52 protein-coding genes, 1 tRNA gene and 2 pseudogenes (2 of these 55 cut by a window edge) are annotated in these 57,671 nt (G+C 56.5%); 20 read left to right on the forward strand and 35 right to left on the reverse strand.

Annotation, left to right across the window (positions count from 1 at the left end):
* The 3 genes from ATY02_RS21795 to ATY02_RS21805 all read right to left on the reverse strand — a co-directional run.
* Nucleotides 1-246, reverse strand: partial view of an aromatic ring-hydroxylating dioxygenase subunit alpha gene (locus ATY02_RS21795; RefSeq protein WP_020300846.1) — the start only. It extends 786 nt beyond the left edge of the window; 246 of the gene's 1,032 nt are visible here — the first part of the coding sequence; it begins with the start codon at nt 244-246; the stop codon falls past the left edge of the window.
* Between the two features lie 17 nt (nt 247-263).
* The gene (locus tag ATY02_RS21800) at nt 264-1,205 is read right to left on the reverse strand and encodes a Rieske 2Fe-2S domain-containing protein (RefSeq protein ID WP_020300847.1); all 942 of its coding nucleotides are present in this window, start codon (nt 1,203-1,205) and stop codon (nt 264-266) included.
* Nucleotides 1,206-1,327: 122 nt separating this feature from the next.
* Nucleotides 1,328-1,528 (reverse strand): hypothetical protein, encoded by a 201-nt coding sequence (locus ATY02_RS21805; RefSeq protein WP_128706716.1) that lies wholly within the window; start codon nt 1,526-1,528, stop codon nt 1,328-1,330.
* Here ATY02_RS21805 and ATY02_RS21810 point away from each other — a divergent pair.
* Genes ATY02_RS21810 through ATY02_RS21820 form a run of 3 tightly spaced genes read left to right on the forward strand, consistent with a single transcriptional unit; the run spans nt 1,515 to nt 4,687 of the window.
* Nucleotides 1,515-1,994: a MarR family winged helix-turn-helix transcriptional regulator gene (locus ATY02_RS21810; protein WP_020300849.1), complete on the forward strand. Its 480-nt coding sequence runs from the start codon at nt 1,515-1,517 to the stop codon at nt 1,992-1,994. The two genes, ATY02_RS21805 and ATY02_RS21810, sit on opposite strands and share 14 nt — an antisense overlap.
* Nucleotides 1,987-3,168: an HlyD family secretion protein gene (locus ATY02_RS21815; protein ID WP_020300850.1), complete on the forward strand. Its 1,182-nt coding sequence runs from the start codon at nt 1,987-1,989 to the stop codon at nt 3,166-3,168. The genes ATY02_RS21810 and ATY02_RS21815 overlap by 8 nt, the downstream gene beginning before the upstream one ends.
* The gene (locus ATY02_RS21820; protein WP_050585608.1) at nt 3,161-4,687 is read left to right on the forward strand and encodes a DHA2 family efflux MFS transporter permease subunit; all 1,527 of its coding nucleotides are present in this window, start codon (nt 3,161-3,163) and stop codon (nt 4,685-4,687) included. The genes ATY02_RS21815 and ATY02_RS21820 overlap by 8 nt, the downstream gene beginning before the upstream one ends.
* On the opposite strand, the gene ATY02_RS21825 is transcribed toward ATY02_RS21820, so the two are convergent.
* From ATY02_RS21825 to ATY02_RS21835, 3 genes and pseudogenes are all read right to left on the reverse strand, one after another.
* The gene (locus ATY02_RS21825) at nt 4,675-6,327 is read right to left on the reverse strand and encodes a methyl-accepting chemotaxis protein (protein WP_020300852.1); all 1,653 of its coding nucleotides are present in this window, start codon (nt 6,325-6,327) and stop codon (nt 4,675-4,677) included. The two genes, ATY02_RS21820 and ATY02_RS21825, sit on opposite strands and share 13 nt — an antisense overlap.
* A gap of 63 nt (nt 6,328-6,390) precedes the next feature.
* The gene (locus ATY02_RS21830; RefSeq protein WP_076961359.1) at nt 6,391-6,576 is read right to left on the reverse strand and encodes an acyl-CoA dehydrogenase C-terminal domain-containing protein; all 186 of its coding nucleotides are present in this window, start codon (nt 6,574-6,576) and stop codon (nt 6,391-6,393) included.
* Between the two features lie 228 nt (nt 6,577-6,804).
* A pseudogene (locus ATY02_RS21835) lies at nt 6,805-7,983 on the reverse strand (IS3 family transposase).
* A gap of 223 nt (nt 7,984-8,206) precedes the next feature.
* Between ATY02_RS21835 and ATY02_RS21840 the strand changes: the two are divergent.
* Nucleotides 8,207-8,479 carry a response regulator transcription factor gene (locus tag ATY02_RS21840; RefSeq protein ID WP_081997921.1) on the forward strand — a complete coding sequence of 91 codons (273 nt, stop codon included), beginning with the start codon at nt 8,207-8,209 and terminating at the stop codon, nt 8,477-8,479.
* A 435-nt stretch (nt 8,480-8,914) separates the two neighbouring features.
* Here ATY02_RS21840 and ATY02_RS21845 read toward each other — a convergent pair whose 3' ends face one another.
* The 5 genes from ATY02_RS21845 to ATY02_RS21865 form a co-directional block, all read right to left on the reverse strand.
* Nucleotides 8,915-10,177, reverse strand: a complete 1,263-nt coding sequence (locus ATY02_RS21845; protein ID WP_020300856.1) for an OprD family porin — start codon at nt 10,175-10,177, stop codon at nt 8,915-8,917.
* Nucleotides 10,178-10,282: 105 nt separating this feature from the next.
* A complete protein-coding gene (locus ATY02_RS21850) occupies nt 10,283-11,458 on the reverse strand; it encodes a 3-hydroxybenzoate 6-monooxygenase (RefSeq protein ID WP_020300857.1) in 1,176 nt (391 codons plus the stop codon).
* A complete protein-coding gene (locus ATY02_RS21855; protein ID WP_020300858.1) occupies nt 11,455-12,312 on the reverse strand; it encodes a fumarylacetoacetate hydrolase family protein in 858 nt (285 codons plus the stop codon). The genes ATY02_RS21850 and ATY02_RS21855 overlap by 4 nt, the downstream gene beginning before the upstream one ends.
* Nucleotides 12,309-13,355, reverse strand: coding sequence for a cupin domain-containing protein (locus ATY02_RS21860; RefSeq protein WP_020300859.1), 1,047 nt, complete (start codon nt 13,353-13,355; stop codon nt 12,309-12,311). Before ATY02_RS21860 ends, ATY02_RS21855 begins: the two co-directional genes overlap by 4 nt.
* A gap of 18 nt (nt 13,356-13,373) precedes the next feature.
* Entirely contained in the window at nt 13,374-14,762 is a 1,389-nt protein-coding gene (locus ATY02_RS21865) for an MFS transporter (RefSeq protein ID WP_020300860.1), read from the reverse strand.
* 264 nt (nt 14,763-15,026) lie between these two features.
* On the opposite strand from ATY02_RS21865, the gene ATY02_RS21870 reads away from it, so the two are divergent.
* The gene (locus ATY02_RS21870) at nt 15,027-15,773 is read left to right on the forward strand and encodes an IclR family transcriptional regulator (RefSeq protein ID WP_032904489.1); all 747 of its coding nucleotides are present in this window, start codon (nt 15,027-15,029) and stop codon (nt 15,771-15,773) included.
* Between the two features lie 14 nt (nt 15,774-15,787).
* Here the strand turns inward: ATY02_RS21870 and leuD are convergent, their stop codons facing one another.
* Both leuD and leuC read right to left on the reverse strand, forming a co-directional pair.
* Nucleotides 15,788-16,432, reverse strand: coding sequence for a 3-isopropylmalate dehydratase small subunit (gene leuD / locus ATY02_RS21875; RefSeq protein ID WP_020300862.1), 645 nt, complete (start codon nt 16,430-16,432; stop codon nt 15,788-15,790).
* Between the two features lie 6 nt (nt 16,433-16,438).
* Nucleotides 16,439-17,851, reverse strand: coding sequence for a 3-isopropylmalate dehydratase large subunit (leuC, locus tag ATY02_RS21880; protein ID WP_020300863.1), 1,413 nt, complete (start codon nt 17,849-17,851; stop codon nt 16,439-16,441).
* A 291-nt stretch (nt 17,852-18,142) separates the two neighbouring features.
* Here leuC and ATY02_RS21885 point away from each other — a divergent pair, with 291 nt between their 5' ends.
* From ATY02_RS21885 to ATY02_RS21895, 3 genes are all read left to right on the forward strand, one after another.
* On the forward strand, nt 18,143-19,738 hold the full coding sequence (locus tag ATY02_RS21885) for a GMC family oxidoreductase (RefSeq protein WP_032904492.1): 1,596 nt from the start codon (nt 18,143-18,145) through the stop codon (nt 19,736-19,738).
* Nucleotides 19,739-19,787: 49 nt separating this feature from the next.
* A complete protein-coding gene (mdlD, locus tag ATY02_RS21890; protein ID WP_020300865.1) occupies nt 19,788-21,113 on the forward strand; it encodes an NAD(P)-dependent benzaldehyde dehydrogenase MdlD in 1,326 nt (441 codons plus the stop codon).
* 236 nt (nt 21,114-21,349) lie between these two features.
* Complete coding sequence (locus ATY02_RS21895; protein ID WP_020300866.1) at nt 21,350-22,786, forward strand: carotenoid oxygenase family protein; 1,437 nt, start codon at nt 21,350-21,352, stop codon at nt 22,784-22,786.
* A gap of 155 nt (nt 22,787-22,941) precedes the next feature.
* Here ATY02_RS21895 and ATY02_RS21900 read toward each other — a convergent pair.
* Together ATY02_RS21900 and ATY02_RS21905 are read right to left on the reverse strand one after the other, a co-directional pair.
* Nucleotides 22,942-24,330: pseudogene (locus tag ATY02_RS21900) on the reverse strand (aldehyde dehydrogenase family protein).
* Nucleotides 24,331-24,348: 18 nt separating this feature from the next.
* Nucleotides 24,349-26,145 (reverse strand): FUSC family protein, encoded by a 1,797-nt coding sequence (locus tag ATY02_RS21905; RefSeq protein ID WP_020300869.1) that lies wholly within the window; start codon nt 26,143-26,145, stop codon nt 24,349-24,351.
* Nucleotides 26,146-26,361: 216 nt separating this feature from the next.
* Between ATY02_RS21905 and ATY02_RS21910 the strand changes: the two genes are divergently transcribed.
* From ATY02_RS21910 to ATY02_RS21935, 6 genes are read left to right on the forward strand one after another with little or no spacing between them, the layout of a single operon-like run.
* Nucleotides 26,362-27,723: an MFS transporter gene (locus tag ATY02_RS21910; RefSeq protein WP_020300870.1), complete on the forward strand. Its 1,362-nt coding sequence runs from the start codon at nt 26,362-26,364 to the stop codon at nt 27,721-27,723.
* Nucleotides 27,724-27,742: 19 nt separating this feature from the next.
* Nucleotides 27,743-28,594, forward strand: a complete 852-nt coding sequence (locus ATY02_RS21915; RefSeq protein WP_020300871.1) for a fumarylacetoacetate hydrolase family protein — start codon at nt 27,743-27,745, stop codon at nt 28,592-28,594.
* Between the two features lies 1 nt (nt 28,595).
* Entirely contained in the window at nt 28,596-29,417 is an 822-nt protein-coding gene (locus tag ATY02_RS21920; RefSeq protein ID WP_020300872.1) for an IclR family transcriptional regulator, read from the forward strand.
* 29 nt (nt 29,418-29,446) lie between these two features.
* A complete protein-coding gene (locus tag ATY02_RS21925) occupies nt 29,447-31,102 on the forward strand; it encodes a bifunctional 3-(3-hydroxy-phenyl)propionate/3-hydroxycinnamic acid hydroxylase (protein ID WP_032904494.1) in 1,656 nt (551 codons plus the stop codon).
* A 14-nt stretch (nt 31,103-31,116) separates the two neighbouring features.
* Complete coding sequence (locus tag ATY02_RS21930) at nt 31,117-31,965, forward strand: VOC family protein (protein ID WP_020300874.1); 849 nt, start codon at nt 31,117-31,119, stop codon at nt 31,963-31,965.
* Nucleotides 31,966-32,008: 43 nt separating this feature from the next.
* Entirely contained in the window at nt 32,009-33,490 is a 1,482-nt protein-coding gene (locus ATY02_RS21935; RefSeq protein ID WP_047531102.1) for an aldehyde dehydrogenase family protein, read from the forward strand.
* Nucleotides 33,491-33,553: 63 nt separating this feature from the next.
* Here ATY02_RS21935 and ATY02_RS21940 read toward each other — a convergent pair whose 3' ends face one another.
* Entirely contained in the window at nt 33,554-34,618 is a 1,065-nt protein-coding gene (locus tag ATY02_RS21940; RefSeq protein WP_020300876.1) for a hypothetical protein, read from the reverse strand.
* Nucleotides 34,619-34,924: 306 nt separating this feature from the next.
* Between ATY02_RS21940 and ATY02_RS21945 the strand changes: the two genes are divergently transcribed.
* From ATY02_RS21945 to istB, 3 genes are all read left to right on the forward strand, one after another.
* A complete protein-coding gene (locus tag ATY02_RS21945; RefSeq protein ID WP_164823704.1) occupies nt 34,925-35,944 on the forward strand; it encodes a hypothetical protein in 1,020 nt (339 codons plus the stop codon).
* A 103-nt stretch (nt 35,945-36,047) separates the two neighbouring features.
* Nucleotides 36,048-37,547 carry an IS21-like element ISPpu27 family transposase gene (gene istA / locus ATY02_RS21950; protein WP_115284415.1) on the forward strand — a complete coding sequence of 500 codons (1,500 nt, stop codon included), beginning with the start codon at nt 36,048-36,050 and terminating at the stop codon, nt 37,545-37,547.
* The gene (gene istB, locus ATY02_RS21955; RefSeq protein ID WP_020300922.1) at nt 37,540-38,343 is read left to right on the forward strand and encodes an IS21-like element helper ATPase IstB; all 804 of its coding nucleotides are present in this window, start codon (nt 37,540-37,542) and stop codon (nt 38,341-38,343) included. Before istA ends, istB begins: the two co-directional genes overlap by 8 nt.
* 229 nt (nt 38,344-38,572) lie before the next feature.
* On the opposite strand, the gene ATY02_RS21960 is transcribed toward istB, so the two are convergent.
* The 10 genes from ATY02_RS21960 to thrS form a co-directional block, all read right to left on the reverse strand.
* The gene (locus ATY02_RS21960; RefSeq protein WP_020300934.1) at nt 38,573-40,903 is read right to left on the reverse strand and encodes a P-loop ATPase, Sll1717 family; all 2,331 of its coding nucleotides are present in this window, start codon (nt 40,901-40,903) and stop codon (nt 38,573-38,575) included.
* 516 nt (nt 40,904-41,419) lie between these two features.
* A tRNA-Pro gene (locus ATY02_RS21965) sits at nt 41,420-41,496 on the reverse strand.
* 88 nt (nt 41,497-41,584) lie between these two features.
* On the reverse strand, nt 41,585-41,941 hold the full coding sequence (locus ATY02_RS21970; RefSeq protein ID WP_007920509.1) for a MerR family transcriptional regulator: 357 nt from the start codon (nt 41,939-41,941) through the stop codon (nt 41,585-41,587).
* Nucleotides 41,922-42,224, reverse strand: coding sequence for an integration host factor subunit alpha (gene ihfA / locus ATY02_RS21975; RefSeq protein ID WP_002553164.1), 303 nt, complete (start codon nt 42,222-42,224; stop codon nt 41,922-41,924). The genes ATY02_RS21970 and ihfA overlap by 20 nt, the downstream gene beginning before the upstream one ends.
* Before the next feature lie 3 nt (nt 42,225-42,227).
* On the reverse strand, nt 42,228-44,606 hold the full coding sequence (pheT, locus tag ATY02_RS21980; protein ID WP_068585794.1) for a phenylalanine--tRNA ligase subunit beta: 2,379 nt from the start codon (nt 44,604-44,606) through the stop codon (nt 42,228-42,230).
* Between the two features lie 35 nt (nt 44,607-44,641).
* The gene (gene pheS / locus ATY02_RS21985; RefSeq protein ID WP_068585791.1) at nt 44,642-45,658 is read right to left on the reverse strand and encodes a phenylalanine--tRNA ligase subunit alpha; all 1,017 of its coding nucleotides are present in this window, start codon (nt 45,656-45,658) and stop codon (nt 44,642-44,644) included.
* A 109-nt stretch (nt 45,659-45,767) separates the two neighbouring features.
* Entirely contained in the window at nt 45,768-46,124 is a 357-nt protein-coding gene (gene rplT / locus ATY02_RS21990; RefSeq protein WP_016963673.1) for a 50S ribosomal protein L20, read from the reverse strand.
* A gap of 30 nt (nt 46,125-46,154) precedes the next feature.
* On the reverse strand, nt 46,155-46,349 hold the full coding sequence (gene rpmI, locus ATY02_RS21995; protein WP_002553160.1) for a 50S ribosomal protein L35: 195 nt from the start codon (nt 46,347-46,349) through the stop codon (nt 46,155-46,157).
* A 60-nt stretch (nt 46,350-46,409) separates the two neighbouring features.
* Nucleotides 46,410-46,961: a translation initiation factor IF-3 gene (gene infC, locus ATY02_RS22000; protein WP_176719736.1), complete on the reverse strand. Its 552-nt coding sequence runs from the start codon at nt 46,959-46,961 to the stop codon at nt 46,410-46,412.
* Nucleotides 46,961-48,883, reverse strand: a complete 1,923-nt coding sequence (gene thrS / locus ATY02_RS22005; RefSeq protein ID WP_068585788.1) for a threonine--tRNA ligase — start codon at nt 48,881-48,883, stop codon at nt 46,961-46,963. Before thrS ends, infC begins: the two co-directional genes overlap by 1 nt.
* A 380-nt stretch (nt 48,884-49,263) precedes the next feature.
* On the opposite strand from thrS, the gene ATY02_RS22010 reads away from it, so the two are divergent.
* Nucleotides 49,264-49,563, forward strand: coding sequence for a hypothetical protein (locus tag ATY02_RS22010; RefSeq protein WP_068585784.1), 300 nt, complete (start codon nt 49,264-49,266; stop codon nt 49,561-49,563).
* A 294-nt stretch (nt 49,564-49,857) separates the two neighbouring features.
* Entirely contained in the window at nt 49,858-50,070 is a 213-nt protein-coding gene (locus ATY02_RS22015) for a cold-shock protein (RefSeq protein WP_003179963.1), read from the forward strand.
* Nucleotides 50,071-50,139: 69 nt separating this feature from the next.
* On the opposite strand, the gene ATY02_RS22020 is transcribed toward ATY02_RS22015, so the two are convergent.
* Together ATY02_RS22020 and ATY02_RS22025 are read right to left on the reverse strand one after the other, a co-directional pair.
* The gene (locus ATY02_RS22020; protein WP_068585781.1) at nt 50,140-50,454 is read right to left on the reverse strand and encodes an I78 family peptidase inhibitor; all 315 of its coding nucleotides are present in this window, start codon (nt 50,452-50,454) and stop codon (nt 50,140-50,142) included.
* A 161-nt stretch (nt 50,455-50,615) separates the two neighbouring features.
* Entirely contained in the window at nt 50,616-50,921 is a 306-nt protein-coding gene (locus ATY02_RS22025; RefSeq protein WP_068585778.1) for a hypothetical protein, read from the reverse strand.
* A 123-nt stretch (nt 50,922-51,044) separates the two neighbouring features.
* On the opposite strand from ATY02_RS22025, the gene ATY02_RS22030 reads away from it, so the two are divergent.
* Nucleotides 51,045-51,257, forward strand: coding sequence for a hypothetical protein (locus tag ATY02_RS22030; protein WP_068585775.1), 213 nt, complete (start codon nt 51,045-51,047; stop codon nt 51,255-51,257).
* 35 nt (nt 51,258-51,292) lie between these two features.
* Here ATY02_RS22030 and ATY02_RS22035 read toward each other — a convergent pair whose 3' ends face one another.
* The 7 genes in view from ATY02_RS22035 to ATY02_RS22065 are tightly spaced (at most 57 nt apart) and all read right to left on the reverse strand, a layout consistent with a single transcriptional unit that may run on beyond the window.
* On the reverse strand, nt 51,293-52,321 hold the full coding sequence (locus ATY02_RS22035) for a nucleoside hydrolase (RefSeq protein WP_068585772.1): 1,029 nt from the start codon (nt 52,319-52,321) through the stop codon (nt 51,293-51,295).
* A 40-nt stretch (nt 52,322-52,361) separates the two neighbouring features.
* Complete coding sequence (gene rbsD / locus ATY02_RS22040; RefSeq protein ID WP_068585771.1) at nt 52,362-52,766, reverse strand: D-ribose pyranase; 405 nt, start codon at nt 52,764-52,766, stop codon at nt 52,362-52,364.
* Complete coding sequence (gene rbsK / locus ATY02_RS22045) at nt 52,763-53,680, reverse strand: ribokinase (RefSeq protein WP_068585768.1); 918 nt, start codon at nt 53,678-53,680, stop codon at nt 52,763-52,765. Before rbsK ends, rbsD begins: the two co-directional genes overlap by 4 nt.
* A gap of 24 nt (nt 53,681-53,704) precedes the next feature.
* Nucleotides 53,705-54,724, reverse strand: a complete 1,020-nt coding sequence (locus ATY02_RS22050; RefSeq protein ID WP_068585765.1) for a LacI family DNA-binding transcriptional regulator — start codon at nt 54,722-54,724, stop codon at nt 53,705-53,707.
* A 3-nt stretch (nt 54,725-54,727) separates the two neighbouring features.
* On the reverse strand, nt 54,728-55,705 hold the full coding sequence (locus ATY02_RS22055) for an ABC transporter permease (protein WP_068585763.1): 978 nt from the start codon (nt 55,703-55,705) through the stop codon (nt 54,728-54,730).
* Entirely contained in the window at nt 55,702-57,255 is a 1,554-nt protein-coding gene (locus ATY02_RS22060) for a sugar ABC transporter ATP-binding protein (RefSeq protein WP_068585760.1), read from the reverse strand. The genes ATY02_RS22055 and ATY02_RS22060 overlap by 4 nt, the downstream gene beginning before the upstream one ends.
* Before the next feature lie 57 nt (nt 57,256-57,312).
* On the reverse strand, nt 57,313-57,671 hold the 3' end of the coding sequence (locus ATY02_RS22065) for a sugar ABC transporter substrate-binding protein (RefSeq protein ID WP_068585757.1). It continues 598 nt past the right edge of the window; only the last 359 of its 957 coding nucleotides appear in the window; its start codon lies off the right edge, out of view — the gene reads right to left on this strand; it ends in the stop codon at nt 57,313-57,315.

Consider the following 57,671-nt stretch of genomic DNA (forward strand, 5'->3'; position numbering starts at 1 on the left):
GAATGCCGTCAGCACGCACGTATTTTCACGCAGACGATAGGGATGGAATTCAGCTGCTCTCGGCTGCCCGTTTTCCCGCCACAGGTAATAGGGTTGGGCATGAATGATTCGACGAATTGGCTGGGCACTGAGGTCGCGACTATGGGAGACCGGAAACCAGGTGTCACGCAGGTCATAGTTGATCGGTGTCCAGTCACCCCGCACTTTGCGCGACGGAGTATCGGTAGAGGAAGGCACGGAATGCATGGTGAGTTCTCCTGTGCTCAGACGATCGCGCTTGCGGGAATCAGATGCGGTCGGCGAAAGGCACGCAGGTCGCGGGATGGGGCTTGCAGCAGGGCCGCGACGGCTACGCCGTCAATCAAGTGGTTCACCCGGAACGGCGACCTGCTGAATGCACGGGCAATACGCCAACGCAACGGTGCCTTGGCCGGCACGTGCTCAGTCACGAATCCTCGCCAGCACAGGCTGGTGGTGCCACGGCGGTTGGCCCCGGTTGCGATCATCAGGGTAACGAGCGGCATTTCTTCTTCGTTGAGCAAATCCACCCGAATACTGCCGCCGCTCAGGGGTACTGCGGTGCGCACAATCAAGGGGTAGTCCACCACAAACTGCGATGGCAGAAATTGTGTGGACCATACCGCACCGCGCTCCAGAACCACGCGGCCCTGCTCTCTGCGTAGATCGCCAAGGAAGAAATCGGTGAGGCGCACATGGGTAAAGCCGAGCAAGCATTCCGGGCCGTCGAGCATCGCCGCCAGATACTGGTCGTGACTCATGTTGACGACGGTGGAACCGGTAAATTCGCGACCGCTTGGCCGGTAATCGCTGCTGGGGAGCTCCCCTTGCGATGCGCCCTCACCCAACCACACATGGACGAAGCCATTGGCTTCGCTCACCTGAAAGGCCCGCACGGCATAGCGTGGCGGTACGCGCTCATCATCATTAAGGTTGGGAATTTTTGTACAACCGCCACTGGCACCATCGAAGGTCCAGCCGTGGTAACCACATTGCAAACCAGACTCGACAACTCGTCCCAGAGCCAACGGCACCCGCCGATGTGGACAACGGTCTTCCAGAGCAAAAGCCTGCCCGGCTGCGTTGCGGAACAGGACCAGTTCCTCGCCACCAAAGGCCACGGCCAATGGCTTTTGATCATTCACAGCCTCGGAAAGCGCCATGGCCCACCAGCCAGGGGTCGTCATCGGTTTGCCTCATTGTTGTTGTGTTTTTGGGCTTTTGTTTGCAATGCAATCAACGCTAACGGTAGCGGCACAATGCTGTGATGGCAACCATAAGTAAACATTTTAATGATTTATGTTCATACTCATAAAAACCTATCTAGAACCCAGAAATACTCCGAACACTGCTCAACAAAACGGATTATCAGCCAAATAAATCGCTGAATATGAACATTCTTAACTTTAATGCCCATTTTTCCTTGAAAAGGATCAGCAGAAAACCTATAAGCCTGATCACCATGAGCATGCTCATTCACTTCAGGTGCGTTGACGATGACCCAATCCATCCTCGGCTTTGTCCTCCATGACGTTGCCCGTTTGATGCGTAAACGCTTCGAACAATGGGCCCGCGCAGCCGGTCTCACGCGCTCTCAATGGCAAGTTCTGGCCAAACTGTCCACGCATGAAGGCATTCACCAGAAGGGTCTGGCCGACTTGCTTGAAATCGAGTCGGTCACGCTGGTGCGCTTGCTGGACAAAATGCAGGAGCGCGGTCTGATCGAACGTCGCAACCACGCCACCGATCGCCGTTTTTCCCTGTTATTTCTCACTCCGGATGCCCATCCGCTGCTGCAATTCATGCGCACCATTGGCGAGCAGACTCGAGTGGAAACCATGGCCGACTTTTCCGTTCAGGAGCACGATCAATTGCTGCAGTACCTCGAACGCATGCGTGAACACTTGCTGACGGCTTGCAGCCAGCCGGTGGATGAGCCCACTAACTGCGCGGCAGACGAGGTGACGCATGGCTGAGTCCACATTGCAGCGTCATGCGGTGCAGGCAGAAGCCCGTCCACTCGACCCACTGGCGAAACCTGAAGCGCAGGCGCCTGAAGCTCCCACCCTTGATCGTCATGGGCCAGAATCCTCCGGCGCTCCACGGCAACGCTGGCGCGTCGGCCTGTTTTTGCTGGCGCCGATTGTCGTCGTGGCCTGTGGCGCCTGGTATGTGTTGGGTGGCCAAGTGGTCAGTACCGACAACGCCTACGTTCAGGCCGAACGGGTGGGCGTTTCGACCGATGTGGCCGGGATCGTGGCGGCCATTGAGGTCAGTGACAACCAAGTCGTGAGCAAGGGCCAAGTGTTATTTCGCTTGAAGCCAGAACCCTTTGAAATCGCCTTGGCCAGTGCCAGCGCGCAACTGGAAGGCGCGCGCAACCAGATCCTTTACCTCAAGGCCAGCTACAACCAGTCACTGGCCGAAATCGCCCAGGCTGAAGCCAGGCTGCCCTACTACCAGACCAATTTCCAACGGCTGGAAAAACTTGTCAGCGTTGCCGCCGTCTCCAAGACAATCTACGACGACGCCCATCAGGACCTCGACAATACCCGCCAGCAGGTTTTGGTAGCCAAGTCCCAGGCTGCTGCGGCATTAGCCCAACTGGGAGGACGGCTGGACAGGCCTCTCGAGCAACATCCCTCCTACTTACAAGCACAAGCAGCGCTCAATGAAGCCGAACGCAACCTGCGTAACTCGGTGGTGACCGCCCCGTTCGACGGCGTGGTGACCAACGTGGACTCGTTGCAAGTGGGCGCCTACCTGCAACCCCCACAATCAGGCTTTAGCCTGGTGTCCAGCGAACACCTATGGGTGGCTGCCTCGCCGAAAGAAACCGAGCTGACCAACGCTCACGTCGGCCAGGACGCAACCATTGAGGTAGACACTTATCCCGGCGTGACCTGGCACGGCACCGTGGAAAGCATCAGCCCGGCTTCCAGCTCCAGCTTTTCGCTACTGCCGGCACAGAACACCACGGGCAATTGGGTGAAGGTTGTGCAGCGTATTCCGGTGAAGATCCGTATCGACGATGCCGTAGGCAAACCCGCGCTGCGCCACGGCATGAGTGCCTTGGTAGAGATCGATACCGGAACCGCCCGTGGTCTGCCGAAACCGCTGGCCAACCTGCTCGCCCGCCATCATGAGTGAAGTAACTGGGCCGCTGCCACCTTCGCCGCTACGAGTACTGATTACGCTGTGTGTGGTGCTGGCAGTGGTCATGCAAGCCTTGGACACCACCATCGCCAACGTCGCCCTACCCTATATGCAGGGCAGTGTGTCGGCCAGTGCCGACCAGATTAACTGGGTACTGACTTCCTACATCGTCGCCACCGCCATCATGACGCCGCCCTCGGCATTCCTTGCCCGACGCTTCGGTCGCAAGCGCGTATTGCTGTGGTCGATCTTCGGTTTTGTATTGGCGTCGGTGCTCTGTGGCATTGCCCGGTCCCTGGAAGAAATCATCCTGTTCCGTTTACTGCAAGGGCTGGCAGGGGCAGCATTGGTGCCGTTATCGCAAGGCATTCTGCTGGATATTTACCCGCAGAAAGACCGTGGCTCGGCAGTGGCCTTGTTCGGCGTGTCGGTGATGGTTGGTCCGGTGCTGGGTCCGATGATCGGCGGCTGGCTAACAGAACACCTCAGCTGGCGCTGGGTGTTCTTCATCAACTTGCCTATCGGATTGCTGGCCTTTGTCGGCATGATGCGCTTCATTCAGGAAACCCCGGCCGACAGAACCGCCCGTTTGGACTGGCTAGGCTTTGGCTCGCTCAGCGTGGCGATCCTGTCGATTCAATTGTTCCTCGACCGCGGTGAACAGCTGGGCTGGTTCGATTCAGGAGAAATCATCCTGGAGGCGCTGGTGGCCGCCATCGCTTCGTACATTTTCATCGTCCACACCTTCACCCACGACAAGCCCTTTATCAGTCTGAAACTGTTCAAGGACCGCAATTACTCGGTGGCGGTCGTGTTTATCTTCATCATCGGCATTACCTATTTAGCGTCATTGGCGCTGATGACACCCTACCTGCAAACCCTGATTGGTCACCCGGTGCTCACCGCCGGCATGGTCATGGGGCCACGCGGACTGGGGACCATGCTTAGCATGTTCCTTGCCGGGAAGATCATCGGCAAAGTGGATATTCGCTGGATACTGTTTTGCGGTTTGTTGCTGTCCGCCTGGTCGATGTACATGATGACCGGCTGGACGCCGGCAGTGTCCATCAACACCATCGTGTACGTCGGCTTTATTCAGGGCGCGAGCCTGGGTCTGTTGTTCGTCCCACTGACCACCATCGCCTTTACCACCCTAGCGCCGCATTTGCGTGGCGAAGCCACTGGTCTGTACAACCTGTCACGCAATGTCGGCTCAAGCGTTGGCATCTCGATCGTTACGGTGCTGCTGGCTCAAAACACTCAGATCAATCATGCCGAAATCGGCGCATACGTTACGCCGTTCAACCGCCTGTTCGATGCCTGGCCTGTAAACAACCAACTCAATCCATTAACCGCCGGCGGGCGTGCGGCGCTGGATGGCATGATCACTGTGCAGGCCAGCTGGGTGGCCTACCTGGATGACTTCAAGCTGCTGATGTGGTTATCCATTGGAGTCATACCCCTGCTGCTGATATTCAGGACACCGAAGTCTCAAGCAAATCAGGCCTCGTAGCGAAAACGTCCCACTGCTACATTCAGCTCATCGGACAGTTCGCGCAAAGACACCACAGCTCCGGACACCTGATGAGTGATCGCATCGCCCTCGCCGGCCATGCGTGCGATGTGCTCGACGTTGGCAACGATGCCCCGCCCACCCTCGTTCTGCACGCTCACCGCATCGGCAATCCGGTCCACCCCACGCGTGGAGTCGCCGACCAGTTCCGCTGCCTGTTGCAGGGTACTTTCCAACTCACTCAGCAGTCGGCCGCTGTCGTCCAATGCCACCGTGCCGGCGCGCAGGGCTTCGTCGACCACCTCGGACTGGCTCTCGAGCTTTACCGTCAACTGGTTGATCGAGTTGGCTGCCAGCGCAGAGCGTTGTGCCAGATTACGCACTTCGTCCGCCACCACGCTGAAGCCGCGTCCACTCTCGCCAGCCCGTGCCGCCTCGATCGCCGCATTGAGCGCCAGCATGCTGGTCTGCGCGGAAAGGTCCTTGACCTGACCGATGCTGGCGGTGATCGCAGTAGTGCTTTCGACAAAATCGCCCACCGAGCCACGGATGGCGGAGAATGCATGGCGCACGCTGTCGATTTTCTCGAGCAGTCGCGACAAGGCCAAGTGTCCATCCTGCGCACCGCGCAAACTGGCTTCGGCGCAGCTGCGCAGGCTTTCAGCATGACTGGAGATTGCCGCAATCCCGTCGCTCATCTGCTCGATGGTCATCGACACCGCGCCCACCGCACCGGCCTGCGCCGTAGAGCTTTGCGCCACACGCGCCGAAGCGCCCACCAGCTCCTCTGCCGAGGCGCCGACCGATGCCGCGACTCCGGCTACCTTGCGCATTGCCTGCTGGAAGCTATCAATGAGTTCGTTGAATGCCTGAGCCGTGTGGGCAATCTCGTCTCGACCCATGACCCGCACGCGTCGGGTCAGGTCGCCATCGCGCAACTCGATCGAAGCCCTCTCGATTTCCCGAATGGGCCGGATGATTTGCGCACGCAACAAAAGACTGACTAACACAGCCAGTAAGCTGCCACCCAGCAGCACCGCGACGAGCATCCGTGAGACCTGCTGTTGTGTTGCGCCCGCCTCAGCGAAGGCGCCAGAGGTCAGCTCGGCTTGTAGGCCCAACAGCCGGTTGAATTGACCTTGCAGGCCATTGTTGTCGGCACGCACCCGACCCAGCAGCGAGGCAGCCTGTATCTGGTCACTCAAAGCAGTGCGCTTGAATTCGGCAAGCCCCTCGCCGACCACTGCGGCCTGCTCCTGCACCGCTTGATAGAGCGCTCTCTCCTCTTCGCCCAGGCGAGTTTCACGAGCCACCTTGTCCAGCCCGGCACGCATGTCGTCAACACTGGCCTGCATATCTTCAAGATATGACTCAAGGTCTTCCGCGGAAGCTTGCCCACTGGATTCAAGGATGCGCGCGCCTGTGGCATATGCGCCGACCATCGCCGCCTGCGAGGCGGCCGAGGTTTCTAACACTTGCCGATATTGCTGGAAACGCAACTGGTCGATTTCCTCGATTACCGCTTGTTGCTTAGCCAGCCCGCGGTAGGCCAGACCCGAGACAACCAGTAGAGCGAGCACAAATAACCCGGGCAGCACGAGGAGCTTGGCGCCGATTGAGAAGCCTTTCAGAAATGACATGTTGGTTACCGTTTTTGTTTTTATAGGGCGTGACTAGGCAGGCAATTTATCCTGCATTATTCTTTATACAGTATTTAATTCTATTATCAGAACAATATTAAAAGTTTGATGTCCCGCCATCGTGCCTTGCCTCCGCCCTGCAACTAACGCCTGGCGTAACCAAAGCCAGCCAACCAGCACTGGAACGAACAGGCCCAGGTAAGCAGCGGCATTGCAAAGACCAAGGTCAGGTTCGATACCGCCCCCCACAGAATCGCCAGTGCCTTGATTAATTCCGCCGCCAGTACCGATGAATGCCGCAGCCCTGCGGCTTCATCGAGCCTGCGGCGACCTGCTCAGCCGTAAGCGAACGTCCATGTGAGGCTTCCAGCAAGTGCTTACCTATTCAGGCGAGGGAAAGTTTTTCAATGAAGGCCGGGAATTCCGCTAAATGCGGAGTCACCGGGCAAGCAGGGAGGAACCCGCACCCTGTAGTGGTCAACTAATTCCGGACACCTCGATAGGTGATTTTGACGCCATCGCCCGTTCGTAAACGGTCGGTGGCAGATATCCCAGTTTCGAGTGCAGCCGTTCGTTGTTGTAAACCCAACGATGTACTCAGTGATGTCGCGTATCGCCTCGGCATGGTTGGCGTAATCACGTCGCCATACCCGCTCCATTTTCAAGCTCAGAAAGAAGCGCTCCATCACTGCGTATCCCAGCAGTTACCTTTACGGCTCATGCTTTGCTGCATGTCACTTCTTGCCAGTAGCGCTCTGTAGCTCGCACTCGCGTACTGGCTGCCGCGATCCGAGTGGGCGATCAAGCCGGGTGGCGGTTGACGTTGAGCAACCGCCAGCTGCATTGCACTGCACACCAGTTCAGCGGGCATGTTCGGCGCCATTGACCTGCCCACTACCTTGCGTGAGAACAAGTCCAGCACCACAGCCAGATACAACCAGCCACTGCGGGTTCGGATGTAGGTAATGTCTGCTACCCAGGCCTTGTTCGCCGCCTCGGGTTCAAATTGGCGGTTCAATACATTTTCAGCAATCGGCAGGTCATGTTTGCTGTCGGTGGTGTGCACAAATTTACGCTTCCAGGCCGAACGCAGGCCGTTGACGCGCATCATGCGGCGAATCTTGTAAATGCCTACTTGCATACCCTTTGCGCGTAACGCTTTACGCAATGGGCGACTGCCATAACAGCCGCCACTTTCAGCAAACGACGCCTTGAGTTGCAGAGCAACGGGGCAGATCGATGCAGGAGCCCCAGCGCGCTTGTTGGCCTCGTAGAAGCCGGATCGACTAACCCCCAACAAACGGCACACATACGCCACCGAACAAGCCTTCTGTTGCAGCTGGCGAACCAAGCGGTACGTTACTTCAGCTCGCGGGCAAAGAAGGCGGTGGCTTTTTTTAATACATCGTTATCCATCTTGAGCTGACGGTTTTCTTGCTCCAACTGGCGAATACGCTGTTGCTCAGAGGTCAGCGGCTTGCCGATCCCGGCTTGCCCCAACTTCTCGGCCTCATACTGTTGTACCCAGCGTCGAACGGCCGTATCACCAATATCAAGATCACGACAAACCTGTGAAACACTCAGGCCCTGGTCCTTGATCATCTTTACAACTTCCAGCTTGAAGCTGTCGTCGAATACTTTGCGTTTGTCGGTCATGGAGAACTCCTCAATAGGTGTATTTTCCACCTATCGGGGTGTCCGGGGAAATTAGACCACTACACCCTTCACGTAACGAAAAAATCGACGCTGCCTGGTGTCCCCAATTGCACCACTACTACGCCAACGAGCGTGACATAGACTGCAGCGCATTGTTCAGAACACCCATCCCGCACTGGTCAAGTGGTTGCAAAAGATCGCAAGCGAAACGACCAGGCCGGCCATGCAGGCCTCGCTTCACTCAGGTCCGGTTGTGCGCCCGGAGCCCCCTCCAAGCTCTGCTTCACCCAGCCGCCTGCTCACACCCAAGGAGCGAGCAGTCTTGCAACTGCTCGCTCGCAACCTGTCGAACAAGCAGATTGCCCAGGCGTTGAATGTCGCTGGAGAAACCGTGAAATGGCACTTGAAAAACCTCTTTGGAAAATTCCAGGCGAGTACTCGCAAGCATGTCGTGGATCGCACCTACATGTTGGGTATTCTCGAGTTGACTGGCTAACGCCAGGCCTTTGGCCCCTTTCTTCCAATCCCCGCTCTCACAGCCCCCCTGTCTCAATCCACGCCTCCCCCTGACAACGGGGGTGGCCGGCTGTCCTTGACGCAATAGTCTTAGTTCCAGGTTGAGGTTCCGCTCCTGAATCGGGTTAGCCCGGTTGGTATAGCGATGTGTAATTGAAACAAGAGACTTGCCGGCGCGTGCCGGCTATCCACGCACCAATGGTGTCCCGCTACCACATGGACGCGAGCTGTTCCGATGGTGTTGCCGCTGACCGAAAACTGCCCCAGTAAAGGCTGATCAGTTTTCAATCAGCGCCAACGCTATGAGCGACTGAGGTAGCAATAGCCCACGATCAGCACGCAGATGAACAGATTAAGATCAATTGACGGACGACATATTTGGCCATTGGCGCGCAGGGTTGGTAAGAGCGCAAGGCTATAGCAGCTTCCAGGTATAACTGAGAACGACGCGATACTCGTCAATATCAGTTCTGTAATTAGACCGCGCTACGGCATCGCGAAGCCTGATACCCAATCCCTTGACAGGCCCGCTCTGGAAAACATAAGACATATCGATATCGCGTTCGCTATCCTTACCCTCATAGCCGCGCCCTGTCTCAACATTGTTCCCCACAACGTATCTAGTCGAAAATAGGAGGCCCGGTACACCCGCCGCAGCGAAGTCATAGTCGTAACGCACCTGATAAGACACTTCGTTTTGTGATGAGAAGTCATAAGTAGGTAGTTCATTGGCCAAGGGCGCTATATTGGCGAACACCCGGGGGAACGCGGTGTTACCGTACATTCTTTGGTACCCTACGGTCACAGCATGCCCGGACCTTGCCACCCCAAGGGTGCCATACAAAGCCCGATTATCGACCGCCCCTATTAAATGATCACCATCTTCCACAGCATCATACTGTGCCAACGTACCGGTCACCGACCAACGCCCTACTAACTGCTTATGCTTAATGCCAACATAACTCTGTCGGTAAATGTCCTCCAGTTGGGCGTACCAACCACTGACAGTGGTACGTGACTCATTAAAACTATAGTCACCGCCCATATAATTGAAGGCATCACTGGACGCTGTGCGTTGCGGAATATAGCCCAACATCGCGATCAACTTTTCGTCACCGGCTTCATTTCGTAGACTAGTCGATTTGATTCGCCCGCCTTGAAGGGTCAGCCCAGTAAGTTCGCTGCTCGAAAAGGAGGCCCCCTGATAGGAAGGTGGAAGCAAACGAATATCGCTGAAGGGCAAGACGGGAATGTCTGGTTGAAGTTCACCCAGCCTCAGTTCGGTTTTAGAAAACCTGGCTTTTAAGGTTGGCCCTACGCGACTGTAATCGTCGGCAGGAGCCCCGCTATCCTTAATAGGCAGCAAGCCCGTCCCTACCCGTCCAGGGCCACTATCAAGCTTGAGGCCCAGAGTGGCAATCGCATCAATACCAAAGCCGACCGCGCCTGGGGTATAACCTGATTTGAAATTAAGAATGAAGCCTTGAGCCCACTCTTCTGCCTTGGGTTTCTCGGCCCCGCGAATATCTAAATAGTTACGTTGAAAGTAGTAGTTTCTGGCCTGAAGTGTAGCGGTCGAATCTTTGAAAAAATCGGATTCCTCAGCCCATGCCAAGCCTGGCGTACAAAAACACAGTAACGCCGGCCACACGAGCGGGCCGCAATTTTTGTAGTACATGATTTCACCCTTTTTATTTTTATAGAATGATCATTGCGTACAGCAGAAAGCGACGATCAACCCGGCAACGTGAGCACGTTGAATAATTGACCGTCACTGGGAGTTCTAAATTATCGCGTCATATAACCAGGTGAGACCGGCATATGCTTGTTCAGGGGTGCGTGCGGCGAGCATACCGTTACGCAGTTCGGCTGCCACTCCTTCGGCATGGTAGAACTCTCCATGAACACGTGCCATCACCTGGCAACGGCCAGTGCGAAGGTATCGGCGAGCCTGATATGCCTTAAAAGCTGACTCAAAATCACCCTGACACTTTTCGATTTCCTGTGCGAGTACGACGCCATCTTCCATCGCCATACACGCCCCTTGTGCAAGGTATTGCAACATGGGGTGCGCGGCATCGCCCAGAAGCGTGGTACGTCCCTCACTCCAGTTTTTCACGGGTTCACGATCGCACAATACCCACATCCGCCAGCTTTCAATTTTGGACAGGAGCGTTTGTACGGTGTCACACGTGCCGGCAAACCGACGGCGTAATTCTTCAGGGTCTCCCTCGGTGTTCCAGCCCTCTACATAGCGGTCGCTGTGGAAGACTGCGACCAGGTTGAATAGTTTTCCACCTCGAAGCGGGTACTGGACCAGGTGGGACTTTGGCCCCCCCCAAAGAATCATCGAGTTGCGTCGAAACTCAAGCGGCACGTCCTCAATGGGCAACACCGCCCGGTACGCAATGTGCCCGGAGACCACAGGCGCACCGTCACCGACAATTTTCTCTCTGACTTTCGACCACAATCCATCTGCGCCAATCAGTGCGCAACCCCGAATGGTTTCACCTTGGTCAGTGGTCACGCACACGGACAGGCCATCATCTTCGTAGCCCACCACTTTTGTGGCGATCCTGAAGTCGACATCAGCGGACTCGCGACACGCGGCCAGAAGAACCGAATGCAGGTCCGCACGATGCACCAAGGCGTAGGGATACTTGAAACGTTCCCGAAACGCTGCGCCTGTCGGGATGGTGGTAACCACCTCAGCGCTGACACTGTCCATGAAGATCAAATCATCGGGTAACACGGTAAGTTCGCGTACCTGATCAGCAACGCCGAGCGTCTCCAACACGCGAAAACCGTTAGGACCCACCTGGATCCCCGCACCGACTTCGCGAAACTCTTCGGCCTGTTCGATTAAGAGCGTTTTGAAGCCCTTATGTGAGAGTGCCAGCGCTGCTGCCAGACCGCCAATGCCCCCCCCAATGATTACAATTGGATCTTGTAGGCTCATGACGACACGACCTCGACAACAATTTCACCAATCCCTTCAATTCGTGCTTTGATCTGATCACCGTGAACAATGGGACCCACACCTTCGGGCGTTCCGGTGTACAACAAATCACCCGGCTCAAGTGTGTAATAGGTCGAGGCGAATTCGATCAGCTCTGCCACGTTCATGATCAAATCCCGAGTATTGGCGTGCTGGCGTTTCTCACCATTAACCTCCAGCAGCAACTCCAAGCCCTGTGGGTCGCTGAGCTCATCAGCCGTGACAAGCCATGGCCCCAACACCGAGTAAGTGTCCAACGATTTGCGCAAGCTTCGCTCTTCAGGCCCGCGGATCGTGATGTCCAGGCCAATGCTGTATCCGGCAACATAGGCCAGTGCGTCTTTCGCCTTCACATCCTTGGCACGCTTGCCAATAACAGCGACTAGCTCGATTTCGTGATCGGTACGGCGCTCTGGAAGATTAATCACAATCGGTTTACTGACACCGATCAGCGAGCTGGTAGCTTTCAGGAAGAGGCCCGTCTCCTGGATTTTTCGGACATTGGCACGTGTAAACGTCTCCGTGTCTGCGATGGCTTCATCAAGGTGAGCTTGATAGTTGACAGGCGCAGCCACAATTTTGCCTGGGTTACCGACGGGGCTAAGCAGCTCGACATCGCTTAACTTGAAGACCGCTGCGCTTCCCTTGGCAAGCGAGATTTCGGGGCGTAGCTCGGCCAGGTTAGCGATCAGCAGGTCATGGCGCGGAAACGGATAACGGGCAGGTGACAAAATACGCAGTGCTTGGGAAACGTCATAGACAATGTCGCCCTCAATCAGGCCCAAACGGTTATCGTTAAACAGACAAATTTTCATGGTTTTTCTCCTGGTGTAGTAGTTGCGCTCGGATTGATTTCGCTGCGCCAAAAACCGAGGTGTTCTTGCAACGGTCGATCGGAAAAGCTGAACAGTACGCATTGCTCGTCCGCCTCAAAACAACGCCATGCCCAACCCGGAACAACAAATACGTCGTCCTTGCAGGCTGTCCACGTTTGGTCACCGACCTGAACGCGCAGGCTGCCTTCAACCACGCAGCAAACAGCTCCGTCGGTTTCACGAAAGCTCGTGCCCTTGAACCCTGCTGGGAACATCTGCATAAAGGCACCCATCGAGCGAATCGGGGACAGCCCATTCGTTGGGTTGGTAAACATCAGTTTGAAACCGTTGCACGCGTCCCACTCATCGACGAGCGACAACTGTTCAAGCGCTGCACGCGTGCGCGAATAGGGGTAGTGAAAAAGTGGGCTGACGGGGCCGCCGTGGGTGTCGCCTACAGGTCTCAGGCCAGCGGCGAATCGCGCATTGGAGTCGCCTGTCGGGCGTGTCAGGGCCTGACGTAGATTCGGGTCATCAGCAGAGAAACCGGCGTTGAGCATTTGCACAACAGGCACATCCAGGCCGTCCAGCCACATCACAGGTTCCGTGCCCTGCGCACCATGGTCATGAAAAACGTTCGTGGGCGTGATGACAAAGTCACCCGGGTTCATTAGTACCTTTTCGCCATGCACCGTAGTGAACCCACCCTGGCCACTTAAAATCAGTCTTAGCGCAGACGCCGTATGGCGATGACTGGGGGCGACCTCCCCGGGCAGGATCATTTGAATACCCGCATAGAGGGATGACGTTATCTGCGACTTGCCCCGAAACTTAGGGTTTTCTAGGACAAGCACACGGCGCTCCGCATCTTCGGCGGAGATGACCTCACAGGCCATTTTCATATTTTGGCGAATGGTTTCGGCGCGCCAGATTACGGGGTCCGCCGTCTGCTTGGGCTCGCGCGGGGTAAGCCCGCGCAATACCTCCCAGAGGGGCGTCATGTTGTCATGGGCAATGTGATCTCTAAAGGCATTGTTACTCACAAATATCTCCTTACCTATCTATCGAACTTCGTTCAGCCGTGCATCGCTACGGTCTTGGTTTGCGGTCCGTGCGATGTGGCGACGGACGAGGGTCAGCGCGACAAAAAGAATCAACATCATGGCTGCTATAAAACCGAAGAACCGAGTGCCTGTGCTGGCAAGAATCCAGGGGCCGATGAAAGCGCTCAGCACCGCGCCCAGCCGTCCGAAAGCTGCGGGCAAACCGACGCCACTTGCACGCATTGAGGTAGGGAATATCTGCGCCGCCAGCACGAATAGGATTGCTTGTGTGCCCGGTACGCAGAGGCCGAGCAGCAGCAGGCTAACGGTGATGATAGGGAGCGAATTCGCAGCAGGTTGCAACGGCGTTACCATCAGCGCAGCGCAGCAGGCCAACGCCCCCGCCGCCATGCAGAGCATGGTTTTGCGCGAACCGAAGCGACTGAACAGCCAGCCGCCGCCCACCCCTCCAATCAGGCCACCGAGGCTGAACAACGCCATACTTGCGCTGGACATACTGACGCTGTAACCGGCCTCGACGAACAGGGAGGGGGACCAGGTAAACATGAGGTAGCTAGACAGAATCACGGTAAAGAAAGCGACCGCCAGAACCCGTGTGTCGCCGGCATATTCGCTGGCCATTAACGTTCGCACCGAAGCCTTCTTGACTGCAGCCGCTTCGCCGCTGTCCTCCAACGTGGTGGTCAATGACACCGCATGCCCCAGGTGGCGAATGATGTTCAGGCACGCTGCCGGCTTGATGCCGCGCGCCACCAGAAATCTCAGCGACTCTGGGACGCCAATGATCAGCGTCAGCGCGACGATCAACGGCGCACACCCCGCAATCACGAAAAAACTGCGCCAGCCAAGGGCAGGAAGAATTTGCGCCCCTAACAGGCCAACGACAATACCGCCAAAAGGCAACGCGCTCATCCCGATGGCGAGGGCAAGGCTGCGCCGGCGCAAAGGTGTGTACTCAGCCAGCATTGCCGTGACGTTAGGCATGGCTGCTCCCATGCCCAACGATGCAATCACTCGGCAGACGCCCAGAAAGACGATGTCATCGGCGAGCGCGCCCAATAACGTCATCAGGCCAAACGTTACGCTGGACGCGATGAGGGTCCATTTTCTGCCGATGCGGTCGCCCAACAGGCCCCCGAGGGCCGTCCCCAGTGCCATGGCCACGAAACTGAATCCAAGCACCGGTGCAAAGGCTGCGCGGCTGATACCCCATTCGGCTGAAATGGAGGACAGCGACAGGCTAAGCACCTGCGCGTCCACGCCATCGAACACCATGACGAGGGCGACCAAGAAGAGAATTCGCTTTTGATAGGACGTCCACTCTCCGTGATCGAGAATAGGGGCGATGTCGAGGACGGGGGACGATGGCTGCGCTAGCTGGCTCATGATGGAACCCTCACACCTTAAGGTGTTTTGTATTATTTGTTGTAATACGATAATTATGTTTTTTCCAAAAAGTGTCAACGCTTTTATCTTATGGCGCTATTTTTGTTTTTACTCACCTCGTGGTCGAGCTTGGCGGTAACATGCGGGCTCCGTCAAGCACACCTTTCTAAGGGGGCAGGGTTGATAAAGCAGCAGGTAACCGGCGCGTCAGCCATGCAAGTCTCAGGCGCAGAAGATCCCAAAGGCAGCTCCCAGGATCGCTTGATGCGCCTGCTCGAATTGTTCAGTGGAGACAGCAAATCTGATTGGTCTGTGGACGAAGCGGCGATCGAGTTAGGACTATCGGCGAGCCATACGTACCGTTACTTTCGAACCCTGTCGGGTGCCGGATACATCAGCGCCTTTACCCCGGGGCGCTACGTGCTGGGCCCAGCAATCATCGCGTTGGATAGAAAAATGCGGTTGGGTGATCCGATGATCCAGGCTGCAAGGTTGGTCATGGGTGACATGCTGAATGCGGCCCCCGCTGACAGCATCGCGATTTTATGCCGGTACTTCCAAGAGCACGTCATGTGCGTGCATGAGGAGTTCACCACCCGTTTCAAGCAAGACATCAGCTATGAGCGCGGCCTCCCAAGGCCCCTTTACCAAGGCGCAGCCTCAAAGGTCATCCTGGCGCACCTGCCATTGCGCCAGGTCAAACCCTACTACGAAGGCGTAACGGGCGAATTCGAGCGCTTTGGCCTTGGGGCCAATTGGGCGCAAGTCAAGCAGACACTGAGATCGCTGAGAAACGAGTCCGTAGTCATCACTTCAGGCGAATTGGGCAATAGCGCTGCGGGTATTTCAGCCGCCGTTTTTGACGATAAACGGGTGATCGGCAGCATCAGCATCGTGATACCCGTCGTCGATGCCTCCCCGGAAGTCAGAACACTGCTCGCGCCTATTGTTGCGAAGGCCGGGGCCGAGATGACGCAGAAAATGACGGTGTTGGCGTCTTCTGGATCATGAAATACACAACGCCGTCAGCTCTCTGGAAACAGCCAAGGCTCGGTGGCGCGTCGCTTGCTTTCGTATAAGCGCACGTCGTCGGCTTGAGCGAGCGTCAGGCTGATTTCATCGAGCCCCAACATCACGCATTTTTTGCGGAATGCATCGATCTCGAAACGGTAGATCACGCCCTCAGGCTGGGAAACGGTTTGGTCCGCTAGATTGATCTCAAGTTGCAACGCAGCATCACGGGCCGCGAGTGAGAACAGGTGATCCATTTCATCCTTGGTCAACACGATGGGCAGCACGCCGTTCTTAAGGCAGTTGCCATAAAAAATATCTGCGAAACTGGTGCTGAGCAGCGCTTTGAACCCGAAATCACGCAAGGCCCACGGCGCGTGCTCGCGGCTCGAACCACAACCGAAATTATCTCGGCACAGCAGGATTTGCGCTGACTTGAACCGGGGCTGGTTGAGCATGAACTGCTCGTTGAGCGGTCGTACCGAGCAGTCGTCCCCAGGTTGGCCTTGGTCTAGATAACGCCAGTTATCGAACAGGTAATCGCCATAGCCATATTTGCTGATCAATTTCATGAATTGCTTCGGCAAAATGGCGTCCGTGTCCACATTGATTCGATCAAGCGGCGCCGCTACTGCACAAAACTGCTTGAATGGTTTCACGGCCTTTCAACTCCTTATCTGGGCAGCGGTTATATCAACGAAATGTCCTGCCAGGGCCGCCGCTGCTGCAGTGACCGGGCTCACGAGGTGAGTTCTGCCACCCTGCCCCTGACGCCCCTCGAAATTGCGATTGGACGTAGATGCACAACGCTCCCCAGGGAGCAGCCGGTCCTCGTTCATTCCCAAGCACATCGAACAACCGGGCTCGCGCCATTCAAACCCAGCGTCGATGAATATCCTGTCCAAGCCCTCGGCTTCAGCCATGGCTTTGACCTGTCCTGATCCCGGCACCACCAATGCTTGTTTGATACGCGTGGATACTTTTTGACCGACTACAACCTGGGCAGCTGCCCGCAGGTCCTCGATGCGTGCATTGGTGCAGGAGCCTATGAAAATCTTGTCGAGTTCGATTGAAACGATGGCTGTGCCCGCTGTAATCCCCATATAGTCGAGCGCGCTGACCAAGGCCTGACGTTTAGCGGGGTCTACTTCGTCCGCGGGGTCGGGCACCTTTTCTAGAACATCGCACACCATTTGCGGAGAAGTTCCCCATGAAACTTGAGGGGCAACTTTTGCTGCATCCAGGTTCACCACCTGTTGGAAAATTGCCCCAGGGTCGCTGTGAAGCGTGCGCCAAAACGTAGCGGCGGCCTCCCAGCCTGCGTCTCGCGGCGCATGAGGTCGGCCGTGCAGGTAGGCCAGTGTGGTCTCGTCTACACCGATCAGCCCGACGCGAGCTCCGGCTTCGATTGCCATATTGCAAAGGGTCATCCGCGCTTCCATGGACATGCTACTGACCGTGCTGCCCGTGAACTCGATTGCATGACCGGTGGCCCCCGCAGTACCGATTTTGCGAATCAAGCTCAGGGCCAAGTCTTTTGCGGTCACGAACGGCTGCAATTCGCCGTCGATCTGAACCTTCATCGCCGCCATGGGTGAAACACGCAGGCACTGGGTGGCGAGAACGTGCTCGATCTCGGAAGTGCCGATGCCAAATGCCAAGGCCGCGAAAGCACCATGGGTACTGGTATGAGAGTCGCCACAGACGATGGTCATTCCCGGAAGACTGGCGCCAGATTCAGGCGCGATGACATGCAAAATGCCCTGCCTTTGATCACCCATTTTAAAGTGGCGCAGGTTCAGGTCATCGCAGTTACGCTCAAGCGTCTGAACCTGAATTTTCGCTACCGGATCCTGAATGCCCAGAGCCAAGTCCCTAGTCGGCACATTGTGGTCCGAGGTGGCGATGATCGTGCCGCTTCGCCAAGGGTTCAGCCCCGCTGCCGATAAACCTTCAAAAGCCTGGGGGCTGGTGACTTCATTGATCAACTGCAGATCGATGTAAAGCATCGCCGAACCGTCCGGGTCATGACGTACGACGTGCGTTTCCCAGAGTTTTTGCAGCAGCGTTTTGGGCACTGGAGGCTCCTCTTGTCAGATCGATCATTACGGACCTGCCTGGCCGGATTGTAGGCAAGCTTGCTCAGACAATATAGAGCGCTTTTATCGTAATGCGCTATTTTTGATTTTTAAAGAGTGGCAAAGTACTATGTGTTGTCCAACTGTACTGTTCAGATTTGTAAAATCTGAACAGCGAAAGCGCCCGCTTAAACGATTCCTGATCTCGGCTTTTGATAGCGATGTCTGATAGGCAGTGCGCTATCCCCCCTCAATACTCATCCGTTCAAGAGCGATCCGCAGTGGGTAAATATGACAACTAAAAGCTTTGACGTGCTGATTGTAGGAAGTGGTGCAGCCGGATGCGTGGTGGCCAGTTATCTGGCCGAGAACAGTCGGGCCAGCATTGCCGTGATCGAAGCCGGCGGCAAGGATTCCGACCCGCTGATCCATATTCCAGCCGGCTTCGGCACCATCCTGGCCAAGGATAAACACGTGTGGACCCATTCCACCGTCGCCCAGCATGGTACTGAGCGACGCTTTCGCTCCGGCAAGGTGTTGGGGGGAGGCACGTCGGTAAATGCCATGGCGTATGTGCGTGGCCAAAAACGCGACTTCGATGCGTGGGACGAAGCCACCGCAGGCGACGGGGACTGGAATCACGCCAGCATGTGGCGTGCCTTCATCGAGCAAGAAAAAAACGACACGTTCCATGATGAACATCATGGCACCCAAGGCAATCTGGCCGTGCAGCTGCCCAAAGGGATCAACGAACTGAACCAGTATTGCCTGAAGGCATTTCAGGAATACGGCCTGCCCTACAATCCGGATTACAACGGCGCCAGCCAGATCGGTGTGTCACCGGTGCAATCGAACATCGAGAACAGTCGCCGTTGCAGTGCCGTAGTCGCGCACCTGCGCCGTCATCTGGAGAGTGGCCGCGTCACCTTGCTGGCGAACACAACGGTCACTCGGGTGCTGATCGATAGCCACCGCGCGGTAGGGGTCGAAATACTCCAGGGCGGGACTACGCAGCAAATCCAGGGCAAGCAGGTCATACTCAGCGCCGGGGCGGTACACAGCCCGAAGATTCTCATGCATTCCGGCATAGGCCCCAAGACCCAGTTGCAGGAATTCGGCATTGAGGTGATGGTCGATTCCCCCGGCGTGGGCGAAAACCTACATGACCACCCTATCGTACCGCTCAGCGCCTATGTGAAAGGGAACTTGGGCTATCAAAGCGTTGCCCAGGGCCTTGGGACGCTGAAGGCAGGGATCCGCTACATCCTGACCAAAGACGGCCCGGCCGCAGGCAGCGGTATCGAGACGGTCAGCTATTGGGATCCCCTGAACTTACAGGGCGACCCTACCGTTCAGTGCTATCACGTACCAATCATTTCCAAAGACGGCTTGAGCCCTACCGGTACGCGCCCCGGCGTGACCTTCGAGTTAGTGGTGCTTCAGCCTAAAAGCCGCGGCTGGGTACGTTTGGCTGACGCTGACCCTACCTCTATGCCGCTGATCAACCCAAATTTCATCGGCCACGAATACGATTTGAAAGTGGCCGTTGAGTCGGTGAAAGCCATGCGCCATGTCCTGACTCAGGAATCGCTAGCGCCGGTGATCGACGAAGAGGTCTCACCGGGTCCCAGCGTGCAATCCGATGAGCAGATTGGCGAATGGGTCAAACGCGTCGCCACCACCATGTGGCACCCGGTCGGCACCTGTCGCATGGGCAAGGACGAAGGTGCCGTCGTTGATGGTCGCCTGCGTGTGAAAGGCGTGGAGCATCTGCGTGTCATCGATGCCTCGATCATGCCCAACATTACTAGCGGCAACACCAACGCGCCCACTCAGGCGCTGGCCCTGCACGCTGCCAAAATGCTCTGTGAAGATTACTTTCGCTGATCTGCGTGACGCTCATAAACATCCACTGAATTCGATAAGGTGACAACCCATGAACTATCCAAGCTCCGAGTCCATCGATGCAGTATTCGAGTCGCAGCGTGCCTATTTCGCCTCCCGCCAAACCCACCCCATCGAGTTTCGCAAACACAGCCTGGAGCGCCTGAAACAGGCAGTGCTCAATCACAAAGAGGCGCTGTACGTCGCACTGGACGAAGATTTAGGAAAACCCAAGGCCGATGTGGACCTCGCGGAGATCGGCGCAGTCCTCCACGAAATCGATTTCGCCCTCGCCCACCTTGACGAGTGGGCGACACCAGAAACGGTACCCACCGCAGACCTGATTGCGCCGTCCCAGTGCTATGTCACGCAAGAGCCCTTTGGCGTTACTTACATCATCGGGCCGTTTAACTACCCCGTAAACCTGACGCTGACGCCGCTGATAGGCGCAATCATTGGCGGCAACACTTGCATCCTTAAGCCCTCCGAAACCACCCCCAACACTTCACTGGTCCTCGAGAAAATCATTCAGGAAGCGTTCTCTCCCAACTACATAGCTGTGGTTCAGGGTGGACGCGATGAGAATACTCACCTGCTGAGCTTGCCGTTCGATTTCATCTTTTTCACGGGCAGCCCTAACGTCGGCAAGATAGTGATGCAGGCAGCCGCCGCGCACCTCACACCAGTGATCCTGGAACTAGGCGGCAAGTGCCCTTTGATTGCCCTGGCCGATGCCGATGTCGATCTGGTGGTGTCGCAGCTGATGTTTGGCAAGTTCATCAACAGCGGCCAGACCTGCATCGCACCGGATTACTTGTACGTCCACAGCAGCATCAAGGATGAACTGCTAACTCGCCTGACGCAGCGCATTCAGCAGGACCTGCCCGACATAGGTTCCACGGGAAAAGTCGTCACGAGCCAACAAGTATCGCGTCTTCAAAACTTGTTGAGCAAGAGCGCGGGCAAGGTGCTGGTCGGCGGCGATGCAGACCCAGAACGGCGCGTATTCAGCGCCACCGTGGTCGACCAAGTGCAATGGGACGATGCGCTGATGGCCGAAGAGCTGTTTGGGCCCATTTTGCCGGTGCTGACTTTTGATTCGGTGGATAATGCAGTCGATCTCATCAATCAACATCACTCCAAACCACTGGCCGTGTATGTGTTCACAGGCCACACAGCCAATGCCAACCCCGTCATCGACCACATTCAAGCCGGCGATGCTCAGGTCAACGGCGTGCTGGTGCACGCGTTTTCGCCATACCTGCCGTTCGGTGGGGTGGGCGGTTCAGGGATGGGCGAATATCACGGCCGATACAGCTACCTGGCATTTACCCACAAAAAGTCTGTACGGATAGTTGAGTCTGGCAAGCCGGTATAAATAAAACACCAACTCCGCGAACCTGAGGCAGGTCAACGGCAGGTATTCTTTGCAATCCTGCCTTGATCGCGCGACCACATAAACCGTGACGAGCTCAACATAAACAACTGCATGCACCTCAGTACCAACACTCCATAAGAATTCGTACTCACAACCCGGAGACAGCAATAACACCAAAGGCTAGCATTCTATTAACCCTTAATAAGACACCCCTATTAGCCTTCGGGAGATACATCATGTGGAACAATAGCAGCCCCTTTTTACAAGGTATTCGCCAACCCATCTCCAACGAAATCATCGCCAATGAACTTCGCATAGAAGGTACTGTGCCGCCTGAACTTGAGGGCGTGCTTTTTCGAACCGGATCCAACCAGCGTTGGGAGCCTGCTCGCCCTGACCGATACCACTGGTTCGACGGAGATGGCATGGTTCATGGGTTTTATATCAGCAACGGCGCTGTCAACTACCGCAATAAATGGGTGCGCACCGAGGGTTTCAAGGAAGAAGAAGCAGCCGGTAGATCGCTCTACAACGGTATTTACGGGTCTTACGAAGTAGCTCAACCACAGCTTGAAAAGGGGCCGGCTGCCGTCAAGCAAGTAGCCAACGTCAATGTCGTGGAAATCGACGGACGCGTATTGGCTCTGCAAGAGGCGGGTAGACACTATTATGAACTTGACCGAAACACCCTGGAAACCATTGGTACCTTTGATTTCCACGGCGCAATTGATGCACTGGTTACCGCGCATATCCATACCGACGCCGCAAAAAATGAACTACTATTGTATACGGTCGAACCCGAAACCCGCCGATTCGTCTGTGCACTGGCTGACAAACAAGGGAACATCCTGAAACAGCACGTCGTTACACTTGACGCCCCCGCCTATATTCACGACTTCATGTTCACTGAAAATCATTTTGTCTTCTTCTTTGGGCCCATCAACTGGCGTCCAGAATCACCCGACCGAGTTCCTGCAGGCAAATCTGCGTGGACGTTTGACCCAAAGCAGAGCAATCGAACCCTGGTGGTCCATCGGCAGACCGGTGCAACTCAATGGTTCACCGATGAAGCTTACCAAACCACACACTTCGTCAACGCCTACGAGGAAGATGGCAAAATAATCGTCGACGGCTGCGTCAGTGACCTCCAGTTTGTCGATGATATAAAAGTCGAGAATTTCTTTCCGTTTCCTTTTCCTGACGCTGGACGCTCGCCGTTCACACCTCCCGCGCTGTACCGCTGGACCCTGGATCTCGATGCCGGTCAGATGACACGAGCACGGGTCGGAAATTTCTCCGTCGAATTTCCTAGGATCAATGAAAAACTCCTGGGTGCAAAACACCAATACGGCTACTTTGCCGGTGTACACCAGCCCAAAAGTGACAGCCACGATTTCAATTGCCTGATAAAGCACGATTTTATTTCAGGCAAAACCGAGTACCAAACACTGGAAGGTGACAGGGACGTGTCCCCTGCCGAGCCGATATTCGTGGCCAAACCCGATGCGGTGAGTGAAGACGATGGTTGGTTGCTGGTCGTCTGGTGGGATCCCCAGACAAACAAAAGCGAACTGGTGATCCACGACGCGAGCGACTTCACGGGCGCACCATTGGCACGGGTAAAGCTGGATCATCATATACCGCTGGGTTTTCATGGGAACTGGATCCCATAACCCACCGGTAGAGGTCTAGCCGAGCGTTCTGGCAACAGCAACGCACAACTGACTGCCCTGCAAATAACGTATCGCTGCAGGGCAGTCTTTGTATGAAGGAACGCCCCTTTCAAGGGGCATTCATGCCATACGATCAGTCCACTAAAACCCTGACCTTAAAACGGATAAGCGCGACGTTTGTGTTGCACCGAGTTCCAGTGATCGCTGGTCAGCTCCGCGATGATCCAATCGCTGTTGAATCGCCCGATACCACTGTTTTTCTCGCCGCCAAACGTGTTGTTCGGATCATCATTGACCGAGATGTCGTTGATGTGAGTCATGCCGGCTCCAGCGCATGTGCCTCGTCACGCGCAGTGATGATCGGCGCTACAGGACAAAATTGCTCAGCCTGGGCCAAGTCACTCATGTTATCGACATTGACGAACACATGAGGCGGCAGTACCTACCCGTGTGCAGCGCCACCGAGCAACAACTCGATGCTTTCGGCTTTCGCCGCCTCGATCCGGGCCACTGCGCCCTCCAACTGGCGACGGTTGATCAGCGGGCCAATGACTGTATCTGCAAGGTCAGGATCGCCGACTTTCAACTGGCGAACGCGCTCGACAAACGCTTCGACGAAATCCTTTTGCAACGAGGCGTCGACGATAATCCGGTTACTGCTCATGCAGATTTGACCTTGGTGCAGGAAGCGCCCCACAACGGCGGCGTGCACCGCCAGATCGAGGTCCGCGTCATCAAGCACCACACACGGAGCATTCCCACCCAACTCCAACCCGACTCGCTTGAGCGTCGGGCCTGTGACTGCCAACGCGCCCAATGTGCCGCCCGACCCGAGTCGATCCCGTGAAGAAGATGAATTTTGGAATCGGGTGCAGGGTAAAGGCATCACCCAAATCAGCCACGTCTCCCACGACCACGTTCAAAACTCCCGGCGGAAAACCGGCCTCTTCGTAAATTTTCGCCAACAACAAACCACCGGTCACCGGCGTATCGTCGGCAGGCTTCACGACGACGGCGTTACCGAGTGCCAGCGCCGGTGCGATAGACCGATTGGAAAGGTGCATCGGCCAGTTCCAGGGACTGATAACCCCGACCACACCCAATGGTTTACGGTAAACGCGGCTTTCTTTGTCGGGGGTGTCGATTGGCAGAATGCGGCCGACGACTCTCGAAGGCATGGCCGCGGCCGTGATCATGGTCGAACGTACCGCTGACCACTCGATTTCGGCTTTGGTACGCGTGCTGCCTGACTCACGAATCAATCAGTCGACAATTTCTTCGTGCCTGGCTTCCAGTACGCTAACGGCGCGCATGAACAAGGCTGAGCGCTCATTAGGTAACGTCTGCGCCCATGCTTTCTGCGCGGTTGCTGCCGCCTGGTAGGCGTCGTCGAGGTCGCTAACATCACCCAGCGAAAGCTCGGTCAGCAGGGCGTTGTCATAAGGGTTGCGGTTCTCCAGGACCTTGCGCGTACTTCCGGAACGCCAGGCCCCGGCGATGTATTGGCCAGTAAAGTTTTGCCACGGTGTTGGGCGGTCAGACATGGGTGTTCTCCGGTTGATTCAAAGTAGGTCAGCGCCAGTATTCTTCTTGCTTGCCAGCCTGGAAGTCGCGAGGTTTTCCAATTGCTGGTGCAGTGCAAGGGTGTGATGTTCATCAGTTCGGTGGTGAGCGAAAAGCTGAGCAATCGCTGCGCATTCGAACGCAGCAATGAGCAGTGGAGAGGCCTTTTTTTCGAGGCTGATCAGACTTGTCAGAAGACCCCTGACTTGATCATAAATTCGTGCCTGAGCAGGTGGGGCAGGTGTATCCGAGATCTTCAGTGCGAGCCGCGCAATGCGCTTGCACAGGCGCTTGCGCTGGGAGCCTGGCGATGAAGGAACCAACCATCGGTAGGTCAGCACGGCAGTGAACACCCCGCCCAGAATTGCCAACATCTGCAACAGGGTATGTTCAAGGGAGGTGTCTACCTGCAATCCAGGTTGAGCGATTAACAAAAAGGTCATGTTCAGGTCGATGGCCAGTTTTGCTGTACCGGGCCGAGCCATGAGCAACGCTCCGATCATCAAAAACGGTGCGATAACCAAGGCCAGCTCCCACACCGTTCCCACTTCAGGTAACAGCCAAAAACGGCAGGTCACGCCAAGAACGGCTCCAGCGGTCGAGCCAACAAGTACGTCTTTTAACGCCGCACTGGCGTGGCTATGGCTGGAGAACAGCGAGGCGAACAACACGGCCGTCATGACCATCATTGGACCGTCTGACCAACCCAGGCCCCACCACATTGCGGTGGCGATGGACATCGCAATCAAGGGTCTGGAGCCCGCGAGGCATGTTGCGTGCCAGTCGCGCTGTTGAGTTGATTGCAACGCTTCCCTGCCTGGCGTTTCACAAGCATTCAACGCTGCAAAGACGCGTTGTAATTTTTCAACGAACAGCGTGCCTGCGGCAAGGTTTTCAGTGTTTTTGTGGACCTCATTGATCACCGCGAGCACCATTGCAGCTGCCGATTCAGGATGAGTTGCTACCAACAGGTCAGAGGGAAATCGGAGTTTTTCGCCAACATCGAAATGGCTACTTACGAGCAAATCGACAAGCGCGCCCAGCGTGTCGCGAGTGCGAAAGACCCGTAAACGCATTGTTCGAGAACCTGTAGCAATTTCATCCAGGCACAGATCAAGCGCCGCTAGTTCCTGCAACAGCGCACTAAAACTTTTGGCATCGTGTGCAGTGCCTGCCTGCAACCTTTTGAGGCTGTAGTGAACGCTGGCCACAATCAGCGCATCGAGTCGGTTGTACACGGATTCCAGGGACGCGGACTTGCCTGTAAACGTCCATGAAAAACAAGCTGAAGCCAACACGCCGATGACGGTGCAATAGATTCTGCCAAGGGCTAGGTCCACATCGAGCACGGGGTCTTGAATACCAAACAGCGCGACGATCGCTGCGGTGTAGCCTGCCAGCACAAAACCGTAATTTCGAAAATGTCGAAACAGGTTTCCATACCCGGCGCACGCTGCGATCCAGGCTGCCAGTACGAGCATTAGCCAGTGCTGCTGATCAAAGAACACCGTCAGCAAAAGTCCGCCTGCCATGGCTCCCACCACCGTACCGATCAGCCGCGCGCCGATGCGTTCGATCAAGAGGCCTCGCGTAGGTTGCGCCACCAGCCAGACTGTCATCGCAGCCCACCAAGGATGGTGCAGGTCCAGCATTTGAGCGATGACCAGCGCCAAGAGAGCTGCCGTGGTTGTGTGCAGACTGAAAATCAGTGCTGACCGAGAAGGCCACTGAAGCTCGGGCTGCATGCCAAAACGGCCTATCAAGCGACCGAATGATTGAGTGATCCACTTATTCATTTGATGAACTGACATCCGCAGCCTGATAAGGGAAACGCAGCCGCACGCGGCTCTCATTGCCATGGTGCATGCCGACGAGAAACCAAAATATCATATTTCCTGCTATTTAGGATTTTGGTTTATTTTATCTTTACAGGATTTTTGCTTCGTAATAGATTTAGCCTCAGTCAAGGGCACCTGCCTGCCCAGACAATAAAAACAATAAGAGGCCAGTTCATGCATACGCCTACACCCAGCAATATCCTCTGCGACGTCGTTGACGCCCTCCCTGTCAGCCGGTTGCAATGGGAGGGGCTCGCCCTCTGCGTACTGGTCGCAGTGCTAGACGGATTCGACACCCAGATCGTCGGTTTTCTGGTGACTGCCATGGCATCAACCTTGAACGTAACGCCCCAAGCCTTGGCACCGGTGTTCGCGGCGGGTTTATTTGGTTTGATGCTCGGCGCACTGCTACTGGCCCCTATGGCGGATCGCTTGGGGCGCAAGAGAATTCTGGTGTTGTCGATCCTGCTGTTCGGCACATTCGCGTTACTGACCGCTTTTGTTAACAACGTCTCGCAGTTGCTCGTCGTGCGCTTTCTGACCGGCATAGGCCTCGGCGGGGCAATTCCCAACCTGGTGGCGCTGATCTCTGAATACAGCCCGCGACGTTACTCGCGCAGTGCCGTGACGCTGCTGTTCTGTGGCATGCCACTGGGCGCCATGCTGGCTGGCTTGACGGTCGACCAACTGCTCGCTACCTGGGGGTGGGAAAACCTTTTCCTGATCGGTGGCGCGCTGCCGTTGCTGGTCGCCGGCGTTGTGGTGTGGCGGCTTCCAGAGTCGGTTGAGTTCCTCAGTCGCCAACCCGGCAGTCGTGCTGCCCTCAGCGCTATCATTAAACGGCTCGCACCCAACCTCGCAGAACTGCCCGCCAGTCTTGGCCAACTACGCCAACAGGCAACCTCCTCTACCTCCCTGAGTCGTCTTTTCACAGCCGGCATGTGGCGCCGCACCCTGCTGCTTTGGCTGCCGTATGCCATGAACTTGCTGATTTTGTACTTCATTATGAGCTGGATCCCGACGCTGTTAGTGGCAGCCCATGCACCGCTGAGCATGGGCATTCGCGCCATCATTCTCTTCAGCCTGGGAGGTGTGATCGGCTCGGTCGTACAAGGCTGGCTGATGAACCGCTGGGGGTCGGTCAACGTATTGACCATCGAATTCATGGGCTACCTGACAATCGTGCTGGCGCTCAGCCAATTGCCTGTTTCTATTTATTCGCTTTTCCCCGCAATGTTGTTGCTGGGCATTTTGGTGCAAGGCGCGCAGGCAGGTCTTAACGCTTTGGCCGCCGAGTTGTACCCACAGGAAATACGCTCCACAGGCATCGGCTGGGCACTTGGCGTCGGGCGAGTGGGTTCCATTACAGGGCCCGTTTGCGGCGGCTTGATGTTGGCAGCCGGCTGGGTTTTGACAGAGATCCTCAGCGCAGCGTTGGTTCCGGGAATCATCGCGCTGACGGCGATTACCTTGCTACGACTTGACCCCGCGAGCAAACAACAACCCACACCCTCACAGTCTGTTACACATCATTGATGCAACCAGAGGCATACCCATGAAAATCGCAAGCTTCGTTTACCAAAACCGTTCCACGTACGGCATTGTTAAAGGTGACCACGTCATTGACCTGGAATCACTCAAGTCTCACCTGGGTGCGGACCTCAAAGAAGCCATCGCGCGCAATCGACTGAGCGAACTGGGGGCTGATGCGCTGAAAGACCTGCCTCGCCTGGCATTGAGTGAAATCACCTTTTTGCCGGTCATTGCCAACCCAGGCAAAGTGCTCTGCATCGGGATCAACTACGCCACGCATGTGCGCGAGACTGGTCGGGACATGCCGACCTACCCGATGATTTTCACCCGCTTTGCCGACAGCCAGACCGCACACCTGCAGCCCATCGTTCGCCCAACCGTGTCCCACAAGCTTGACTTCGAAGGTGAACTGGCCGTGGTGATCGGCAAGACCGCTCGCCACGTCAAACCGGAGGACGCCTTGGACTACGTCGCCGGCTATGCCTGCTACAACGACGGCAGCGTACGTGACTGGCAGAAGCACACGATCCAGTTTGTTCCAGGGAAGAACTTCCCGGCCACCGGTGGATTCGGCCCATGGATGGTCACCAGCGATGAAATCGTCGACCCGCAGGACCTGGAACTGACGACTCGTTTGAACGGCGAAGTGATGCAACACACGCGCACCAGCGACATGATTTTCGATGTGCGCAAGTTGATCGAGTACTGCACCGCGTTCACTGAACTGGCCCCTGGAGACGTAATCGTCAGCGGCACCACCGGCGGCGTTGGTGCATTCCGCGAGCCACCAGTCTGGATGAAGCCGGGCGATATCGTCGAAATCGAAATCGAGCGCATTGGTATCCTGCGCAACAGTATTGTAGACGAGAGCTGACATGCAAAAACCGTTTGATTCCGAAGACACCACCGAGCACCTGGCAGACAGCAAAGGCTCCAGCCTGGAGCGGATGCTGCGAATTCTCGACCTGTTCACCGAGCACCATCCCATCTGGACGGTCGACGGGATGGGAAATGCGCTGGGGTTCACACGCTCCACTGCCTACCGTTATGTACGCGAACTGGCCGAGGCCAATTTGCTGTTTCAGGTGGAGGCCGGTCGCTATGCGCTGGGCGCGAGAATCATCACCTGGGATCGCCAACTGCGCGTCAGTGATCCGTTGGTACGCGCGGCGCACTCCCTGGAGTCGACCTTTCCGCAATGGGGTGCCGAGCAAGCCTGGTTGGTGTGTCGGCTGTTCAAGGATCAAGTGGTCTGTATCCATCAAACCGGCAACCTTTCCAACCAAGTGAGCTACTCGCGAGGATCGCCAAGACCTTTGTTCATGGGAGCGACCTCTAAAGCGATCCTCGCCAACATGGGCTCACGGCATCAAAGCCAACTGTTTCTGGAAAACCCGAGTGACATCGAGTCCAGCAACCTTGGCAAGACTTGGGAGGTGTTCCGGCGCTCGCTCCAACGCTTGCGCCGCCAGGGATATGTGCTGAGCACCAGCGAAGTCGATGCTGACGTCTTTGGCCTCGCGGCCCCCATATTCGATGGCGACGGCAAAGTGGTGGGCAGCATCAGCTGCGTGCGCCCGACCTCGCAACGCGATAGCGAACAGGATGAAGTGCAAGGCCAGCAAATCCTCGCCCTTGCCGACAATCTTTCACAACTCATGACCGCGCTGGCGCACAGACCAGAAGTACTGGACTGACCAGCCCGGCGGTCACCGAGGGAATAAAAATGACAACCCTTACACCCGTGAATACTGACGTACTGATTATCGGTGCCGGCCCGACAGGACTCACGTTGGCCAACCTCCTCGGACAGGCCGGCGTGCGTACGACCATTCTTGATCGTAAAGCCGGCACCGTGACTGAACCGCGTGCCGTTTCGATCGACGATGAGTCGCTGCGAACCATGCAGGCAGCCGGGCTGGATGAAGCCGTGTTGGCTGACGTCGTCAAAGGCTACGGCGTTCACTACTTCGACAAGCCAGGGGGACGTTGCTTTGGCAAGGTCGAACCTGTCGGCAAGCAATACGGCTACCCCAAACGCAATGCGTTCAGGCAACCCCTGTTCGAACGCACGCTGATGCAAGGTATGGAGCGTTTCCCTAGCCTGACTCCGCTTTTCTGCCATGAACTGATCGACTTCACACAGAACGCCTCAGGCGTTCTCGCTCGAATACAAAATGCGGCCGGTGACACGGTTGAGGTGCACGCCCAGTACATGGTTGCCTGTGATGGCGGCAGAAGCCCGGTTCGAAAACAACTGGGTATCGATATGGTGGGTTCCAGCTTCAAGTCCCGATGGTTGGTCGTGGATCTGGATCAGGACGATGACCCGTTCTGGCAGACTCGTGTGTATTGCGACGCGCAGCGACCTGTCGTAGAAGTGCCCGGCCCTCATCAGACACGTCGCTTCGAGTTCATGCTCAAAGACGACGAGACTGATGAGCAAATGCTCAGCGACGCTAGCCTTGGCAACTTGCTGCGGCCGTTCCGGGGTGAAAAAGCTTATTCGCTGGTGCGCAAAGTGGTCTACACCTTCCACGCCAGGGTTGCCTCTCGCTGGCAGGAAGGTCGTGTTTTTCTCGCCGGTGACGCTGCGCACCTGACCCCACCCTATGCGGGCCAAGGCATGAACAGTGGTGTGCGTGATGCGCATAACATCGCCTGGAAACTTGTGGCGGTACTCCGGGGACAAATGGCGAAAAGCGCCCTCGAGACCTATGAAAGCGAACGCCGCGATCATGCCTGGGCGCTGATCAAGCTGGCGCTGAATCTCGGGGTGGTCATGGCGCCGGCTTCAGCCTTGCGCGCCAAACTCATTACCAGCACCTTCCGCGTGATCGGGCTGATCCCGCCTCTGCGCGATTACTTTCTGCAAATGAAGTTTAAACCAAAGCCTCGTTTTACCCAGGGCCTGGTGTTATCCCAAGGTAAGGCCGGCAACCTGCGCGCCGGGACCATGCTGCCGCAGCCGACTCTTTTCGACTCTCACGGCTGCGCGCAACTGTTGGATGAGCACATCGGCCCGGGCTTTGCCTTGATTCAATATGGCGATCTGCGCAGCCAACGCATGGATCAACTGCAGCACCTGCTCTGGACCCACCTGGATGCCAAGCGCATCGTGATCATTCCACAAGACGCTCCGCTTCCGCCCCCTTTGGCGGGACTCACGATCGTACATGATCGCAACGGTGAGTTAAGCGCACTGTTTGCCGAGGCCAGCACCTTCCTGCTGCTACGTCCCGACCGCTATGTCGCCGCCATATTTGACCAGGCTCAGGAGTCAGAAACAGCTCTGGCTCTTCAGTCCTTGTTGGGCATTGCACAGGCTACGACAGTCGCCGTCGCGGCTGCCAATACCGCCCATTCCCCAGTTACTCTTTGATCGCGGAGTTTTCCATGACGACCCTCCAGACTTCGACCCCTGCTCAACTGTGCTACCTGCACCTGGCAAGCAAAGAACCTCAACGCCAGGTAGATTTTTATACGCGAATGATGGACATGCGCGCATCGCCACAAGCAGATGGCAGCCAGGTGATGCGGGGGCCGAAACGAGCGGCAATCATTTCGCCAGCCGACCATAGCGGCCTGCTGGCCGCTGCCTTCAACCTCCACTCCAACGCCAAACTGGAAGCGCTGCGTCAGAACCTGATTGAGCGTGAATGCCAGATGGATCCGGTGACCTCGCCTTTACTTGAGCCAGGCGCGTTTGCCATTCGGGATCCACAGGGTCGCCAGACAATATTCGGCGTAGTACTTCCCGATACAAGTGCTGAACTGCAAGGCATGCCGTCGAGGTTGCAGCACGTTGTGTTCCAAACCACCGAGCTTGAGACGATTATCGACTTTTACGTCAACACCGTTGGCTTCACCATTTCCGACAACGTGGTCGACCAGGAAACCGGCCAGCTCATGGTGTGTTTCCTGCGCTCCGACGACGAGCATCACTCCCTCGCCTTTTTCCGTGGGTCGAAGAATGAATGGGACCACCATTGTTACGAAACCAATGAGTGGAATGACATTCGTGATTGGGGCGACCGGTTTGCCAAGGAGCGCATCAGCATTTTCTTCGGCCCTGGCCGTCATGGTCCGGGCAACAATCTGTTTTTCATGGTGGTCGATGCCGATCGGAACCGACTGGAATTCTCGGCCGAACTTGAACTGGCGCCAGCAGACCGTGAAGCCGGCGTATGGCCGCAGAGTGAGCACACTCTTAACTCCTGGGGCCGCGCCTGGATGCGCACCTGATTTTGCAGGGAAGTCAATCCATTAAATTGATCGAGTCGCCTAAATGAACAACCAGAACGCACCCGCTCCATTTGCCATTCAAGGTCATCAATACATTAACGGCCGCTGGCAGCCAGGTCGCTCAACCAAACGCCTGGACAACCGCAACCCCTTCAACAACGAGTTGCTGTTGGACATGCCGCTCGCCTCGGTCGCCGATCTGGATGAAGCCTATCTGGCCGCCGAAAAGGCACAGCTGGAGTGGGCTGCGCTACACGCCGGCCAACGGGTTATGTTGCTTGAAAAGCTTGCCGTTATCGTTGCGCAGCGCAGTGAAGAAATTATCGACTGGCTCATCAAAGAGTCGGGCAGCACTCGAATCAAGGCTGGCATCGAGTGGCAAAGCACGCTGAACCTGGTCCGAGAATGCGCGAGCATGCCGATGCAAGTAGAGGGTCGGATCTTGACCAGCTACAAGCCCGGCGAACAGAGCTTTGTGTTCCGTGATCCACTTGGCGTTGTGGGGGTGATCAGCCCATGGAATTTTCCGCTTTATCTAAGCATGCGCTCCGTTATTCCGGCCTTGGCATTAGGTAATACCGTAGTGCTGAAACCTGCGAGTGATACCGCTGTCAGCGGCGGATTGTTGATCGCCTACCTACTGGAGGCGGCGGGCTTCCCTGCGGGCACCATCAACGTTGTTGTGGGCGCCGGATCGGAAATCGGTGACGCCTTCGTGGAACATCGAGTACCCAGGCTGATCTCGTTCACCGGTTCTACGGACGTGGGGCGCAATGTCGGGCGCATCGCCACGGGTGGCAAGCACATCAAACGCGTTGCTCTTGAACTCGGTGGTAACGCGCCACTGGTGGTGCTGAATGATGCCGACGTTGAAGTGGCAGCTCACGCAGCCGTGGTCGGCCGTTTCCTGCATCAAGGGCAGATATGCATGAGCGTCAACCGAGTGATTGTTGATCGCACCTTATACCCGGCGTTTGCAGAACTTGTGGTGGAGAGGGTCAGCAAGCTGAAAGTGGGTAACCCTAATGATGCGGACACCGTGATTGGGCCTGTCGTCAATCAATCGCAATTGAATGGCCTGTTACGCAAGATTGATCAGGCACACAGCGCTGGCCTGACTAAACTGTTCGGCGCTTCAGCCAACGGTCTGTTGCTCCCACCGCATGTTTTCGGCAACGTAAAAGCCGATGACGCCCTGGCGGTAGATGAAACATTTGGCCCACTGTTACCAATGCTCATAGCCGACGATGAAGCGCACGCCCTGCGACTTGCGAATGCCAGCGAGTATGGGTTGTCCAGTGCGGTATTCACCCAAGACATGGCGCGCGGGTTGCAGTTCGCTCGTGGCATCGTCGCCGGCATGACGCACATCAACGACATCACCGTCGATGACCAGCCAAACGCGCCCTTCGGAGGTGAAAAGAACTCCGGGCTCGGGCGTTTCAACGGTCATTATGCCGTCGATGAATTCACTCGCGCACACTGGGTGACCTGGCAGCCAGGTGGTCACCACTACCCTTTTTAATGCACCACGCAGTCAGCCCCTGTCGGGGCTGATTGTCATGCAGGGCAACAAGGTGAGTTGGCGTTACTCGTCGCCGCCCAAAGCCGCTACCTGAGCCTCTATGGACTTGATGCTTTGTTTGTCGGCTGCATTTTGCGGTGTAACGCCATCGCCCAAAGCGGCATGAAAAGGGCAACCGACAAATTTAGGATCATTCTTGTACGTTTCGACGTAATGCTCGGGGAATTGCTTGTCCAGCGCCTGGATGCCCTTTCGCACTTCGGCTTTATCTTCACTGGACATGTTCATCCGCTCTTCGATATAGGCTTCAGTCGGATCGTCGGCATTCATTTCCATCATGCCCATCATGTAGCCGGCCAGTTGCGGCAAAAGCTGGGCCGCGGCGGGGTCAGGGCGGTCGACCTGCATGGTGTCGAGCGTGGTGGTCAATGACATGGCGCGCAGTAACTGATGGCCAAACCAATGCAACTCCTTGGGGAAGAAGCGGAAGACAAACTGCTCATGAATCGCCGTGATAATGAGATTGCCACGTTCAAGCTTGGGTTTTGGAGCATTTTCGAAGGCTTCGCAAAATTCCACGAGCGCGTCGAAACTATCCGGGTAACCAGTGATCGGCTGATCGTTTTCAGCACGGAAGAGTTTGCACATGTCACGCCAGAACAAGTGCGCGGCAATCTTCTCGTTCTCGGAGAGGCCCGGGGCGCCCATCTTCAACTTCAGACGGTGCATTGTGATGGCGGTGAATGCACAGACGTACACGTAATCGTCATTATAAGAAAAGGCACCGGGATACTGCTTGGCCCAATGCGCATGAAGATTATTAATACCTTCAACCGACTTGATGGTGCGGCTGTCTTCAGGACCGTAGAACCACCACAGCGCATTGGCGCTGCCGGTCTGCTCTACACGCGAGGTGGACCGTGAAACGACTTTGCCACCGTCTTCACGCCAGACCGCTCTGGAGCCCCAATCGGTGACGACAAAATTAGGGAAGGTCAACGCGTAGATGAAGTTCTGCATGAAGTCGTTCAGCCCGTAGCTGTTCGATAAACGCCAGATTTCAATGTAATCCTTGCTTGGGTCGAGGCTTTGGATTTTGGCTTGAATCCACTTTTTAGGGGCAGACATGTAGATCCTCTCTTCGCTTGAGTGCACATAGTGAATACGAAAATAGAGGCCTCTGATCAGCGGCCTTCAGTCGTCAGACAGAAGCGCTCATGGCGCAACGTCTGGGTGCTCTCGATTTAAAAACACCACCACTTACGATAGGGCCTCGCCCCGGGCCAGTCTCCGGTCTGTCCATCCAAGCTCGACGGCGTTTTTGGTATTGCAGTATCACCGCGACGCTATACTGCAATCACAGTGCGCTGGATCCCCACGGGCGGCTGCGTGATGCGTACATAAATAATCATTACGACTCACAGGGAGTACCGTTTGACTACTGATCTCTATTCTCACCTGCAGCCAAAAGGCTCGGTCGAGGACGCTTTTTCCAAGGCGGTGATTGGTCAGCATCATCTGACCAATGCTGTGTTGAAGATGGGTGAAGGTGCGGTGGCCTGGGCGCTTGAGGAGGCCGCCAGTTCCCTCAAGCGCTTGCAGGACGAATTTCAAACGGTGCCTGACTTGCCGACGCCAGAGATACGCCTCAACCTTGAAACGCTCATCCTCGATATATTCATGAGTTCGTTATCGAGAAACAGTGAGCACTTTACGCTGAAATTGATCCCTTCAATGGCGCGACAAGCTGCACGTCGCGAAGTACCGTTCAGCAGCATCGTCAAAAACATGCGAGCCAACCAGACTATCTGGGTCAATCATTTTTTCACCGCGTCGGCGTCCAGGACTTTTGCACCCTCAACGGTTCAACGGTTAGTCACCAACGGTGCATGCGTGGTGGATGAAATCATCGAGCACTTTGTGCTGTGCTACCTGGACGAGCGTCAGGTGCTGATGGAAAGTCAAATCGCGAGACGCCGCGCCCTTGTGGAAAAGTTGATCGGCAATGCGGGCGCGCTTCAACCATTCGAGCTAAAGCAAATCAAAAAAGATCATGGCCTGGATCTTGAGCATTTCCATGTCGGTATCATTATTTCTGATCTCAACACCAAGCTCAGCTCAGACTTGGGTGAGTTACAACGCAATTTACAAGATGCAATCATCGGCGATACACCGCTGGTAGTTTCCTTCACTCAGCATTTGACATGGGCTTGGGTCAGTACACCGCGCGCCCCTACTCCGACCCAACTGAAACGACTTGAAGAAACACTGGGGCAATTAAGTGGAACTCAATGTGCACTGGGTGAACCAGCGAAGGGCCCTGCTGGGTTCAGGCGTACTCATCTTCAAGCCAGAGATGTCAGTAGCGTTGCAATCCTTTCCCCAATCAAAGGCGTCATGCGCTGGGCTGACCATGTCCTGACGATCCTGGTCGGTCAGGATTGTTGCCGCTGACCGAAAACTGACCCAGTAAAGGCTGTTCTGCCGACTGAAAACTGACCCAGGTGTTCAACTGCTTCTGCTCACTTTTCGAGCAGGAGAACACAGGGTGATCAGCATGGAAATGTTGGGAAAAATCCGGCGGATGTACTTCCGCGACAAGCTCTCGCTGCATCAGATAGCCAAGCGTACCGGACTGTCGAGAAACACCATTCGAAAATGGGTCAGAGCACCCGAAGCCACCCAGCCGGCGTACCAACGGTGCGCAACCTTCAACAAACTCAGTCCATTTCACGAGACGCTGGAGCAGGCGCTCAAGGCCGATTCGTTTCGGGCAAAGCACAACCGCAGGAGTGCCAAAGCACTCTTCGAACAGATCAAGGCCGAGGGGTACGACGGCGGCTACAGCCAACTCACCGCCTTTATACGCTCGTGGCGCGGCGAGCAAGGCAAGTCTTTACGAGCCTTTGTGCCGCTGACCTTTGCACTCGGGGAGGCCTTTCAATTCGACTGGAGCGAAGAAGGTCTGCTGATCGGCGGCCTGTTCCGACGCATCCAGGTCTCCCATATGAAGCTGTGCGCCAGTCGCGCATTTTGGTTGGTTGCGTATCCCAGCCAAGGCCACGAGATGTTGTTCGATGCCCATACCCGCTCGTTTGGCGCGTTAGGTGGGGTGCCGCGTCGCGGCATCTACGACAACATGAAGACCGCTGTCGACAAGGTCAACAAGGGTAAGGGCCGCACGGTCAATGCTCGGTTTGCCGTGATGTGTGCGCACTACCTGTTCGACCCGGACTTCTGCAACGTCGCTTCCGGCTGGGAAAAAGGCATCGTTGAAAAGAACGTCCAAGACAGCCGACGGCGCATCTGGCTCGATGCTCAAAACTGCATGTTCCACACCTTCGAGGAATTGAATGCCTGGCTCGGCCAACGCTGCCGTGCGCTCTGGGGCGAACTGCTGCACCCGCAGTACAACGGGCTGACCGTGGCGGACGTCCTGGAGCTGGAACGCGCTGAATTGATGCCGATGCCGACTGCCTTTGATGGCTACGTCGAGCGCACCGTACGGGTCTCCAGCACCTGCCTGATCAGCGTGGCGCGAAATCGCTATTCGGTGCCGTGTGAGCGGGTCGGCCAGTGGGTCAGCAGCCGTTTGTATCCTTCCCGGGTGGTGGTCATCGCCGATGAAACGACGATTGCCAGCCACGAGCGTCTGTTTGATCGAGATCAGGTCAGTTTTGACTGGCAGCATTACATCCCGCTTATCGAGCGCAAGCCTGGAGCGCTGCGCAATGGCGCTCCGTTTGCTGATCTGCCGAAGCCGTTGCAGCTGCTAAAACGCGGTCTGAGGCGTCACGCCAATGGTGATCGAGTCATGACGCAGGTACTGGCGGCTGTTCCCATCGCCGGGCTCGACGCCATATTGGTGGCTGTGGAGTTGGTACTTGAATCAGGCAGCTTGAGTGCTGAGCACATCCTGAATGTCCTGGCTCGACTGACATCGACAGCAGCCCCTCCGTCCGCCGAAACCAGCCTTCAACTCAAGATAGCGCCTGTCGCCAATACGGCACGCTACGACCGGCTCCGTACCACCGATGAGGAGACTCGCAATGCGTGATCTTATGGCGGAACTCAAAGAACTGCGTCTGCATGGCATGGCCAGCGCCTGGGAAGAACTAGCCTCGCAAGGAGAAGCTTCGACGGCATCCTCGAAATGGCTACTTGAGCATCTTCTCCAACAAGAACATGCGGATCGAGCGGTGCGCTCAGTGAACCACCAGATGAACATGGCCAAACTCCCCATGCATCGTGATTTGGCCGGCTTCGACTTCAGCGCTTCCAGCGCAGATGCCCGCCTGATCAGGGATCTGTCCAACCTGGAGTTCACCGATACCGCGCAGAATGTCGTGTTCATCGGCGGGCCTGGAACAGGCAAAACACACCTCGCCACCGCCTTGGCTGTGTCCGGGATCACGACGCATCACAAACGCGTGCGCTTCTACTCCACGGTGGATCTGGTCAATCTGCTGGAACGCGAAAAGTACGACGGCAAGACGGGCCGCATCGCTCAAGGGCTGCTACGAACAGACCTGGTGATACTCGATGAACTGGGGTATTTGCCCTTCAGCCAGAGCGGTGGTGCCCTGTTATTTCACCTGCTGTCCAAGCTGTACGAGCACACCAGCGTGGTGATCACCACCAACCTCAGCTTCTCGGAATGGTCGAGCGTGTTTGGTGACGCCAAGATGACAACGGCGTTGCTGGATCGGCTGACACACCACTGCCACATCGTCGAAACGGGCAACGAGTCCTACCGCCTGCAACACAGCAGCTTGGTCGCCCAGACGAAGATCATGTCACGTGAACGAAAGCGCAAAGACAATGATGGTGCCGAGGACGATGAGCTGTTTTGATCCGCACCAAAAATACCCTGCCGCATGCCCACATGCGGTGGGGGCTTAATGCCTCTTCCACCGGGACACGACTGCTAAGCTTATCCACAATTGCTGATGCCAAAATCAGCAATCCGCCCTGGGTCAATTTTCAATCGGCAGGGTGGGTCAGTTTTCAATCAGCGCCGACACAACGGCGGCTAAGGCAGACAACGGGGCTATCCCTACCATCTGGCGGATGATTTTTAGATTATTGGTTGATCATCAATGCTGGCCAAAACGCCTGGTTAATTACAAGACTGACCGCTTGGTTCGAGTTCTTCTTAACCCCGTCCATGAGCGCTTTGTTGTAGCTAAAATCATAAATAAACTTAGGATCGTCCGAGTTGATTCGAATGCCCAGGAATCCATACCAAAGCAGCAGATCTACCGCGCGACTCGCCTTCTGCTGATCAAGCCCAGACTTAAGGAGAGTATCCATCACCTGCTGCTCAGAAAGGTCGGCGGATGATGCGACGAAAGCGTAGAGAAGGCCTTCAGTCTCATCGGACACGTCCTGAAGCTCGTAGCCAATATCGCGCAGCAGATCCGCTGAATAGGCCGCGATGCCTTTCTCAATGTCGCTGCCTTCGATAATCTCGTGGTTGAGGTTGATGGCAAAGCTCTTGCAATGATTGATCAGATTCAAGAGAAAGCGTGGTCTCATCAAGGAACGCTCTATCAGAAACTGAGACGTTTCCTCGCCCTTGTAATGGCTTACAAAAAGCCGCAGCCAGGCCGACTTGAAGTCCAGGTCTTCTTCAAGACCGTTGGACACGATTCGCAAACGAACGAGCTCGCGTAACAAGTCAGAATCCGTCCAATCCAGCACCACACTGGCTTCCTTGCCGCGGTCAGACGTCTCCTTGACCAGCAGCTCGTAGACGTCGTTGCGTAGGAACACTACCGAGCGCACCTTGATGTTGTCGCTGCTGAACTGACGTTCAATTTTTCGCGTAGCGTCGATCAAAGCTCTGACCATAAGCAGGTCTTCATGCTTCAGTCCGGACGTTGGCCAGCCATTATCAATATTGTCGAAGAGAAGCCATAGCACCTGCTTGTTCTCAAGGTAACGTCCCAGCTTTTGTTTGAGTTGCTTTACGTCATGCTTGTACAGGAGTTCGGTCACTTCGAATGAGCTCAGATTGACGCTTTTGGTTGAACCGTACTTGGATTGGTATTCGGAGTAGATTTTCTCCATGAGCATCGACATGCGCTCAGAAAAATCGCCTTCTGAATCGTAATCTTCTCCCCGATACAGCTCGGCGAGCTCGCGATAGCCTTCATACAGCCTATGATCATGGATGTGACGCTGTTTGTCTTTTTCCAAAATCTTGTAGCAAATTTCCAGCAGTAGCACGTACTCCCAAAACGCCGTGATTGTGTGCTGGTAGGTGCCTTCGGAAAGAAACTGAAGGATGCGTTCTTTGAATTTGATGAGTTTGTAGCCGTCTGGCTTCAAATCCAAAACGATATTCTTGTTACGGTTTTTGTCGCGCTCGGCATCCCTGATTTGAAGAAAGATGGCTGATTTTCCAGAACCCTTACGACCGACGACCAAATGCGCCTCGCCACGCAACGATTTCAGAAACTGATCGGTCTCCAGATAATAACGTTCGAGATCCCGCATTTCGTTCTCGGCAGATGTCGCGCCGAGGTTGAGTTTTTTGATAAATGACCGCTCGGGTTTCGCGCCAGAAGCCTCAAGCTGCTGAAACGCTTGGGTCACATCGGACGCAAACACCTCAATGGCGCGGTTAACATCATTCGGATGGTAGGTAACCTGGACAAAGTCTCGATAATCCACTGGGACCGGCTCATCGCCTGACTGAAGAATGCACATCGCCTTGCCCATGCCATCGGCCAAACCAGCAATGAAGGCGGCTCGCATGTTGTGGATGGCCGCTCCTGTCGCCCCAGTAGATAGCAACGGAACCACAACTCCATAGGATTGTGCGACCTGATTGATCGCGTCATAGGCCGAAAGCCTGGGAGTTTCGTTTGGATCAAAGTTACGGAAGATGAAGCCGCCCTTTTTGATTCTCGAGATGATGCGGGTCGACCAGTCGGTTTTGTGCGGTGTATCCAACAAATAAACCGGTGCCTTGAGATTGAGCGCAGCAGACACGTCAATCGATTTCCAGGCTGACGCGTTGTTCAAGAAACCGCTCAGCTCAGGCGAGTTCTGGTATTCCTGAAACCCAAGGGTGTCAAAAATACCGACATCGGAAATTTTCAACCCCTGCGACTGGAGGCTTTTGTTTTTGACAAGCAGAACGCGCTTTGATTTACCAAGGGCGTAGCCAATTTCATACGTGACGTTGAAATTTAGCTCACTGATGTCAGCAACCAGGAAATCGGCTGCATCAATACTTGCCAGCACTTCGTCAGAGATGAAGTGACCGACGATGTCCAAGGCCCTCCAGGTAGACACAACCGTTTTCGTATTGGTTCTTGAGCTGGTAGCAACAGCACTCTCAATGGTTTGCCCTATCTCGGCAGGCGTTGACGCGTAAGCAAAAAAGCCAATGACGTCCTTCATATCCTTTCCCTGAAATAACAACCGGTTGTTCTCGTGTCTTCAGGATAACGACCACCATGCCGATGGTAAATGGCTATCAGTATGCCCATCACATGCTAGAGCTAGGATCAAGACCACTAGTTGGTGTCGAAGGCCCCCGGATCGTACACGTAGCCTGGCTTCCAGGCAGTCATAGGTTCAGCGACCACCTCTCTTGGGCTATAGATCTCGGCCGCTTGCTTTGCGTCTCCACGACAGAGATGAATCACATCTTTCGCCTGCTGCTTGGCTTTGCATTACGGCGGGATCTTCTCCCACAAGATTGCGCCCATGCTGGGCGCACCGAAAAAGGACCCGAAGTTCCTGATTTCAACTAACGCCCACGTTGCTGCTTATGCCAAAGCTGTCGCTAGCTCACAGCCCTTGAGATACCAAAGCTACCTAGATCTAGAATATCCGTGGGAGTAAATGTGGGAGTATTTTTTCAGACATGAAAAAGCCCAACCTGTGAAGATTGGGCTAAGTCATTGAAAAATATGGTCGGGACGGAGTGATTCGAACACTCGACCCCTAGCACCCCATGCTAGTGCGCTACCGGACTGCGCTACGCCCCGACTAGGCGTGAAACCTGTTTCACTTCTCAGGAAACGCTGAGGAATATACCGCAAGCGTTTGAAAAGTGGAAGTATTTAAAGCAGAGAATTACTTCTTGAGCACCACGAGTACGTCTTCCAGCTCAGAAATCATCTGACGGATCAGTTGCTTGTACTGAGTGGTGTCATCTTTGGCCTCATCACCGGAAAGCCGCAAACGCGCCCCGCCGATGGTGAATCCCTGATCATAAAGCAACGCTCGGATCTGCCGGATCATCAGCACATCCTGGCGCTGATAATACCGGCGATTTCCGCGGCGCTTGACGGGGTTGAGTTGAGGAAACTCCTGCTCCCAATAACGCAGCACATGCGGTTTGACCGCACAGAGCTCGCTCACTTCACCAATGGTGAAGTAGCGTTTACCCGGGATGACCGGGAGCTCGTCGTTATGACTTGGTTCCAGCATAAGCCTCAACTCGGGCCTTCAACTTCTGCCCTGGACGAAAGGTGACCACACGGCGAGCCGTGATCGGGATTTCTTCACCCGTTTTCGGGTTACGGCCAGGACGCTGGCGTTTATCCCGAAGGTCGAAGTTACCGAAACCGGACAATTTGACCTGTTCGTTATCTTCGAGAGCGTGCCTGATTTCTTCAAAGAATAGCTCGACCAACTCCTTGGCCTCGCGTTTATTCAGGCCCAGCTCTTCGTAGAGACGTTCGGCCATTTCAGCTTTCGTCAGAGCCCCCATACGTCACTTCCTTAACGTGGCGTTCAACCTTTGTTCGAGCGAGGTGAGGATGTTTTGCGTCGCTGAGTTCACCTCATCGTCGTTAAGAGTGCGCGATGGATGCTGCCAGGTCAAGCCAACGGCGAGGCTTTTTCTATGCGGATCAATGCCTTTACCCTGATACACGTCAAACAGCCTGAGGTCGGTCAACCACTCACCCGCGTTCTCGCGAATGACCTCCAGGACCGCACTGGCCGCAACATCACGATCGGCTAGCAGGGCCAGGTCACGACGCACTTCAGGGAAGCGCGACAGTTCGTGGAACTTCGGCAAACGACCTTGGGCTACTTCGCTCAGGACCAGTTCGAACACGAAGACCGGACGATCCAGCCCGAGCTGTTTCGCCAGTTCCGGGTGAATGGCCCCCAAGTAACCGACTTCACGCCCATCGCGCTCGATACGAGCTGTCTGGCCAGGATGCAACGCAGGATGCTTGCCCGGCACGAAAGTGAACACATCCAAGGCACCGGCAAAGCCCAGCACCGCCTCGACATCCGCCTTGACGTCGAAAAAGTCCACGCCATCGCGGCCTTGTGCCCAACCTTCAGGCAACCGGGTACCACAAACAATACCTGCCAACATCTGCTGTTGTTTCAGCCCTTCCAGCTGACCCACGAACCGCAGGCCGCTTTCGAACATGCGGACACGATCCTGCTGACGGTTCAGGTTGTGCTGAAGCGCCTTGACCAAGCCTGGCCACAGGGACGAACGCATGGCCGCCATGTCGGCGGAAATTGGGTTCGCCAACAGCAACGGCTCGACACCCGGGCTGAACAGTTCGAACATCTTCGGGTCGATGAAGCTGTAGGTGATGGCTTCCTGATAACCACGAGCCACTAGCAGGCGCCGCAGTACTGGCAAGTCGCCTTGCGCCTCGGCCTTGGCCTGTGGAGCCAGGCGGGCTTGCGGATAACGAACCGGCAAGCGGTTGTAACCGTACAGGCGTGCCAGTTCCTCGATCAGATCGACCTCGAGGCTGATATCGAAACGATGACTGGGCACGTCAACGCGCCACTGCCCTGCCCCATCGGCAGCTACCGTCAGGCCCAACGCGGTGAGCAGGCGCTCGACCTCGGAACCTTCAAGTTCCATGCCCAGCATTTGGCTGATGCGCTCGGCCCTCAGGGTGACAGGCGCCACCAATGGCAGATGTTGCTCGCTGACGGTTTCGATGACCGGGCCGGCTTCACCGCCGGTGATTTCCAGCAGCAGGCCAGTAGCACGCTCCATCGCTTCACGGGCCAACTGCCAATCCACGCCACGCTCATAACGATGGGAAGCATCGGTATGCAGGCCATAGGAACGGGCTTTGCCAGCCACGGCGATCTGGTCGAAGAACGCGCTTTCCAGGAATACATCGCGAGTCTTGGTGGTGACGCCGCTGTGCTCACCACCCATCACACCAGCAATCGCCAGGGCGCGAGTATGGTCGGCGATCACCAGGGTGTCGCTGCGCAGGGCTACTTCCTGACCGTCAAGCAACACCAGCTTCTCGCCCTCTTCGGCCATGCGCACACGGATGCCACCGTTGATCTCGGCCAGGTCGAACGCATGCAGCGGCTGCCCCAGCTCAAGCATCACGTAGTTGGTGATGTCCACTGCGGCATCGATGCTGCGAACTTCAGCACGGCGCAGGCGCTCGACCATCCACAGCGGGGTCGGCTTGGACAGGTCCACGTTACGGATCACCCGTCCCAGGTAACGCGGGCAGGCTGCCGGCGCCAACACATCAACCGGGCGCACTTCATCGTGCACTGCAGGAACTGCCTTGACTTCCGGACGCTGCACCTTGGCCGCATAAAGGGCACCAACTTCGCGTGCAATACCGGCCAACGAAAGGCAGTCGCCACGGTTAGGGGTCAGGTCGACTTCGATACTGGCATCGTCCAGGCTCAGGTAGGCACGAATGTCCTCACCCACTGGCGCGTCAGCCGGCAACTCCATCAAGCCGTCGTTGCCTTCACCGATCTGCAGCTCCGCCTGGGAACACAGCATGCCGTTGGACTCGACGCCACGCAGCTTGGCTTTCTTGATCTTGAAGTCGCCGGGCAGTTGGGCACCGATCATCGCGAACGGAACCTTCAGGCCGGGGCGTACGTTCGGCGCACCGCAGACAACCTGGAAAGTCTCAGCTCCGTTGCTGACTTGGCAGACCCGCAGTTTGTCGGCATCAGGGTGCTGCTCGGTACTTAGTACCTCACCCACCACCACACCGCTGAAATCACCGGCGGCTGGCGTAACACTGTCCACCTCAAGGCCGGCCATGGACAGACGAGCGACCAGCTCGTCGCGAGTTACCTGCGGGCTAACCCAGCCACGCAGCCATTGTTCACTGAATTTCATCCTGCTCTCCTAATAGATTCGTTACGGACGCGCGACTAGCGAAATTGCGCAAGGAACCGCAAGTCGTTGTCGAAGAACAGGCGCAAGTCATTGACACCGTAACGCAGCATGGCCAGGCGCTCGGCGCCCATGCCGAAGGCAAAGCCCTGGAATTCTTCCGGATCGATCCCGGACATACGCAACACGTTCGGGTGAACCATGCCGCAACCCATCACTTCCAGCCATCCGGTCTGCTTGCAGACGCGGCAACCTTTACCACTGCACATCACGCATTCCATATCGACTTCAGCGGACGGCTCGGTGAATGGGAAGTAGGAAGGACGGAAACGTACGGCCAGTTCCTTCTCGAAGAACACCCGCAGGAACTCCTCGATGGTGCCCTTCAGGTCGGCGAAATTGATCCCGCGATCCACCAGCAGGCCTTCTACCTGATGGAACATCGGCGAGTGGGTGATATCGGAGTCGCTGCGATACACACGGCCTGGACAGACGATGCGGATCGGCGGCTGCTGCGATTCCATGGTGCGGACCTGTACCGGCGAGGTATGGGTGCGCAACAACATGTTCGCATTGAAATAGAAGGTGTCGTGCATCGACCGGGCCGGGTGGTGGCCTGGGATGTTGAGCGCCTCAAAGTTGTGATAGTCGTCTTCGACCTCAGGGCCCTCGGCAATGCCGTAGCCGATATGGGTGAAGAACTGCTCGATACGCTCCAGGGTCCGCGTGATCGGATGCAGACCACCAGAGGTCTGGCCACGGCCCGGCAGGGTCACGTCAATGCACTCGGCGGCGAGCTTGGCGCTGAGTTCCGCCTCCTCGAAAGCCGCTTTGCGAGCATTGAGAACCTCTGTTACACGCTCCTTGGCAACGTTGATCAGCGCACCGACTTGCGGGCGCTCTTCGGCTGGCAGGTTGCCCAGGGTCTTCATCACCTGAGTCAGTTCGCCCTTCTTGCCAAGGAAGTGAACCCGGATTTGTTCCAGGGCATTGATGTCTTCAGCGTGTTGCACGGCCTCAAGTGCTTGAGAAACCAGCGCATCCAGGTTTTCCATGTACAGACTCCAGATACAAAATAGGGGAAGAGCTTGAAGGCTCTTCCCCTATTTATGACGTTTAACACCAGAGCCCACGAAGGTGAGCCCGGGTGACTGTCGGGGGTACTTAAGCCAAGGTGGCTTTAGCTTTCTCGACAATCGCAGCAAACGCCGCTTTTTCGTTCACTGCCAGATCAGCCAGAACCTTACGGTCGATCTCGATGGATGCCTTTTTCAGGCCAGCGATCAGACGGCTGTAGGACAGACCGTTGGTACGAGCACCAGCGTTGATACGAGCGATCCACAGAGCGCGGAACTGACGCTTTTTCTGACGACGGTCACGGTAGGCGTATTGGCCTGCCTTGATTACCGCTTGCTTGGCAACACGGAACACGCGCGAGCGAGCACCGTAGTAGCCTTTAGCAAGTTTCAGAATTTTCTTGTGACGCTTACGGGCAATGACGCCACGCTTTACACGAGCCATGAGTTACTTCCTCTATTCTTGATCCAAAAATTAACGAAGGCGCAGCATGCGCTCGACTTTTGCCACGTCAGACGGATGCAGCAAGCTGCTACCGCGCAGTTGACGCTTACGCTTGGTCGACATTTTGGTCAGGATGTGGCTCTTGAAAGCGTGCTTGTGCTTGATACCGTTAGCAGTTTTCAGAAACCGCTTAGCAGCACCACTTTTGGTTTTCATCTTTGGCATGTTCGGATACTCCGCATTCAATTGATAAACATAATCAGAAGGCCTGCCGTGCCCTGTTGATTACTTCTTCTTTTTCGGGGCGATGACCATGATCAGCTGGCGTCCTTCCATCTTCGGATGCTGTTCGACCGAACCGTACTCTTGCAGGTCAGTTTCAACCCGCTTGAGGAGTTCCATCCCCAGCTCCTGGTGGGCCATCTCACGGCCGCGGAATCGCAAGGAAACCTTGGCCCTGTCCCCGTCACTCAGGAAACGTACCAGGTTGCGTAGTTTTACCTGGTAATCCCCTTCCTCCGTCCCTGGACGAAACTTGATTTCTTTAACCTGAATCTGCTTCTGGTTCTTCTTCGCGGCAGCAAGTTGTTTCTTCTTCTCGAAGATCGACTTGCCGTAGTCCATCACCCGGCAAACAGGTGGGACTGCGTCGGCGGAAATTTCCACCAGATCCAGTTTGGCTTCTTCAGCTATACGAAGCGCTTCATCAATCGAGACGATGCCAATCTGCTCGCCGTCAGCGCCAATTAACCGAACCTCGCGTGCCGAGATATTCTCGTTGATCGGGGCTTTCGGTGCAGCTCGTTTATCTTGTCTCATATCACGCTTAATAATAATTACTCCAAATCTTGGCGACCACGCCGGGAAATCGCTTGTGCGAGCAGCGCCGAGAATTGGGCGATAGGCATCGAGCCCAAGTCTTCACCTTCACGGGTACGCACAGCGACAGTCTGCATCTCGACTTCCCGATCTCCAATAACCAAGAGATAGGGAACCTTGAGCAAAGTATGCTCGCGGATTTTAAAGCCGATCTTTTCATTTCTCAAGTCGGACTTGGCACGAAATCCGCTTTGGTTGAGTGTTTTTTCCACCTCAAGGGCAAAATCGGCCTGTTTGTCAGTGATATTCATGATCACTGCCTGGGTTGGCGCCAGCCAGGCCGGGAACACACCAGCATAATGCTCGATCAGCATGCCGATGAAACGCTCGAACGACCCCAGGATCGCGCGGTGCAACATAACCGGGCGAACACGGCTGTTATCTTCGGCGATGTAGCTGGCATCCAGGCGTTCTGGAAGGTTCGGATCGTACTGCAAGGTACCGCACTGCCAGTTACGACCGAGGCAATCACGCAAGGTGAACTCGATCTTCGGACCGTAGAAGGCCCCCTCACCCGGCTGGTATTCCCATTCCAGTCCAGACTCGTTCAAGGCGTCGGCCAGGGCGCCCTCGGCACGATCCCACAACTCTTCGGAACCCACACGCTTGGCCGGACGGGTCGACAGCTTCATGGCGATGTCGCTGAAGCCGAAGTCCTTGTAAACGTCCAGGGTCAGCTTGATGAAGTCCGCGGCCTCCTTCTTCACCTGTTCTTCGGTGCAGAAGATGTGCGCATCGTCCTGGACGAAACCACGTACGCGCATGATGCCGTGCAGAGCGCCAGACGGCTCGTTACGGTGGCAAGCACCAAACTCGGCCAGACGCAGCGGCAAGTCACGGTAGGATTTCAGACCTTGGTTGAACACCTGCACATGGCATGGGCAGTTCATCGGCTTGACCGCGTAGTCACGGCTTTCCGAAGACGTGGTGAACATGTTCTCGGCGTAGTTGGACCAGTGCCCGGAACGCTCCCAAAGGATACGATCGACGACTTGCGGGGTCTTGATCTCAAGATAGCCATTTTCGCGCTGTACATTACGCATGTACTGCTCGAGTACCTGGTAGATGGTCCAGCCGTTGGCGTGCCAGAACACCATGCCTGGCGCTTCTTCCTGCAAGTGGAACAGATCCAGCTGCTTGCCGATCTTGCGATGGTCGCGCTTTTCGGCTTCCTCGATGCGCTGGATGTAGGCGGCCAATTGCTTCTTGTCGGCCCAGGCAGTGCCATAGACGCGCTGCAACTGCTCATTCTTGGCATCGCCACGCCAGTAGGCACCGGACAACTTGGTCAGTTTGAATGCCTTGAGGAAGCGAGTGTTCGGCACGTGCGGACCACGGCACATGTCGACATATTCTTCGTGATAATACAGGCCCATGGCTGTTTCGTTGGGCATGTCTTCCACCAGGCGCAGCTTGTAATCTTCGCCACGGCTCTGGAACACGTCGATGACTTCGGCGCGCGGGGTCATCTTCTTGATGACATCGTAGTCCTTGTCGATCAGCTGGTGCATGCGCTGCTCGATGGCGGCCAGGTCGTCCGGAGTGAAAGGACGCTCGTAGGCGATGTCGTAATAGAAGCCTTCATCGATGACCGGGCCGATCACCATCTTGGCGGTCGGATACAGCTGCTTCACTGCGTGGCCGATCAAGTGGGCGCACGAGTGACGGATGATCTCCAGTCCCTCTTCATCTTTTGGGGTGATGATCTGCAAGGTGGCATCGTGTTCGATCAGGTCACAAGCATCGACCAACTTGCCATCGACCTTGCCGGCCAGAGTGGCCTTGGCCAGACCTGCGCCAATAGAAGCTGCGACTTCAGCTACGGTTACGGCCTTGTCGAACGAACGCTGACTGCCATCGGGAAGAGTAATAGTGGGCATGGCGCCTCCTCTCCTAGTGGTGACCCCTACCAAAGGTCACGTGGGTTGGGATGAGCCAGTACAAGATCCGCCCTGCCTTTCCCACGGGAAAGCCTGCCTCACAGTGGCAGAGACCTTTCGGCCTGCCAGGGACGAACCAGAGTGACTGGAATTCAAATCAAAGATAAGGGTGTCGACCGCAAAGGAAAGTGAAGCCTTCAAAGCCTGAAAACACCCAAGCCAGGCATGCTAGCACAGATAAATCCCAATCATCGCGCGACAAAGTTCGCAAAATGCGGTTTCCAGTCTTTTATTGAAGAAAGTGAACTTGAGATGTACGCACCCCCTCGAATACGTTGAGAATCGTCGCCCTCGTTATCGACTTCAGGAGAAACCGACTCATGCGCCTCATTAAACTGCTCGCCCTCGCTGCCCCGCTTGCCCTGCTGCTGCCATTGAGCGCCCAGGCCGCATGGCCAGCCGGCGCACGTGCCGACTACATGAAGGATTGCACCGCGGCAGCCAGCCAAAGCATCGACGCGAAAAGCGCCGAGCAGCATTGCGCCTGTGGCGCCGACAAGCTGAACGAGAAGTTCACGACCGAGGAAATCAAGGAGCTGATGAGCAAGACCAAGCAACCCAGCGCCGAGCTGCGAACTCGTGCCCTGGACGCCATCTCCGCATGCCGAGTGGCGAAATAACCACTCACAACCAGTGGCACAAACCGCCTGGCTAGCTCCACCAACGGCCCGAGACGTGTTTTTTCCACTGTAATTGCAGCTTTTACGGTTTTTTTATCACCGCTTGTTTTTTGCTGAAGCCCCCTTAAACCGGGGCCTGCAGCTGATCCAAGCGGAAAAAGGCAGGAATACGCCGGGCAAACGCTCCCTACAGGGGGCTCCCAAGCCGAACATTTCGACTATGATAGGTCGGTGTGCCCAGTTGGCCTGAGCAGCACAGTACTACTGAAAATATATGTTTCTTGGAGATACACCATGTCTAATCGCCAAACCGGCACCGTAAAATGGTTCAACGATGAAAAAGGCTTCGGCTTCATCACTCCTCAAGGTGGCGGTGACGACCTGTTCGTACACTTCAAAGCTATTGAAAGCGACGGTTTCAAGAGCCTGAAAGAAGGCCAAACCGTTTCCTTCGTGGCTGAGAAAGGCCAAAAGGGTATGCAAGCTGCACAAGTTCGCCCTGAGTAATTTCTCAGCGAGCTAAAAAAACCCCGTCCATGTGACGGGGTTTTTTATGAGAGCGAAAAACCTCAATGCTCAACCACAGTTGACCCGGGTCACCACCAGGTTGGCGTCGGTATTGACATTCAAGCGGTCAGAACGATATTCCAAGGTGATCATATCGTTGGGCTGGAGAAACCTTGCGTACTGCGCACCTGCACGAGTACGAGCCTGCTCCAGCAACTCTGCAGAGGCCTTCTTGCCGACAGCGAACTGGGCAGCGGATGCTTCACAGCGAGTGTGCCCAGATTCAACAGGGGCCACAGATTCCTTTGTCGACCCAGCAGTGCTGCACCCAGCAAGGGTTGCTGCAGCCAACAAGGTTGCGAATGAAGCGAGCTTCCAAGGCATGAAGCCTCCTTTCTAAAGAATAAACAGAGAACGTGCGACAGCCGTTTTCATTTTTGGTTTCAAAGCGAAATAGCATTTTGCCCTATTGGGCAAGGCGAGCAAGTCTGCCTCAGCCACCCGGGTATTTTCACCGGACAATCGTCACTGGATATGAATGACGCTCAATAGATATCGATGTAGTCGAATGCTGGCTTCGGCCAGTTCTGCTTGAGCGCATTGAAGACCTGCGTCACCCAGGCCTGGTCGCTAGCGGCGACCTCACCCACATAACCGGAACCGGCAGCCCAGGTTTCCAGGCGAAACAACACGCCCTCGATCTGCGCGCCACCCACGATCCCAGAGGAGATGTAGGCGATACCGGCCTTGCTTACACGCAATTGGGTATGCACGCTATCGCTGGCCGAAGCCAGTAGTTGGCGCACCGCATCCAGGGTCAGGGCATCAGGTTTGTTCAAGTCGATTTGCACACCAGATTCCTTGAGCGCAGGAAAAAACCCAGTGTCGCATATGCCTAAGTAGGAGTGTCAAAGCCTGAGTGACATGCTTAACTCGTCCACTGCCTCCCCACTCCCCCTATTCGCGAGACCCTCATGGCTACAGTGAGCATTGACGTCGACATCAAGGCCAAATGGCCACAGGGCCAGTGCTCCTACAGCCCGGGCAGCGTGGAAGAGCTGGCCATCATCGGCATGGACCTGCTGGTCAAGGAACTTGGCCCGCAAGCTGCCCGAGACTTCATTGAACAGGTCTTTGAGAAATACCCAGAAGGCCATCAGGATTTTCAGCCCGCCGATCAGGAATAACTCCCCACAGGTAAGTACCTGCAGGGAGAGTACGCTTACTTGAGGCGAGCCAGCCGCTCGGTGAGCAGATCGAAGAAGCCCTGGGCATTGCCATTCTCGACCCAGAACACGTTCTTCTCGCGCTTCAAGCCGTCATACCAGTCGACGATGGTCTGGCCGAAGGTAGGCCCCTCACGGCTATCAACGACCATATTGGCCTGGCGCCCCGTGAACAGCTCCGGCTTGAGCAGGTAGGCGATCACGGTTGCATCGTGCACCGGGCCACCTGGAATGCCGTAGTGCTCCATATCGCCCTTGACGTACTCGTTGAGGATATCGCCCACCACCTTGCTGGCATTGTTGTTCAACGCCGCGATTTTCTGCAGGCGCGCATCGCTGGTCAGGATCTTGTGGGTAACATCCAGCGGCAGGTAAGTCAGCTTGACCCCACTCTTGAGAACCACTTCAGCAGCCTGGGGATCGGCGTACAGATTGAACTCCGCCACCGGCGTGATGTTACCGCCATTGAAATGGGCACCGCCCATGACCACCACTTCCTTGATGCCCTGGGTAATATCCGGCGCCTGGATCAGCGCCAGTGCCAGGTTGGTCTGCGGACCGAGCATGGCGATGGTGATGCTATGGGGCTTGGCTGCCCGCAGGGTGTCGATCAAATAGTTGACCGCACTGCCCTTGGCCAGGGGCGCCTTGGGTTCGTGCACCGTCACTCCGGAGATCCCCTCCTTGCCATGGATGTTCTCGGCGTAGATCGGCGTGCGCAACAGCGGCGCCGGGGCACCGGCATAGACCGGCACGTCTTCGCGCCCCGCCCATTCACGAGCCAGCCGGGCATTACGCGAGGTTTTATCCAGGCGCACATTCCCCGCCACGGTGGTCAGGGCCCGAATATGTAGTTCTTCTGGCGACGCCAGGGCGAACAACAAGGCCACCACATCATCGGCCCCCGGATCGGTGTCGATGATCAGATCGATTTTTTCCGCCGCCTGAGCGCCGGTAGCAGTGAGCAGAGACAAGAGCAATAGACTCCGGAACCAATGTTGAAACAGCTGAGCATAGCGGCGCATAGCGCACTCCTTGTGCAAGGTGGGAAAACGGGCGAACGATCTAGAACGTCACCCCGGCAATCAGGGCGATATTGCAGTACGGCTGGCACTCCCCCGTACGGATCACGGCACGAGCCTTGCGGCTGAGCACCTTGAACTCCTCGTGACTGAGCAACTGTCGCTGCCCCAGCTCGCCGTTGGCGGCCATGGCCTCGAGAACGGGCAAGGGCGTTGGTTGCTTGAGCAGGATTTCCTCGGCCAGGACATGGCGCTCCACCTGCATTTCGCTGAGCAGCACCTTGAGGGTGCCGAGAAAATCGGGAACGCCATGGGTCAGGGCCAGATCAATCAATTCGACACCTGGCGGTACCGGCAGGCCGGCATCGCCGATCACCACGACATCGCCGTGCCCCAAGGAGGCCACCAGGCGTGACAGGGCAATATTGAGCAAGGGGGTTTTCTTCATGAGGGAATAAACGCCTGAACGTCGGACAGCATGGGAATGGAAGGCTGTGCACCGGCTCGCGTCACCGACAGGGCCGCCGCGATCTGCCCGAAGCGAATGGCGTCGGCCTCGCTTTTGCCCGCGGCCAGGGCCGCCGCGAAACCACCGACAAAGGTATCCCCCGCCGCCGTGGTATCGACCGCCGTGACCTTGGGCGCAGGAAAGTGTTCGAAGCGGCAACCATCGGCAAACAGCGACCCCTGCGCGCCCAGGGTAATGATGACCTTGCCCGCACCAGCAACGACCAAGCGGCTCGCGGCCTGTTCGGCGCTTTCCAGGGAATCAACCTCAAGGCCTGTGAGGGCGGTCGCTTCGCTCTCGTTGGGAATCAGGTAATCGATCGAGCCATACCACGACTCTGGCAGAGGCCCCGTGGCAGGCGCCGGATTGAGAATCACCGTCTTGCCCAGCTCACGCCCGCGCTTAAGGGTGTATCCCACAGTCTCCTGTGGCACCTCAAGTTGGCAGATGATCACCTCGGCCTGCTGCAGGACCGGATCAAAACCGACGACCTTTTCAGGGCTGAGCTCACCGTTGCCTCCAGCAACGATGACAATCGCGTTCTGGCTACTGTCATCGACCACGATCAAGGCCACGCCGCTCGACCCTGGCACCCTGTCCACGGCCTGGCAATCGATACCCTCGCCAAGCAGGGACTCGCGCAACTGCTCGCCGTAGGCATCCTCCCCAACGCAACCGACCATCGACACCTGGGCCCCAAGCCTGGCGGCAGCCACCGCCTGGTTGGCCCCCTTGCCGCCGGGTACCGTGGCGAAGGACTTGCCCGTCAGCGTCTCGCCCCCACGGGGCAAGCGCTCGGCCCGAGTCACCAGGTCCATGTTCAGGCTACCCACTACCACTACTTTTGCTGGCATACGTCGCTACTCAATCAATAAGGTTCAGCGGTACTGCATAAATGCGCCACCCAGTGGCGCAGTCGATTCCCGCAAGACAATGCTCGGCGTGACGATTCGTTGGCCCACTGGCAAGCCTGGCGTAGCGATACGCTGCAGCAGCAATTCAGCAGCGCTCTCCCCCAACTGCAGGATCGACTGGCCAACCGTGGTCAGCGCCGGATAGACATAACGGCTCATGAGAATGTCGTCGAAACCGATCACCGACAGCTCGCTGGGTACGCGAATGTTGCGTTCCGCCGCGGCCCGCAGCACACCGATGCCCATCATGTCGTTGGCGGCAAAGATCGCACTCGGCGGGTTGCCGTCCAGCAACCGGGCTGCCGCAAGGTAGCCACCGGTGCTACTGAAATCGCTCTCCAGGATACGTGCCGCCGGCACCTCGACCCCCGCTTCCTGCAACGCCTGGTGAAAACCGGCGAGGCGCATTTGCGTCACGCTGGTATTGGCCGGACCAGCCACGCAGGCGATATCCCTGTGCCCCAGTTCCAGCAGGTGCCGGGTAGCCAGGTAGGCGCCATGGCGGTGATCAATGCGCACCAAGTCCGCATCCACCCCCTCAAGCCCACGATCGACCAGCACCATAGGCGTACGCACTCCGACCAGCCCCTGGGCCAGGCCGCTGTCGCCGCCGACGCTAGTCACGATCAGGCCGTCGATACGCTTTTCCAGCAGGACCCGCAGGTAGTTGCGTTGCTTGTCCGGGTCGTCATCGGAGTTGCACAGGATCACGCAATAACCATTGCGCTCGCAGTAATCCTCGATACCTCGCGCCAACTCGGCGAAGTAAGGGTTGAGGCTATTGGGCACCAGCAAACCGATGGTGGCGGTAGTCTTGGCCTTGAGTGAGCGAGCCACGGCGCTGGGCACATAGTCCAGGTGCTTGATCGCCGCCTCGACCTTGAGCCGAACCTCCTCGCTGACTGGCCGTGTCTTGTTCAGCACGTGGGACACGGTGGTGTAGGAAATCCCCGCCAGCGCCGCCACATCCTTGATTGTTGCCATGAATCAAACCCGCCGGTTGGCGCGCTGGCTGCGATAGGTATCGAGCACCACGGCAATCACAATGACTGCCCCGGTGATGATGCGCTTGGTCGGTTCGCTTGCTCCGATTTGCGCAAGGCCTGCAGCCAGTACGGAAATAATCAGGACGCCGAAGAAGGTACTGATCACCGAACCGCGTCCTCCCATGAGGCTAGTGCCACCAATCACCACGGCTGCGATGACTTGCAACTCCAGGCCAGAGCCCGCATTCGGATCAGCCGCTTCCAGGCGAGAAATCTGAAACAGTGCCGCAATGCCTGCCAACAGCCCCATCAGGCTGAAAACCAGGATCTTGTAGGGCTTGGGGTTGATCCCCGCCAGGCGCACCGCTTCTTCGTTGGTACCGATGCCGATCAGATAGCGACCGAATACGGTGCGAGTCAGCACCGCCTGGGCCAGGAAAATAATCAGCAGGGCAATGATAAACGACGGCGAAATGCCAAAGGCAATCGGATTCGACAACCAGGCGAAGGCATCACCGATGTAGGCCGTACGCGACCCGGTCATCTGGTAGGCCACGCCCCGGGCCATTTCCAGCACGCCCAGGGACACGATGAATGATGGAATGCGCCAGGCCACGGTAATCGAACCGGTGATGGTTCCGGCCAGGGCCGCGCAGGCCATGCCCAGCAAGGCTGCCGGCACCACGCTCCAGCCCCAGCCAAGGATCGCCACGCTGACGGTGGACGCCGCCAGGGCCAGCACCGAGCCCACGGAGAGATCGATACCGCCAATGATCAAGACAAAAGTCATGCCCACCGCCAGCACCATCAGGTCCGGGATCTGGTTGGCCAGGGTGCTGAAGGTGTCGTAGGACAGGAAGTGGTTACTGAGCAGGGAGAACAGAACGATCATCCCCAACAACGCCCCCGCCAGCCCCAGGTAGGTGCCGAGGCCGTAGTACTGGCCGCCTCGCTTGCCGCTTGCAGGTGCTGTTTTCATGGTGCAGTCCTAGGCGCCGCTTCATTGAGCAACGCATCTCGTTTTTGATAGCCGGCAAACGCGGCAGCAAGCAATTCGTCCTGGGTCCAACTGTCGCGCTCGAAGGTATCGATCAACCGTCCAGCAGACAGCACGCCGATGCGATCACAGATCAGCATCAATTCCCGCAGGTCGCTGGAGACCACCACCAAGGCCTTGCCCTGGCGCGTCAACTCACCCAACAGGCCATAGATGTCGAACTTGGCGCCAACGTCGATACCACGGGTCGGCTCATCGAACAGCAGCACCGAGCAGTCGCGCTCCAACCACCGACCGATCACCACCTTCTGCTGGTTGCCACCGGACAGCTCGGACACCCGTTGCGCCGGACTGGAACTGCGGATACGCATGGCATCGATCTGTCGCCGGGCCAACTGTTCCTCATCCTGGGAGTTGACCAGGCCACTACTTGAAATGGCCGGCATATTGCCCAGGGCGATATTGGCACTGATGGTCTGGGTCAAGAGCAGACCCTCGCCCTTGCGATCCTCGGTAATCAGGGCAATGCCATTGGCTACCGCATCCACCGGGGAACGGATGCTTACCGTCCGAGCTGGAGAGCCCAGGGCAATGCTGCCACTGTCGGCAACGTCAGCACCGAAGATCAGCCGCAACAGCTCGGTGCGCCCTGCCCCGATCAGGCCGGAAATCCCGAAGATCTCGCCGCTGCGCACTTCGAAGGAGACATCACGCACCTTGTCCGAGCGACTCAGGTTGCTGATGGTCAACGCGGGTGCGCCAATCTTGCGCGCGCCCAGGTCGATATGCTCGCCCAGTTCGCGCCCCACCATCAGGTTCACCAGTTGTTCACTGTTGTAATTGGCCATGGGCTCGACGCAGACCAGGCAGCCATCACGCAGCACCGCAATGCGCTGAGCAACCCTGGCCAGCTCTTCCAGGCGATGGGAGATATAGATGATGGAGACACCACGGGCCTGGAGCCGGGTGATCTGCTCGAAGAGCATCTCCACCTCACGGGACGTGAGCATGGCGGTAGGCTCGTCCAGGATCAGCACATGGCAGTCGCCGATCAGGTTGCGAGCGATCTCTACCATCTGTTGATGACCGATTCCCAGCTCGCCTACCAGGGTATCGGGATCGATGGCATCCAGGCCGACCTGGGCCATGGCCTCGATCGCCGCCTTGCGCAGTTGCTTGCGACTGATCCAGCCACCCTGGTTGGGCAGGTTGTCGAGGAACAGGTTCTCGGCCACCGACAGCGTGGGCAGCAGATTGAGCTCCTGCATGACCATGCGGATACCCAGTTCCTCGGCCTGGGTACGACTGCCCGGTCGATAGTCCTGGCCATTGAAGCGCATGTGGCCGGTAGTGGGGCTGACCAGGCCGCCGATGATCTTCGACAAGGTACTCTTGCCGGCGCCATTTTCGCCGGTCAACGCCAGCACCTCGCCGCGCTGTAGCGTCAGGTCGATGCCGGCCAATACCGGTTGCGCATAGGTCTTGCCGATACCGCTGACCGAAAGGACAGCGTTCGCAGCTGAAACAGACATAAGAAACTCCCCATACGCCCACCCTCTCGGGCAGGCGCCGTTGTGCCGCCGGAAAAACTACTTGGTGACCAGCTCAACCGGAGTTTCGATCACGCCATTGGTGCCGGTATCGACCTTCTCGCCCTTGAGAAGCTTCAACGCGACCTCGATGCCGAACACTGCCTGCTTGGCAGCGAACTGGTCGGCCGTGGCCAGGACCCGGCCATCCTTGAGCATCGGCTTGATGGCATTGATGTTGTCGTAGCCGACCACCTGCACCTTGCCAGCCTTGCCCGCAGCGCGTACCGCGGACACGGCGCCCACTGCCATGCTGTCGTTACCGGCCAGCAGTGCCTTGAGATTCGGGTATTCGCTAAGCATGGCCGAGGCTACACGGTTGCCGGCGTCGATTTCCCAATCACCGGACTGCAGGGAAA

Origin of the sequence: Pseudomonas sp. BIOMIG1BAC (assembly GCF_001705995.2) — a bacterium.
Classification (GTDB): Bacteria; Pseudomonadota; Gammaproteobacteria; order Pseudomonadales; family Pseudomonadaceae; genus Aquipseudomonas; species Aquipseudomonas sessilinigenes.

Bases quoted from the DNA above. Each gene is read 5' to 3' on its own strand.
- ATY02_RS21800 (WP_020300847.1), bottom strand. From the start codon at position 1,205: ATGACGACCCCTGGCTGGTGGGCCATGGCGCTTTCCGAGGCTGTGAAT.
- ATY02_RS21810 (WP_020300849.1), top strand. From the start codon at position 1,515: ATGACCCAATCCATCCTCGGCTTTGTCCTCCATGACGTTGCCCGTTTG.
- ATY02_RS21805 (WP_128706716.1), bottom strand. From the start codon at position 1,528: ATGGATTGGGTCATCGTCAACGCACCTGAAGTGAATGAGCATGCTCAT.
- ATY02_RS21815 (WP_020300850.1), top strand. From the start codon at position 1,987: ATGGCTGAGTCCACATTGCAGCGTCATGCGGTGCAGGCAGAAGCCCGT.
- ATY02_RS21820 (WP_050585608.1), top strand. From the start codon at position 3,161: ATGAGTGAAGTAACTGGGCCGCTGCCACCTTCGCCGCTACGAGTACTG.
- ATY02_RS21825 (WP_020300852.1), bottom strand. From the start codon at position 6,327: ATGTCATTTCTGAAAGGCTTCTCAATCGGCGCCAAGCTCCTCGTGCTG.
- ATY02_RS21840 (WP_081997921.1), top strand. From the start codon at position 8,207: ATGCAGGCCTCGCTTCACTCAGGTCCGGTTGTGCGCCCGGAGCCCCCT.
- ATY02_RS21845 (WP_020300856.1), bottom strand. From the start codon at position 10,177: ATGTACTACAAAAATTGCGGCCCGCTCGTGTGGCCGGCGTTACTGTGT.
- ATY02_RS21850 (WP_020300857.1), bottom strand. From the start codon at position 11,458: ATGAGCCTACAAGATCCAATTGTAATCATTGGGGGGGGCATTGGCGGT.
- ATY02_RS21855 (WP_020300858.1), bottom strand. From the start codon at position 12,312: ATGAAAATTTGTCTGTTTAACGATAACCGTTTGGGCCTGATTGAGGGC.
- ATY02_RS21865 (WP_020300860.1), bottom strand. From the start codon at position 14,762: ATGAGCCAGCTAGCGCAGCCATCGTCCCCCGTCCTCGACATCGCCCCT.
- ATY02_RS21870 (WP_032904489.1), top strand. From the start codon at position 15,027: ATGCGCCTGCTCGAATTGTTCAGTGGAGACAGCAAATCTGATTGGTCT.
- ATY02_RS21885 (WP_032904492.1), top strand. From the start codon at position 18,143: ATGACAACTAAAAGCTTTGACGTGCTGATTGTAGGAAGTGGTGCAGCC.
- mdlD (WP_020300865.1), top strand. From the start codon at position 19,788: ATGAACTATCCAAGCTCCGAGTCCATCGATGCAGTATTCGAGTCGCAG.
- ATY02_RS21895 (WP_020300866.1), top strand. From the start codon at position 21,350: ATGTGGAACAATAGCAGCCCCTTTTTACAAGGTATTCGCCAACCCATC.
- ATY02_RS21905 (WP_020300869.1), bottom strand. From the start codon at position 26,145: ATGAATAAGTGGATCACTCAATCATTCGGTCGCTTGATAGGCCGTTTT.
- ATY02_RS21910 (WP_020300870.1), top strand. From the start codon at position 26,362: ATGCATACGCCTACACCCAGCAATATCCTCTGCGACGTCGTTGACGCC.
- ATY02_RS21915 (WP_020300871.1), top strand. From the start codon at position 27,743: ATGAAAATCGCAAGCTTCGTTTACCAAAACCGTTCCACGTACGGCATT.
- ATY02_RS21920 (WP_020300872.1), top strand. From the start codon at position 28,596: ATGCAAAAACCGTTTGATTCCGAAGACACCACCGAGCACCTGGCAGAC.
- ATY02_RS21925 (WP_032904494.1), top strand. From the start codon at position 29,447: ATGACAACCCTTACACCCGTGAATACTGACGTACTGATTATCGGTGCC.
- ATY02_RS21930 (WP_020300874.1), top strand. From the start codon at position 31,117: ATGACGACCCTCCAGACTTCGACCCCTGCTCAACTGTGCTACCTGCAC.
- ATY02_RS21935 (WP_047531102.1), top strand. From the start codon at position 32,009: ATGAACAACCAGAACGCACCCGCTCCATTTGCCATTCAAGGTCATCAA.
- ATY02_RS21940 (WP_020300876.1), bottom strand. From the start codon at position 34,618: ATGTCTGCCCCTAAAAAGTGGATTCAAGCCAAAATCCAAAGCCTCGAC.
- istA (WP_115284415.1), top strand. From the start codon at position 36,048: ATGGAAATGTTGGGAAAAATCCGGCGGATGTACTTCCGCGACAAGCTC.
- istB (WP_020300922.1), top strand. From the start codon at position 37,540: ATGCGTGATCTTATGGCGGAACTCAAAGAACTGCGTCTGCATGGCATG.
- ATY02_RS21960 (WP_020300934.1), bottom strand. From the start codon at position 40,903: ATGAAGGACGTCATTGGCTTTTTTGCTTACGCGTCAACGCCTGCCGAG.
- ATY02_RS21970 (WP_007920509.1), bottom strand. From the start codon at position 41,941: ATGCTGGAACCAAGTCATAACGACGAGCTCCCGGTCATCCCGGGTAAA.
- ihfA (WP_002553164.1), bottom strand. From the start codon at position 42,224: ATGGGGGCTCTGACGAAAGCTGAAATGGCCGAACGTCTCTACGAAGAG.
- pheT (WP_068585794.1), bottom strand. From the start codon at position 44,606: ATGAAATTCAGTGAACAATGGCTGCGTGGCTGGGTTAGCCCGCAGGTA.
- pheS (WP_068585791.1), bottom strand. From the start codon at position 45,658: ATGGAAAACCTGGATGCGCTGGTTTCTCAAGCACTTGAGGCCGTGCAA.
- rplT (WP_016963673.1), bottom strand. From the start codon at position 46,124: ATGGCTCGTGTAAAGCGTGGCGTCATTGCCCGTAAGCGTCACAAGAAA.
- rpmI (WP_002553160.1), bottom strand. From the start codon at position 46,349: ATGCCAAAGATGAAAACCAAAAGTGGTGCTGCTAAGCGGTTTCTGAAA.
- thrS (WP_068585788.1), bottom strand. From the start codon at position 48,883: ATGCCCACTATTACTCTTCCCGATGGCAGTCAGCGTTCGTTCGACAAG.
- ATY02_RS22010 (WP_068585784.1), top strand. From the start codon at position 49,264: ATGCGCCTCATTAAACTGCTCGCCCTCGCTGCCCCGCTTGCCCTGCTG.
- ATY02_RS22015 (WP_003179963.1), top strand. From the start codon at position 49,858: ATGTCTAATCGCCAAACCGGCACCGTAAAATGGTTCAACGATGAAAAA.
- ATY02_RS22020 (WP_068585781.1), bottom strand. From the start codon at position 50,454: ATGCCTTGGAAGCTCGCTTCATTCGCAACCTTGTTGGCTGCAGCAACC.
- ATY02_RS22030 (WP_068585775.1), top strand. From the start codon at position 51,045: ATGGCTACAGTGAGCATTGACGTCGACATCAAGGCCAAATGGCCACAG.
- ATY02_RS22035 (WP_068585772.1), bottom strand. From the start codon at position 52,321: ATGCGCCGCTATGCTCAGCTGTTTCAACATTGGTTCCGGAGTCTATTG.
- rbsD (WP_068585771.1), bottom strand. From the start codon at position 52,766: ATGAAGAAAACCCCCTTGCTCAATATTGCCCTGTCACGCCTGGTGGCC.
- rbsK (WP_068585768.1), bottom strand. From the start codon at position 53,680: ATGCCAGCAAAAGTAGTGGTAGTGGGTAGCCTGAACATGGACCTGGTG.
- ATY02_RS22050 (WP_068585765.1), bottom strand. From the start codon at position 54,724: ATGGCAACAATCAAGGATGTGGCGGCGCTGGCGGGGATTTCCTACACC.
- ATY02_RS22055 (WP_068585763.1), bottom strand. From the start codon at position 55,705: ATGAAAACAGCACCTGCAAGCGGCAAGCGAGGCGGCCAGTACTACGGC.
- ATY02_RS22060 (WP_068585760.1), bottom strand. From the start codon at position 57,255: ATGTCTGTTTCAGCTGCGAACGCTGTCCTTTCGGTCAGCGGTATCGGC.